Consider the following 50,671-nt stretch of genomic DNA (forward strand, 5'->3'; position numbering starts at 1 on the left):
TTTGTTGATTATAATATCGCCTTTTGGGCAAATCTTTTTTTCTGGCGTGTTGTCAGGTGTTTTTACTGGAATATTTGTAGGTATCATTGTGTCTTGGTTACAAAATAAAAACAATAAAAAACAAATCCAAAAATCAGTTGGAATACGAGGCCAGTAAGTTTTTTCTCGAACTACGTTTAATTCTTGATTCATCGGATGCTTTATTGCTTGCTAAATCAGGTAGTGAGTTTTTACCTACGAACATTATTAAGGCAATAGAACTTATAAGAAGTCATCCAATAAATTACTGGATTCATAATATAGGAGAGGGTCGATTTAAAAAAGAAATAGATCTTCTTGACCAAACATTTAATACCTATTTAAAACTCACCAAATCCTCTTCATATTTAGATACCCTCATTGAAGAAAGGTTCTTAGAGAAATTTGGCATATTAGATTATAAATATTACATCCCCCTATTTTACGGAATAATCACTGGCTGTGATATAGAAATTTTAAAAAAAAGCTTATCCAACCTTAAAAGATGAAGACTTTGAATTATTAAATACCATTAGAAGTGAGGAGAACTTCCCTGATAAAATAGGCTCTTATTTAACAAATCGAGAGAAGTTAGTAACACATGTAGCAGAGTTAAAAAATGCTTTGGACGAGAATAAATAGTTCTTGTCCTAGCTTAACTTAAGCTTAAGTCTTTCATTATTCAAGTCATACTGCTCTGCCTCTTCAAAAGGAACAATTTTTCGCCACACAAAAAGCACTTCATCAGTTGTTGTACGTTTTCCCCAGTACTCCCAACCCTCTGGCTGTTCGTTAGTTTTTGTTTCTTTATAAATGACTGTCTTTCCTTCCGCGGCCAACCTTCCAAAATTTAGAATAGCCATGTAATTTTCACCTCACTGTCTAAACCCTCATTTTCTTCAAATGTTCCGTTAATTCGTATTTGTAACCTTAGCCTAGGACCAGGCAAAGCATTCACCCTGTATAACCTTCCTGCTGGTATTACTTTCTCGGCTTCTAAATCTTGTTCCAAATTAGGGTTTATCATAACAGTAGTGTGATCATTTCCTGAATTTACACTTTTTCGGTGTGTTACCACATCTAAAAAAGTGTCTATAAGCGATCTACTACCTGACAGAGTGCACCTTAAACTGTGTCCCTCGTTTTCGTCAAAAGTCCCTGTTACCCCATAGACAATATGTTCAATAATGGCACCAGTGACTCCTGCAGGTGTTAACAAACTTGAAGAATCCGTGTTTTCTTTTCTAATCTCTCTTTTAAAAGGCACTACTTCTTCAACTCTTCTGTCTGTTAGTTTCATATATAGTGGGTCATTTTCATCATTCTTTACTTCCACCGGCAAGCGATTTTCAGAGCTTATAGGTGTTACCCCATCAGGGCCGTATATAATTACTGGTGAATGGAAATTCTTTTTGGGATCTCCACTGTCTTGAGGATTATCCCTTACTGGTGTAGACCAACCCTGTCTATCTTTAGGTAATTCAAAAGCCATTGTTTTTCCCCCTTTTTCGTATAAAAAAGAACCTATTTCTTTTTAGGTTCGGCTTGTGTGTTTTTATTTTCTTTTTTCTTTCATTTTCAAACTTTTTTTAGTTTTTCCTTTTAGTTTCGTCGTTTTCCAAGACCAGCTTTTTTATTTCTTCTTGCATTGTCATCTGGCCAGCAACGGCCATAGCCTTTTCTTCTGAAAGCCTGGTTATGTCGGTGCTTAGAGCTCCCATAGCATAACTCATATTTATCTTTTCCATTTCAAGCTGCCTCCTCTAATGCCTCAATTCTTTCCGTAAGATTAACTATAAGATCTAAATACCAATCAATGGCCTCTTGTTGCTCTTGTATTCCCTTGATGGCCAAGCTCGTATAAGATTGCTGGTGGATGCTATTTCCCATTTGTTTAATACAATATGGACTTTGTTCGAACAAAGGCCCGATCTTTCTATCTTCTTCACTATCAATCATGTCATAAGAGTAAATTGGTAAGTTCAAAATCATATCAAGAGCGTTGTCATCAAAGAATGCGATATTCTCTTTAAATTCCCTACGAGACCCTTCATTGAAAGCACTAGCTGTAATGGCCCTGAAAGATGTATCCCCCACATTCCTCACCTGCACACCGTGGGTACTGTCCAAACCTTTAATCCCATTATTGGCTAGGTTCATTTGGATGTGATTTTGCTCTGGATTATATAGTGTCGCGTACTGACTGGTAGCATCAAGATAAAATCTCATCAGCCTAGGACGGATCTGAATCAATCCACCGTCATTTTCCAGTTCCAAATGCCCGCTATTATATCCACGAATAGTTTTGTTGTTAAACATCTGAATATATCCGTTGTGGACATTGTAATGAGAAGCGGTAAAGCCAGCATAACCGTCATCGTTCCAGTTTCTTGATTGAATCCCATCTTGGGAGCCTAATCCTTTTAAAGTGGCTGCACCTAATCTCATTAAACCGTGAGTATAACCGTCTTGATCAACAGGTTCAAAACGAGCAAAGCGAGACCCATGGGTCCATACTGCAAATTCCCCGTAATCACTAATGCTAATATAGTTCTCAGGAGAACGTTGAAATCTCAGTCGGCTCCCTGTCCAATCGATACGTCCTTCCCATGCATCCCTCGAACCAAAATAAATTTCATCCCCTTCCAAAGATTCAAAGCGACTTGTTTTAATCGTGGCCCCTTCAAGAGTACCAGCGAACGTACCACTGGCTGCTACTAGCTCACCAGTAAATGTGCCACTTGCAGCTATCAACTCCCCTACAAAGGTGCCATTCACGCCTTGAAGAGTTCCAGTAAAATCACCATCCACTGCCTGAAGCTTACCAGCAAAAGTACCTCCAGCTGCCTCCAAATTTCCAGTGAAGACACCATTCGCAGCTTGTAATTCTCCGGTAAAAGTGCCTGTTGCAGCTTTTAGTTCTCCTGTGAATTCCCCATCAACAGCTTGTAATGTACCAGCAAAAGTGCCTCCTGAAGCTTCTAAATCACCAGTAAACGTACCACTAGCCGCTAAAAGTTGACCTGAAAATGTTCCTGTAGCTGCACTTAACGAACCGGTAAACGTACCATCTACAGATTCCAAGGTAGTGGACCTGATCAATCCACTCTCAAAGGTATAACCTAACAGAGTGCCCACGGTAAGCTGTTCTATATCCACTTTTCCCTCTAGCTTACTTGTGTCTAGAGTGCCATCAGGGTTAAAGTTATCCGCTTTATCCCAAATTTCCTTACCGTTTTGTACGGTTTGTTCTAAAGAGCTTTGTGCCTGTTCAATGTTTGAGATAGTATTTTCTATACTTGATTGAGCACTTTCTAAATCACTAACAGCAGAGGAGATATTTCCCTGGGCTGTTTCTAAACTTTCTACTGTTGCTATAATATCTTGCTGTGTTTGTCCCAAGTCTCCTAAGGCATAATCAATTTCAAGTTCAGCTGCATAAAGAATTTCTTCAGCATAGGTCATCGCATCCTGTTTGGCTTGAGAAGTCCGGTCATCCACTTCATTTCTATTATAAGCGTCCACTTCAAAAGCTTGTGTAGGAGTTGCCTTTACCCATTCTCCTGTTTCCTCATCCCACCGCTTCCAGATATGAGGCCTTCTAGAGGTATCCATCCAAAGTTTACTTTTATCTTCAGGTGGTTCAGGCCCCTGATGAACAGTTGCTTTACCGCTAATTAAGTTTCCTTGCCGTCGTAAACGGTCTTGTATTCGTTTTATAAAAGGAGGCTGGTGTAAAAAGACTTCTCTATAATCGCCAAAGACATGCTGACCTTGTTTTGCATCTGTCTGTGATCTATGCAACTCTATAATACGAGCTTCTAAAGTTAAAGGTGGCGAGAAAGAAGTGTCTTTAATAATCAACGCATCTCCTATTTTTCTCCTCATATGATCATAGCCTGGTAGCTTTTCTAAAAATGAGGATTCAACTTCATATGTGATGACTGCATTAATTCTATCTTGCAGTTCATCCCATGTTTGCTGCAGTACTTCTTCAGGAGTGATTTCTTCTAGCTGATTAGATTGTTCCTCTTCTTCAGACTCAATGGAAAACTCTCCAAAGATATGCTTACCGTCATCTTTCCACCTTTGGAGGGCATCAGGATCCCCCACCCAAGCCTGCCCTATTGGTTTATCAACTGGATCACCACGAGACACACGCCATTCTACACTTTCAAATGTAATTATCTCCCCATCATTATCCGTAGCATAACCATAAAGGGCAGTGTAAAGGTTTTGTGTATTTTCAATTCTTCTTATTCCTTTCAAATCATGGCCTAACTCAACCACTTGACCTGTTTCTTCACCCAGCGATTGGACAAGATCAACTAGTTGGTACGCCACTCTAGAACCTATAAATTGAACCCGGAATCTCACCTTCAAACCAAATATACTTTTCATGTGATGGAGTGCTTTCAAGGCATTTTGAGGCTCTTCAAAATGAATGGTTCTAGAGCCTGCAAATTCAGTAACGCCTCTGACCCACCCAGTACCATCTAATATATAATCAGTCGCTGCATTAACCACTGTTCCTGATAAAGTAGAAGGCATAATGACACGACCAGTGCCAATCTCTCCTACTGCAGCATTCTCTGTAAACACCCGTTTAATTGCTTGACCATCTTTATGGTCATTCTCTATTTCTTTTACTTTAAAAAGCAAACCTGCTTCCATCTGAATCTTTAATAGAGACGTATCCTTCATTCTCCAAGTAAACTACGGCTTCGTGATGAGCCACACAACTAAATTCATATGTGGCATACCCGTTTTTTTCCATGCTGTGGTGATCATCATCAAAGTAAACGGCTGTTCCAGGAGCATCATTAGATAACTCTGAACGAATTACTTTATTTCGATCTAGAACTAAAATCATTAATACCACCTACTTTGATATGATGCCTTGACCCTTACTGTTTGCGGATGCACAGCAAGTTCTGTTTTTCCGGGTTTTAGAGGAATCCAATCACCGGCCGGATCCCATAGCCATTGCTGTGGTTCACCATTTTTATTAATTCTGTGTGTATGAGTATCAATTTCTATTACGTCACCCGGATGGGCTATATAAGGTATTTCTTGTGACCCAGGTTGATTTATCTTTTTTACTTTAATCCTACTTACTCTTTTTGTCGCCGGTTCATACTCTCCAGAGGTTCCCAAGTGCACTTGCACTTGAGCTAGCCTATCCATGTATTTTTCTTCTAAGTCCACATAATAAGGGGATGTATGACGAGCATGGTGTGTTCCGTCTTCATTAACTTTTGCTATATAAGCTCTCCAGCGATTTCCTACCCTTGTTAGTCGTAAAATCCCTTTAAAGTCATTCCATGCACCGGCATAGTCAGGGTGAACAATGAAGTATTCATCATTATCAAAGGGCCCCAGCCTCATTTCTCCTCTATTTTGGGTAGTGTTTGCCCAAGCATCTTTCATGGCCATTTTTCCTATCATTTCATTGTTTACATCCAGCAAATAAATTTCTACTCGACCTACCTGAGCTTGTCGGTTTAATAACTCGATTTCTGCTTCTATCTCAAAGTCCTGGAGGCTTCTGGTAGACTTGTTTTTCTTGCCGGCCCATGCCACCTGTTTCCATCCCCATATTCCTTTGCAACAAAAGAAGAACCTTCACTAGCCATTTCCCCCTGAATTGTTCCCCCGTCCACTTGAACACCTTCAGTCCACCCTACCAACGTAGACATGGTATTATCCATAACTATTTCTTCTGGCTCAAACTGGATAGAATCAACATCCACGGGATAGCCAAGCATTAAATATTTATCTGGAGTCACTAAGGATAAAAAGGTTGCCGGCTCATCAAAGGTGCAAATATATTTAGGAAAGGCAGGAGCTGTTCCACTGTTAATAATGGTAATAGCCCCTGACTCTCAGCCAAAAGATTAGACATCATGCCTTTTTGGTCCAGTCTTATACTCTTCTGCTCTCCAAACTTGACTGGATCCGGCATAAAGAACACGAGAGTAATTTTCCCTTGCTTATTAATCTCATCAATAGGCGTCTGATCCACTAAAATGGCATAACGTAAACGATTTGGTTCATCAAAGATTTCTAAAGGGGCGACCTTCTCAGTTCTAAGCTTACCAGCTGCCACTTCTAAACGATCCCTCAATTTCTCGAAGGTTTTGTCTTTAATCATTACATCAACTTCAACAAAACGAGATTCATTTCTTACACTGAAAAGGTGTGACCCATCCCGATTTGGTACTTCAAGAGTTTTCATGGTTCGAGGAGGCAGGACATCCCGGCGAATCGCTTTGATCTTATCAAATATATCTAATAAATTATGATTGTTAAACTTGATCATTAGAAATCACCACCTGCTCTACTCTCTAATTTTTCTCTTCTTTGCTTTTCTTCTTCACTTGCATAGGCTGTTGCTCTAGCAAATTCTCGATCATTTATTTGGAAAATCGCTGTTACTGGTTGTTCTCTGTTGTTGCGATAATTATGAGGTTCATTCGTACCCTGATCATTAGTAGGAGGACCAGCAACAGCAAAAGCTGGAATAGCTGGCTCTTCTATTTTAGGGATAGCTGCAGAAGCCATTCTCTTAGCAGCAGCTGCTATATCTTTGTACTTGTTATCTATCCCTATTTCAGTACCTTCACCCACAGGTTCCCCGACTTCCTCTTCCATCAGCTTACTGGGAGAGTTTATGCCTAGTACTTTTTTGACTGGACCAGGGATATTATCGTCTATGAATTTAGAAACGTTTCTCTTTAACGTGCCGGCCATACCGCTTATACCACGCCACAACCCTTGAATAATATCTCTGCCTATTTGATAAAGATCAATCCCCTCAAAAAGGATTGAACTTCATTCCAAATATCAATAGCTGTGTCCTTTACGTCGTTCATCCGATCGCGTACAGAGTCAACTATGTCTTGAAACTTTTCCCTCACCGTGTTCCACAGATCAGATAGGGTTTCAGTAAAAAACGATTTTATTTCGCTCCAAATTTCAGTGATACGTGATTTGGCATCGTTGGTCCGATCTCGAACAGAGTTAGCCATGTCTTGGAAGCGCTGACGTAGGTTGTTGAGTATATTAGAAAGAGTTTGAGTGAAGAAGGATTTTATTTCACTCCAAATTTGGTTAACCCGATTTTTCGCATCATTTAGCCGATCACGGACTGAGTTGACCATATCTTGAAATCTTTGGCGCAAATTACTGAGAATTTCAGACAGGGTTTGAGTGAAGAAATTTTTGATCGAGCTCCAAATTTTCCGAATTCTATCATATGAATTTTGAGCCCGTGTTTGAATGGTTTCAACCATATTTTGAAACCGTTCACGCACATTGGAAATAATATTTGAAAGGATTTCACTGAAAAAGACTCGAATTGCTGTCCACACTTGAGTAATCCGCTCTCTCATTCGCTGAACCTGTGTCTGCACTGCTTCAGCCATGTTTTGGAATCGCTCACGTACTCCGTTAACTATGTTTTGAACGAGCTCAACCAACCAAGTCCACATGTCCCTAAACCATTGAACTATGGCATTTACCATGTCAGGTATGATTGAATTACCTACCAGTGTCATATACAGTCCGTAAAAGAAGTCAACAATGGTGTTGATGAAAGTCGAAAAGAAGTTCACGACCCATCCCATAAACTGAGGAAGAACTGGATGGCATTTTCTGTAGCTCTTTCCCAGTATTCTAGAGCACTGGCAAAGTCTAAGGTGATAATTGAGATAATCACCATGAAAACATTGACTACAAAATCGACCATGTTTACAAACGCATTAATGAGAGGGCCTATGGCTGAAACGGTTGCATTAAAAATTGAAATAGCCAGCCCAAATGCAGAAACAACCACACTTACCACAATCACTCCAACCGCAGTAAGGATAGGAAGTATACTTTCAAATAGTTGCTTCAAGCTATCCCATATTGGGTTAAGCGAATCAAGTAAATTTTGAAACGCAGCCTTTGTTGTCTCGATCAGTGGTTGAAAAGCGCTAAAGGCAATCTCAAAACGTTCTTTCATGGTGTCCCAGTTTCGATACAGTTGAACACCTATGGCAATAAGACCTGCGACTGCCACAACCACTAAACCTATTGGGCCTGTTAGGGCTGCCAAAACGCCACTAAGTAGTTGCTCCAGTTGCTAACGAAGCCACTACCCTAACCACCGTTCCTATAGGAGAAAAGAGCATACTAAAACCTGTCCCTAATAATCCTACAGCTTTAGCAAGAAGAGGGACAGTCATCAACAAAGGACCAATTGCTGCTGCTGCGGCTGCAATCGCTACAGTCGTTCTTTGTGTATCTTCATCTAGAGTAAAAAAACGAGTTGATAATTCTTCTATCACTTGGCTTGCCCAATCAGCTGCATCAGCTACCAATGGAAGAAAGATATCTCCTAACTCAGCTAAAACATTCCTCACTCTATTAAGAGCGTTAAAAAGCTTTTGCTCAGCTGTTTCATTCATCTTATCAAAGGCAGCTTCTGTTGAACCTGTAGCTTCCCCCATCGACTCAAGGATTTCGTTAAACTCTTTTCCCTCACCGCTTAGTAGAGTCATGGCAGCTGTTCCAGCTTGAGTGGATCCGAAAAAATCAGTTACGGTAAGTCCAGTCTCATCAGCTTCTTCTTGGAGAATTCCTAGAACATCGGCTGTGTTATATCCTTCTGCTTGTAATTCCGCAAATGATTTCCCTGTTCTCTCACGTAGAATGTCATCTACATCTGAACCTGATTTTCCAAGTTCATCAAACATGGCTCGTAAATATGTTCCTGCTTCAGCTGTCGAAATACCATTCCTCGTTAAAACAGCGTACCCAGTGGACAATTGTTCTAATGAAACGTTGTTCATTTCAGCTACAGGGATAACTTTCCCCATGGAAGCAGCTAGCTCGTCAACCGTGGTTTTACCTTGGTTCTGGGTGTTGATTAAAACATCAGTAACATGGTCAGCATCTTCCGCCTCTAACCCATACGCGTTTATAGCAGTAGTCATGATATCAACTGCAGTAGCCGTATCAGTAAAACCACCTTTGGCTAACCTTACTGCTTTTTCCGTAAAACCTATTGCTTCTGCTTGGTCAATATTTGCAGAAATAGACTGGTAAACAGCTTCAGAGTATTCATCAAATGAAACTCCCATGTCATTGGATGCTGTTCTAATAGCTCTTTTGTAGGCTTCCATTTCTGACTCTGATCCAGTTAACAAAGTAGAAACCTTAGCAAAAGCAGTTTCTTGATCCATGCTAAATTTAAAAGCCGCGGTACCTGCTGCTACAAGCGGTGCTGTTACAGTTTGGGTCAATGTCTTCCCTATATTACCGACTTTCTGTGCACCTGATTCCATTTTCCCTTGTAACTGGGCCCAGCCTGCTTCAGCTCCACTGGGGTCAAGGTAAGAATCTATGACCACACGACCGTCACTCATTTGTTCTCACCTCCCGATGGACGAAGCATTGAAGCTAAATGATCAAACTTAGCGTCAATTTCTTGAATGGTTTCAGCCCCTTCCAGGCGATAAATCCTCTTTAATTCAATCAAGCGTTCCCGTTCCTTCTGGTTGTATTTTGTTTGGGTCGGAATCTCTTCTTTTCGTATGGAGACAACCTGTTTGAACTTGGTTTTATCACTCAAGTTAGAAAGAAGTGCTTGAAACTTTCGCCAATGTAACTTTCCTTGTTGTTCAAAAAGATCGATATTGTAGTCAAATAAAAAAGACGCATAGATATACTCTGCGTCCTTGTTGATGTCATATATTTTTTTGTTAGGTATAGTAGATATTTCTCCTTGATTACTTTGTTCTTTCTTATCTGAGGCATTGAGAATAAAAGAACCAAAAACCTCGTTAAAGAGAGTCACTTTTTCTTTGTAAGCTAATCCTTTAACTTTCTCTTTTTCTGTGACAAACATTTCTAAAAATATTTCTATTTTCTCGACCTCAGTAAACTTATCATCATCCCATAATTCAAATGACCTAAGCACTTTATCAAAGGCCATATCAAGGTGAAGAACATCCCCTTTGAATATTATCCTGTCATCAAAACGGTCAGTCAGTTTCATGCGTCATCACTACTTTGTGTAGTATTCTTTTTGGTCCATTTTGATTTTGCCTAATTTTTTTGTTAGCCAATCAGATACTGCTTCTACTACAGCAACTAAGTTAATCATTGACTTCCCTGTAGCCTCGTAAATTTCTTCAAAGGTCCCCTCACCAAAGAACGCTTCAATAAATCGAGCCACTTTCTTCATTTGTTCTTTCTTATATTCTTCTTTTTGCTTAGCATTCAATTTAGAAAGATCCTTTTTCTTCTTCCACTCTGCATGCAATATCTCCAGTTCTTTTTCATATTTCTCCAAGCTGTTATCATCAAAGTAAACATGGTATTCTTTCTCTGCAATCTCAAACTCGTCATAAGGTAAATCTAAATCTATTTGAATTCTAGCCATTCTAATCGCCTCCTAAAATAAATAAAAAAGAGAGAGCTAACGCCCTCTCATCAATTATGCAGCTGTGTATTCTGGCTTACCGTTAAAGTGGATATCAACAGAAATTTCTCCTTTAGCATTCGCATCCCCACTTGGTCCAGTGATTTCAGCAAGTGTAATAGGGCCCTCAAAGACTTCTCCACTTGGCAGCGTCCACCTAAAAGTCGTTTCCCGATCATTTCCTACTGACATGGCCTTTGAGTAAATCCAATCTTGAGCCTCGTCACCAAAGTAACGATGGCCAGAAAAGGACAAAGTGAGTTGCGCTCCCAGTACTGTAGAGGTAGCAAACCCTTCCCCATCCAAGTAATGGTCCTGATCCACATCCTCATTTGTATTAGGATCAAAAGAGTTAAACCCTTTTGCTAGTCGGACATAAGTTGCCTCTGATTCACCCGGCGTAGTATTAATTTCAAATCGGTGCTTTGACTGTACTAGTAAACCCTCTTCTTGCTCTGCAAAATGCTGCAAATTTAGCGGCAAATAAAACTTTCCCATCTTCTATTCCTCCTTTTTAATATAAAGATCAGCCTGAAAAATGGCTGTATAAATCGGACCGTCGTTTGTTCTTTCCACCCAATTTGTTGTGGTGTAGACATCTGAGTAATTAAATACAAAAGAGCCATCACTTGAGTTAATGGCTCCATTTGTTAATCCATCAATTAAGTTTTCAATGGCTTGGCATGTATCATGAGCTAGTCTATTCTCAGAGTGCTGCACTAGGATTTGAAACTGGTAGGTATAATTTCTTCCTCCAGTTAAATATTTTGTAGGAGGGGTTGCTGGAGTCGGTCTGATTGCTACACTGTTCCCTGCAGAAAGGGTGCCAACTTCGATGGGAGCACCAAATAAATTTATCTTTTGCTCTATATATTGTTTAACACTATTTAAAAAGTCCATCTATGCTCCTCCTACAACCCTCTTCTAATAGCATCCTGAGATATTTTAAGCCAACTTGGTAAATGCATAGACTTGGCATTCTCAAACCACAGACCTGAAGCATTTGGGTTTCTATCTTTGCTGAAATTGTACTGTGGGTTGTAATACAACCTTCTAGAATAGGGGGTTGACCACATAATTTTTCCATCCCCTGGCTTTGAATTACGAACACCACTTTCAATTAAGTCCCCTTGGTCATGTGGAGCATAAAAGTTACTGTCCTTTAATACTTGGGAATCTAATTCTTTTTGGCCACCCTCAATAGATGTTTTAATCAATTTCGCTATTCCCCCAACCTGTAACGTGGTCTTAAAATTAATCATTTACCCAAGCTCCAATTCCAAATGATGTGGATCAGGACCGAAAGCATATTGAGGATTTACCTTAACTACCTTCAACTCTTTCCCTTGAAAAGTCACATGATCCTGCTCTTTGGCATCAGGGAAGTAAGATGAGTGTTTCCGATCAATAAATAAGATATGCTCAGCCCTTATTTCTTCTCGATTAGCTGCCCTGTTAAAGCTGGTGGCAGGTTCGACCCTGACATTATCAATGGTATATTCTTCACCAGGTTGAGTGTCCCATCCATCACTTTCACCCTGTTCTTGATACTTAACTGAATGAATTAAGAGGCGCTTTGGAATTGGCCTGACTTTAGGCATAATAATCACCCACAGTTGAAACGCCGCTATAAAGCAAGCCGGTAGGCTTAAGATACTGGATCACCGCCTGCGAAACTACATTCTGTTTTGAGCGCTCGCTATTATTTTGTGTTCCTTTTCCATAAGAGAAATTCCCTATATTCACATTGTTTAAAGAATCGCCCACTGTAGAAACTTCCACTCCGCCTTCCAATTCAAAAAATTCTACTTGTGCAGCTGTAGCCTTTTTTACTTGGTCTTGCTGGAAAGGTATGAGTTTCTCAATTCCTTGCTTAGCAACTTTGTAGCCCGTCACTTGATCAATGATATCGGAAGCTCTTCTGATCATACGTTCCAATTCCTTTTCATCGTCTACGGAAGCACCTTTAAATTCTTCAATGTAGTAATCTTTATCGATATAGGCAGGCATCATTTAGCCCCCTTTATTTCTTCAGCTTAGCAATCTCAGCTTTTAGCTTCTTATTGTCTTCCTCTAACTTAAACTGTTCTTCTTCAGATGTATTTAGCTTATCTAAAAGCTTGTTATACTCTTCAGCGGCAATGGTTTTTCCGCCTGTTGCACGTTTAACTATCTTACCTTTTTCATCTATTTGGTCGTATCCCTGTTTCAAGTAATTCTCCACAGATGTGTCAGATACTTTAAGGGTACGGTTCCCCTTTTTTACTTTTGGCATGATTAGCCTCCTTTATAGTTGTTTAAATAAAAAGAGAGAGCCCTTTAGTAGCTCCCTCTACTCACTAGCTTCCACGTTAAATGCCATACCAGGAACCTTTCGTTCAATAGCAAAGACATCCCAATATTTACGCTCGTAATAAAGATATTTACCACCAGTAACAGCTGAAGGCTCTTGTAGATTAACAAAGTCATATTTCTGAGGAGCAATAATTGCTCTTGGGTGAATCAAGATCATGTTGATCTGAACAGCAGACGGATCAGCAACAGCGCCTCTGGTAAAGTCATAAACTGTCTTCATACGAGAAGATGGCACTCTAACGACATTTACCTCATCAAGAGACCGAACACCGCGATTTACAGACCCATTATTGTTTGTTACCTGGATGCTTCTATCAATTTTTTCTGCATTTTTAAGAGCAGTATAGACCGGCGGTGTAACGTATAAAATTCTTCCTTCTTGCGGTACTTCAGCTTCATCCATTTCTTCCATAAGTTCATCAAAGATCTGCAAAGCATTTGAAACTGTAACTTGAGTTCTATCAGCTTCCCCACCGTACTCCTGATACTCTGAATACAACTTAGAAGCCATGTACTTATCCATTTCGGGAATCTTTTGCTCATCGTTAAAGACATTAGTTATGTTAGCAATGGTAGTAGCCATGTTTGTTTCATCCACGTCTACCGGATCCACCAGGGTACGGAATTCACGATCATGACCAAGGCTCTTAGGCTCCCAATCGTTTTCTACCTGACGAGAGAATCCGCCAACTTCATCACGATTAACATCCACCATTCCAGTGACGTCAATGCGCGGAATCTGAATAGTCTTAGAGTTCACCCAGCGAATACGAGAATTGTTTGAAGTGTTGTATAAAGCCGTAAAAAATAACCCTTGGGAGAACTTTTGCTCCAGGGCTTGAGAATATAATTCTGCATAGTTTAGGGGACCTGCTGAAAAGTGCTGCAAGTTCATTTTAATCATTGGTTTTGTCATAGTAATCTTCCTCCAGGATTTTATTTAAATGCTTGTTTCCAGTGATCTAAATCAGTAACTGACTGTTTCTTATGCTCCCATTTGTAAAGGCAGGCTTTTTCTCTTCCTGCGGATCCCCTTTAAAATGTGGTACTTCTCTATAACTTTTGTAATTGCATCATCCATGGTGACTTCATCATTCACCATCCCCTTTGCAAGGGTCACAACGTCTTCAACAGAGTCAGCATTCACACCATTCTTCATGGCACTAATTTGAGCTTTAAGGAAGTATTTTCTTCGCTAGTAGTGTTGTAGCTTGTCTCTAAATTAGTTAACCGTTCCTGTTGCTTCTCTGATTCTGTTTTCTGTGAATCTTGCCATTCTTTAAACTTCTGCATGCCTTCCTTGGCATTTTCAAAGTCCTCAATGCCAAGCTGTTTTAGAAGCTTTTCTTGTGCCTTTTTAGTCTCTTTGGCAACGACATTATTAACATCTTCTTGTTTGAATGTTTTTTCTTCCCCTCCACCAGGTGGAGTATTTGGTTCTTGCGTTTGCTGTTTGCTTTCTCCACCAGCTGGTGGTTCTGTTCCTCCGCCCTCTGGCGGTTCTTCTCCTCCAAAATATTGAAGGCGCATAGGTATAATAGGCTTGATTTTTTGTGGAATAAACATATTGATTTCCTCCCTAATTCGGGTGATTGTCCTTCTGTTTTGTTTAGGGCCCACTACAGATAACGGGCATAAAAAAATGCCTAGCATCATTAAGTGCTAAGCTCTTATAGATTTCCTTTACTTGCCCATGTTACTTCAGATCCGTCTATATCTACTACGTCGACACCAAGACAACATTCCTTAGGTTCTTTTTCTTCCTTGTTAAGGTTACGCTCTATACTTTTAAGAGAGCGACTGATTTCAGAAAGTGTTTTATTTAATTGCTTAAGTTTCTTCTCCAAGTCCTCACCTCCTAGTAGAGTTGTTCATTTGCCCTTCTTCTCGTTCGGCCAGTTTCTTTAATAAAGTTCCTCATTTGTTCCTGCTTATCTCTAATCTTTTGATTAGCGGCTGCAATCCCTACCTCATCTTTAGCAGCTTCCATCATGCGCTTTTCCGTCTTTGCTTTACGAATATCACGCTCAATCTTTCGCTGTTTCTGGCTATTTTCATAAGCTCTATCATTCTTTTTCTGAGAGACCGGTTGATATCGTTTCTTAGAGTAGCCGGGAAAGTACGGATATTTAACGTGGTGACAGTTAATACCGAATAACCCGTCTGGTTCTCCCCAGCTTGTTGATCCTAGGTTAGGAAAGCGACTATTCCCACCACTACGACTATAAATCTTACCTTGATAGGGTGCGCACTTTGGTCTAGCTCCTGCGTGACTCGAGACTTCAACTAAGTTACAACCCCATTCTTCAAAGCGCTGTTCTTGCATCTCATTTGTCACATTATTTGAGAGCGTTCTTGTAAGCATCCTCACATAACCCTCTGGAGAATAATTCCTACCGTTTTTTCGTAAAGCCGGCAGTCCTTCCCGGGATAATGCCTTACACTGTCTCTAATTGTTTGCTCAGAAGATTTGACTCCAGTTAGTGACTCAGCTACAGAACGATTAACTATATTCCTATAAGCTTGTTCAGAGCTGTCCAGAATCGTGGAGTTCACTAAGTTCAACGTATCTTCTGCCTGGTCTTGATAAGCTCTTAAAATATCCAATATAGCGTTATCTTCTGCAAGTGGAGGAGGCTGAGTAAGATCCACACCATTTTTAAGTGCTTCCTCCATGTACTCTTCATTGCCCTCTATTCCTTCAAATCCGGCTTTTCTTAATGCTTCCTTAATCTCCCTCTCAGAAACACCGCTTTGTCTTGCTACGAGGCGCAGATTTTCATTGTTAAGGCCATTCAATTGGTTGAGCTTTTGGAACTGCCACTCTGTGACATTACTATCTAGGAGGCTCTTATCATCAGCCAACCTTTTAGCAATGTTTTCAAGCATATCAGCTTCCATTGCATTATAAATCTCAATCACAGGACTTGAGAGTTGCTCCAGACGTTCTTTGTTGACCATTACTCACCACCACCACGGAATAAATCATAGTCATCGGGTGGCTGCTCCCTCTCTTTTTCCTTACTTATCTGTTCAAGAATAGACTGAGCGTCTTCTTCAGTCACCTTATGAATCTTTTGAATGGCTTGAAGTTTAGAAGCAACCTCAGCATTAACAAGCATGATCCAGTGCTTTGCATTGGTATCTCTATCCTCTGCAATGGAATCATCAAAGTTTACCTTTGTCTCAATGCCTTCAGGCGGGCTAAAAATGCCATATAAAGAGGCCACATCTGCAATCACATCTACAAGGTCTTTTAATCCCTCTTCAATGATTGTGATATGGCCTGATCTAGTCCTATAGGTTTTAGAATTCTCACTGACAACTTCAGTTGCAGTCTTTAATCCTTCTGAATCAAAAGTAAAAGCCCCTGCTGAGAATCCTGTCTGCATAGCCTGGATATTCAAAAGGCTGTTGATAGCAGAAATATGCTCTTCGACTCTTAAGTCTAAGGAGTGCTCTTGGATCCCGGTATCATCGTTATCAAAGTGGAATGCTTCATAGACTTCATCGTCAGCATCAAAGTATCTGTGCATGTGACCAGTCTGTGGATCAACTACTGTTTTAATTGCAGAAGTAGGAACAGTGATTCTTTTCTTCCCTAATCTAAATTCTCTTTCAAATGAATCAAAGGCAACATCCAGTGAATGCATTGTATCCAAGGCATCAGCATAAATTGAAACCCCAAGGTTGCTACTCATGTCAATGTTGTTAGCTATGTTAGGCTTAAATCCAACAAACAAGGAACGCTTTAGGCCTGTGATGCTCACATTTTCCTCAAGTTCTGGGTAAAGAGTTTCCAGGGGAACTTTAATTCCTACCTCACCCTTTGTTTCACTCATATAGAGCTCATTATGAATGGTGTAGATTTCTCCATCCCATTCATGCCATTCAAGCAGTGTGTAGTATTTATCTCCTTTTCTCGATTCATTGACAAAGATACCTTCAGTAATTTCTTTGCCGTTGTAAGCAATAGGAATAAAACAGTCTGCTGTTACATAAGAGAGTTTTATTTGTTGATCCTGTACATAGACCTTGATGAACATGCCACCCATAGCAAACATGTACTCTAAGTAGTTCTGGAAGTTTTGATAAAAGGCATTTTTCTCTAAGACATCCAAAACCTTCTCTTGGAATTCGTCAGCATTTTGGCCTTCCTCTTCTTTACCAATGGAAATAGAGCATTTTTCATTAAAGACCAGGTTGGCCATTTCTTGAGAAACCACTTTAGGCATCTTCATGGATTTCATTCGGCGTTTCTTTTGGCCGTTAACAGTTTTATAGGTAATGTCATGCCACTCTTTATAGTAGCTTTATAGAGGGCCATCCACATGCTTATATAGTTATAAAACTCGTCAGTTGCTATAGATTCTTTTCGCTGTGTCACTTTACCCAGGCTTGATATCAGTCCCATTCGATACATCACCTCCCTAATCTTTTGCATGATGTTTTTGAACATGTTTTCACCACCTTATAGGACATATCGCTTATAGAAATAGTTGTTGCCGTACCTGGCTTCATCCATAGCGTGGTTATTGTCATCAACTGGCTTTCCGTTGTCGTCCCTAATGTACATCCCAACCTCTTTTATAAAGTTGTAATGGTCATAATCATCATTTGGCTGCTCAATTAGAAGGAATTGCTCATTAGTCATTGCACTTTGTAGCCTTTCAATCCCAACTTCAATTCCTTTTGATGATCCTTTTATGTCTTTGTTGTTGTTGTCAGCTGGTCTTGTTTGGATCCCTAATAGGTGGAGCTCTTCTCTAAGTGATTTACAGGCAGGGTCTATAAAGACTTCAGAACGAACCATGTTATATGTTTCCTGGCACCAGAAGATAAACTCTTTAATCTCCTTGGCGTAAACACTCATTGCCTTGGCCTGTCCTGTATCAGTACCACTGTGAAAGTAATGGGCTACTCTATTGAGTTTAAATTCAAATGATCGTTTCTTTCCGGTATGTTTGGTTACAATATTGCAGGCCACGCTTGTTGCATCGCTTTGCCCTCCGTCACCAGAGAAGTACATCTCAATCTTTTGACCTTCTAGCTTTGGCTTTATGTTCTTGTCCATGTCAAAGACGCTGTAGATCACACCAGAAGGAATGACTCGTTTACCTTCCCAGTCTCTTTGAAAGAGATAAGGATTCTTCTTTAAGGTTTCATAAATCTCTTGTTTACGTTCTTCTGTGATTATTGGGTTGTCGTCTATGGTCCAGTGAGTCCAGCGTGTTTTTTGTACCTCAAACACTTCCTTGATAACAGGATGGTTTGGAGCTGGAGGGTTAAGATCAGCCAAGTGATAACGGTCTTTAGCTGCAAAGGTACGCCTGAAACATTCCTGGATCATATCCAGATGAAGCAAGTCAATCTCACAAAAGGCTACGGATCCTAATGACATCCCAGTAATTGCCTTTTTGCTATCAACCTTGCCCCCTCCTTTGTAGTAAACCTTCTTCACTCCATTTGGAGTATGAACTTCTAAATGATCCCCGTGCTCGTCATGCTTGATCTGTCCCAAGTCTCCAAAGATATGAATCAGACCAAAACCATCACACTCCATGAAGAGCCTGAACGCCTGCTCTTGATTATAAGCCACTACCAAATGGTTCTGATCCCGGGAAGTAGCTAAATAGTCAGCATAACGAAAAACACCGGCAGTTGTTTTAGATGACCGGGGTGTGCCCTCATTTACTTCCAAAGTGTGATCATAAGGAGCTTGAATAATCTGCAGCTGCTTAGGCGAAAAGGTGATAGACATTATTCCTCACCCTTCCTAGCTTGAATAAGTGCTTCAAGAAGACTGGTATCTTTCTTAGTGCCTTTAATAAGCTTAGTGCGCTCTTCAATAAACTCAGTCTCTTTCTTAGTCTTATCAAGAGTCGCTTTCATTCTTTCAGCCTGCAGCATTCTTTCATCATCCTCATGAACCATTTCATTAAACTGCTTGAGCATCCCTCTTAGCTCTCCCATAGCTCTGCTTTGAGAATTTAAAAAGGTAGCCTGACGATCCCAAGCAAATTGGAATTCCCATTCGGTTTCAGAACTGCTTGAAGTATCTCCCCAGCTTTCTTTTTCTTTCTTGATTTCCTTAATCATTTCTTCTTTTGATTCAACAAACATGATCTGTTGTGCTCTCATGATAGAAGCAAACTGTAATTCTATGTTCATCCAAAGAATATCAGCAGGTGAGACCTCACTCATCTGACTTACTATCTCTAATGTTTCGTCTGGAAGGAACTTAGAGAATAATCCATGCTTTACAGCGTTGGTGTTTCTTGGTGGAGCGCCATGGCCTTTAGCATTTATGTTGCCAGGCTGACCACCCTTCTTTTTTGTGTGCACACTTTTTTGTTTGGATGCACCTTTTCTCTTGTCCATTCATAACGCCTCTTCCAGGACTTAACGGTGTTAATTGAGACACTATACTTCTCAGCTATCTCTTTATATTTCATGCCAGCAAGATAATCCTGCTCAGCTTTCTTATGATTGTCGACCACTACATCTCACCCACCCCACTGTGTGGTTCGTTTGTTTTGGAGCAATAAAAAAGCACCCCGGAGGATGCATTTAATTAGTATTTTGTTGCCGAGTTATAAACTCTTCTAATAATGCCCTTATGTTTTAATGTCCTCTGCATTTTTTTCCTCTATTACTTTCTTCTCCTCTGATAAAATTTCTATCCTTTTTCTTGTATTATCTAAATACCCTTTATACTTCTCATATACTTGCCCTGAAGGTTCTCCTTGATATTCAATTACAGAATAGACTGACTCAAATTCGTTTAATAAATTTAGTTCTTCTTTGACGTTTATTTCGGATTGGTTACTGTCCTCTTTGTACCTTCTGGAAGGGAATGGTATATATATCATTTAACCTCCTTTGCAACATTTCTATGTGATTTTTATAAAACTGCTTAAAATTTTCCACTTTTTAGCACCACCTTTTTTAACACATTCGACAAAAGGAGATACTTTCCTGCAATAAGTAAAGACCCAAAAGGGCCTTCTCTTACGTAATTTTATTATGTCTTATAAACACTGCCGCGCCGACCTCCCTCCCAGTGTACACACAAAAAAATTATTTCCGCAAAAAATCTTTTATATGACTCATTTGTACCAAATGTTCCAGAATTTCCTCTTTTATACGACTGACTGTAGAAATGGTCATGCCTAATGCTTTTCCAATTCCTCTGTAAGTAAAGCCGATCATTAGAAGGTCCATTACAGCCTGCTGTTTTTCTGAAGGAAGAGCAGAGGCATCTTTATCTATAGCCTCCACTTTCCCTTTCATGCGTTCCAGTCGTTTCATTCGTCTAGCGTCTATCATTTCTTGATATTCTTCAGCATGATAATTAGTCCCTTGTGCTTTTGGCATAGAGGCTTCTAATCCATACTGACTGACAAGACTTGCGGGGGCTGACTTAGAACTATATAGTATCTTTTGCAACCTCTCAATCTCATGGATCATCCACTGATAATCTTTAATTACCTCATCTATTTCTTCTCTGAGCTTATCCATGTTCATTGTCATCACCCATTTATTTTTGTCTGATAGCTCCACCTCTGCCTCTCGAGTAAGTCGCTCTGTTCATTCCCATCAGACTCTTTATGTCATGGCTAGATAAGATTTCTTTCTTGCTCTTTTTCCTTTTAGACTTTTTCTTCTTCGCTTTCTTTGGTGGCTCTATGTTTAACTGTTTGGCAACTGCAGTTAACTGTTCTTGTAATGTTGGTTTCATAGCCATAACCCCGTTTCTATATTTGATTGCGGATCCGGGTCATCATTGGTTTGCGATTCATGACCTGGCTAGGCTTTCCGATCTTCAAAGACATAGAGTAATATTTTTTGTCTTCTTGATAGTGAACATTTTGCTTACAGCTATCGAAGATGTCTCTTATAATGCGCGTCATTTCTTCAATAAAACCAGACATCGTTTCAACAATCTGCTTCCAGGTTTCCTTTATCGTTTCCTTATACGCTTCTACATTCATCCCAGTATGGAAAAGGATTAAATCTTCATACTGCCTCTCCATACTTGTTCCTTCATCCACATGAGCTTTTCATTAAAGACACATTTCATTGGTATCATCCTCTCTTTGAAATAAAAAAAGAGGACACCAACTCTAGAGCTACTCTGAAATTAAATCAGAAATACTCTAAAGCTAGCGTCCTCCAGATGGCTGGTAGAACATTATTCAAGGTGTTTTTAGCTAAATTAAAAATTGTAGTCGCTACTTCTAAAAGATGTCTTTCAGTTGGAATATCTTTATATATTACCAAGTTCCCTTCTTTAGTTAATAATACCTTTAATACCTCTTCATCATCATCCATTATATTGGGCACATCTAGTCTTAACGCTGAAATAATTCCTTCACTTTCTTCGTACACATTCCAGTAATGGCTTTCTGTTACACTTCCTCCACCTAATATGCTACTTCTACATCCGCTATTTGAAGACCCCTCCACCAACCACCTCTTATTCTACCTAAGGCGCCGGCCTGAATTTCTTCTTTTAAAGAACTTAAGTCAATGGTTATCTTTTCAGACTTAAACACGTTCCCCTCTCCATGGTCATAAGTACCCTCGGTTAATCGCTTGATTCCATGCTCTATGATTGCTTTTTTGGCGTCACTAAACAGTAAGAAGTCGTCTTGAGTCCTAAATATATTAAAGGTCTCATCACGAGAGACAGCAATTAGATCATGTTCACTTCCATCTTCTATAATTCCCTTACCTTCAAAAGAATTTCCTATCGGGTGAAGGACTTGGTATTTATTAATCTCTTCCTCTGTGTACTCACTTAGTCCTAACTCCCTAATTTCAGAGGTGAATTGTAAAGTAGTTGTACCAGTACCCATACTATTTGTCCTTGCTGGGAAGTTTTGAGGAAAACTCTCTAATTTCTGCATTATTATTGATTGCGGCATCTTCTCTCCCCCTTAGTTTATTATCTCTAACGAGTATTTAATCCCTTTTAATAAATTGACTTTTTGTTTTGTTACTATAGTTACTTCATTTTGGTTGGCTGTTATATTTATGTTTGAATAGTTAACCTTAATATTAAATGTAGCAACTTCAGTAGGCTGCAGTTCTTTTATAAAATGTTTAGTCATAAAATTTTTACTTTTACTATTTCTTGATAATTTTAGAGTGTATTTATTTTGTTTTAGTCCTAAACCTTCGATCCCCTCATAAAGATTTATTAAAAATCACTGATTATTTTTTCTCCATTTCTGTATCTTAATCTCGCGTCTGCTGACACAGTAAGAATACGTTCTCCAGCGTTATCAACTTGATCTATTGCCATATAGATCTTATAAGGATGAATGTAAAATTTCACCCCGCTTACCTTATCAAAAGAGCTCAATTAAATCGTTCTTGTTTCCTTTAAACCCTTCATTTTGTAATACTTCATAAATCACTTCTTGTACTTTTAGGTAGTCATTATTGATATTTTTTATTTTTGTATATTCTTCGATATTAAATACAGCATTAAATTTCATGTCAAATGTAGAAAGGCTCAAGTAATTTAACATTCTTCTCATTAGAATCCGCACTTTTCGTACGTTTAAGTATAACGTGTGGAGAGCTGTATATAAAATCGGTAAAGTAATTAATACTGCGGGCCAATTAAAACCTAGCCTTAAAAAAGTTCCAACAATTGCCCCTATCGCACCAATAAAAACTAAAATCCACATAACCAACCCTCCTTCATAATTACGAATACACATATTGTCATTATGAAGTATATTCTCCCAAAAATCTAATAGTAGCTATTTCAAAACTCCTCTCCCTCATCGTATTTCACCCGTTTCACCTTTCCCTGGTGCGTAATGATCTTGGTCTCTCCGTGGTCCGGTAGAGGAGTCAATTTAGCTTGTCCATTACATACCACAATGGCAAAAGAGGTGTTTTTTTCCATTATATCAATTTCTAGCTTGCCTGTAGCCGGATCTATTTCTAATCTTTCTAGTCTGTTCCCCATATAAGTATCCCCCTCGGACGTGTTATAATAGCAATAGGGTTAGTCGTTCCAAAGGGGACGACTTTTTTATAGCTTAAAAACCTTAGGTGTTAAAAGACTCTTAGCTTTCCTGCCTGCTACTCTTTTTGCAATGGAACCAGTACCTTCTTTTGCTGCTTGAACGTCCCCTGCCATTTGGGTAGCTTTATCAATTTTTCGACTCATTGCATCAACTGACTTCATGAATTTCATTGTCATCTTCTCCCTTCTCTTTTAATAAGCCCTGTACAACCTTCCACTGTCTGTGTTTAAGATGGGCATCCAGCAGAATCTCATGGATCAGCTCTTCGTCATCTAGTTCTAATCCAGTGCGTAAAGCTTCTTCATCGAACCATTTCGTATTAGTAGCACTAAACTTCACAAAATAAGATTGGGTGATCACTAGTTTGCCAAAACGGTAGTACGCTTCAACCTTGCCAATGAGAACCGTTCCTTTTTGGTTAAGATGATTAGAAATAACTCTGTCCCCGGGCTGGAACTTCAGTTTGACTTCCATCTTTCCCCCTCCTCATCCACCTTTTGAGCTTTCCTGTTTGTATTTCTTGAGCTTGTCCAGTTCGATCCATCCACCAAAACGCTGATCGAAAGTGATAACAGAAAGCTTGTTTGTATACCTCTTATGAAAGAGTTTTTTCTTTATCCTAAAATCAGTTGTTTCCACGCCTTTGACATCAACTGTTTCAATGCTGCCATCCTCATGCAGCACTTCAAAGTCAGCTACATATTCAATCTTTTGATAGGTGGTGCTGTCTTTCTTAAAAGCTTCTTGAAGTATGTATCTAGGTTGGAGGGTAAATTCTTTAATCTCACCATGAGCTTTTAACCAAAGCAGCTGCTGATAATACCTGGCTTCTAGTTTGCTATCAAATGTATGTCCATCTACAACCGTCCTCTTTGCCCTGTATTTGTTCTTTTTCTTTTTAAGGCTCTTACGGTATTCAGACGCCTTCATTCTCTCCATGCTGAGGCGTTTCCCCTTCCTGTTCTGTTTCCTTTTCGTCAGCCTGAGCCTTCTTCCAGCACTTAGGTCCATAACCACGTTCAAAACTCTTTTTATCTTTTAATGCTCGGCCGCATCTTCCGCACTCCATGAAAGAACCTCCTTCGCAGTTTCCCTCTAATAACCAGTAGCCTGCCGGCTCATGTTCTCAGCAAACTTCTCCTTGTAGCCTTCAATGATCTCTTCTTCACTGAATCCGTACATGATTCCAAGCCCCAGCAGATACTGCATCATGTTTTCATATCTTTCGATTAATAAGCTTTTTGGGATTTTAGGATCCCTGGCTTGAGCTAACTGAATGACTCTTTCTGCTAAGAGCAAGGTATGGGTTGTTAGGTCACTGCCTATGTGAGCCTTTACCAACCCAAGATGATAACCAATTTCTAAACCAAGAGATAATCCAAAGTGCAGAACATCTACGAATTCTTCTCTCAAGTCTTCTTTTGGTTTTTGGTTTGTACTCCAATATTTAAAATGCCTACTGGAATTGCTTGCTTCTCCAATTTCCACTAAGAGAGCCAGCACTTGATCTAAAAATAAGTCATCGTCAAAAAGGTTGTGTTCGTTTTTAATACGCTTGTTTAAAATCGCTTGCTTTGCGTATAGCTCTGATAATCTGATGATCATTTAGCAATCTCCTTTAGTTCCGGTAATCGAATGGCTTCACATTCTAATTCCTGTAGAGATAATTTTCTCAGGGACTTTCCATCCCTAGATTCATAGAATCCTTGTTTCTCCAGCTCATTAATTAAGCACAGCCGTCTTAGTTCCATGAAATTCCTCCTTCTCGTGCTATAGGTCCTATTTACTTTTCTAGCCCAAAAGATAAATTGGTTGATTAATTGTTTATTAAAAAAGGAATATAACCAATGTGTGAAACCCCAATAGACCTCGGACTAGGAGTAAAAATCCTGGTCCTTTTTTTACCCAATTATTCGTTCTAGCCTTTCAGCTTTATCTTTCCAATAGATCAGCTCATCCTCTGCTCGCCTGGCTCGTTGTTCTAGACATTCTACTTCTCTAACAAGAACAGGAACAAAATGTGACCAAACAGTCCCATTCTTGTATTCCTTTTTTATTGCTTCTATTTTTTCGCTCATTTCCTCACCCTCTCCCCGAATAATATGGCTATCAGATAAAGCAACGACGCTGCTACAAGTAAAGGAGCCGTGACATGTTTGGTAAGGTACATCCCCAGTTCAATCATCTTCCTCTCCTTCCTTATCCAACAGAAGAACATTTTGGTAATAAAATGGGTAAAAAAATATGAAGATGAAACCACAAAATTTTATGATATGTCGATTTAGGACGAATAATATCGAAACTGTTTCTTTGTAACGATGTTCTCCTTATACTGTTAGTTACGAATAACGACTAAGGTTATAGGCCAAAAATAAGGAGATAGATATGGTTTCGGCTGAAGAAATGGTTTTGTTTATAAAAGAAATTTATTTATTGATAAATGAATATAAAAGATGTAACGATGCACAGTTAAAAGAGTTAATTAAGGATGACATAATGTTTTTTAGTGAAATTCTGAAAATAGGTACATAACCATCAGTGAAATCTTAATTATCCAATAGCTTTGTCTTGGATAAGACCACGGCGCTTCATTTCTTCCTGGATCTGCTCTTGCAACCTGATCATCTGCTTTCGTCTGTTCTCTACCTCTGCTGGAGTCGTTTCCCTTGCAGGCATGTATGCAGCTGATTTTGGTACCATTTGGCTACCCCTTTCTCAAGCGCCAATCTTGGCCGACACATTCAATCAAATGGTTGTCTGAGCAGTTCCCGATCAATCGGCTGGCAGCTGCATAACCAATTCGTTCTGCCAATGTTCCCCTGTCTTCATTGCTGCTAAAATGATAGGCCTGTTTGCTCGATAGCGCTCATTTATAATTTTGTAGTACATGCTTTCTTTGGCTTCTGTCGGCTTTGATTTGCCGATATCGTCCAGATCAGAACATTGACAGTTAAGGCTTTATTGAGAAGCCGGTTAAAGGTTTCACTTTCGTCACTCAGCATTCTGGCTTGCATAAGCTCGTCCATGAAGGAAGTATCTGAAACCGTCACAGCAGTAAAGCCATTGTTTAGCAACCACTTTGCAGCTGCTATTTGTAAATGTGTCTTCCCAAGCCCGAAGCTGTTCTTCTCTTTTTTCACCTGAGATCTAACTGAGCTTTCAAGTTGACGAATGCGCTGTTCTCCAAATTCAGCTATGAAACCAAGGTTTGGATGCTCCCCCGTGTAGGTGTTTTCTTCATTGCTGAAAGCCTTTTTAAAACCTTGAAGATAGCTGCCGATGGACTCATATAACTGTTTTTGAAGCTCAGTTTCTTGCTTGTAATTATTAAACCTAGCGTCCTTAAATTCAGAAGGAATCATGGCACTCTTAAACCGGTTTTCCAGCTTTTGCTGTTCCCTGCACTGGCACTCTTTGCCTAAGCTGTTTCCTTTTTCGTCGTTGTAAAGGAGCCAGCCAGTATCTTTGCATTTAGTGCAGTTATAGTTAACCTCCCCAGGCTTCTCTGTCTGCTTCGAGTTGTTTAAATGCCTCTTCAACGCTTTGGCCTCTAGGTCGGCCATGACTTCTGCCATATTTGTGAACCGTGCCGCCATGCGTACTCTCCTTTCTCTCTTTTTGCTCATGATACTGATCAAAAAATGTAGCCAACACAGTATTCTAAGCTTTGGATATAGTCGCGGTTATGACGCGGTTGGTAGTTATTAAACTTTTCTTCCATCCAGCGAAAGGCGTCTTGGAGTGGAATGTTTGCCGAAAGAATGTCTTTAGCTGCTTGCCTATCTTTCTCAGCAACCATAAAGCCTCGGTTACGAAGTTTTACAAAGTGATCTAAAATCATTTGCTCTTGAGAAATGTGTGATATTTCGTCTGCGACAGCCGGCACGTCCTCAGACTCACCTTTAAGGTCGGTTAATGGCACCCCGTCACTTTTTTCTTCTGGCAAATTGTTTTCGCTCACGTGTGTGGTAGCAGCAGTAGTAGTAAAATCATTCTTAATACATTCTTTTTCATTCTTGTTTATATCCACGTCCTGTTCCCTTGCTGTTCCCTGAGTGTTACCTTCTCCCTCTTTCACTTGGTAAGAATCCCAATTTATCAAGGTTATTAGTGTGTACTGTCTGTTACCTTTACCTCTATCAATGGAAATCATTTCTTGTTTCTCTAACCACTCAAGGATCTTAGAAATGGTCTTGGGATTTGCTTCTTTCCAACTTGCTCTTTCATACCAGCCAGTTTCTTTTGCAATGTTCCTAACTGAAGTTAGATGCTGCCCAGCCTTGATGGTTAAAAAGCTGTCATCCAGAGGAATGCGATTTTCTTTATGATTCACTTTATATTTCAGATACTGCCAGACCCTATGGTAAAGGGGCGGCATCATCCATATGTCGCTGTCTAATTCCTTACGATAATCTTTGATGTACCCACTCAATGTCCGCCCCCTCCCTTTAGCTTGGGATTTCTCTCTTCCTTCCCGTTTCTCTATGCTCAAGATGTATAAGACCCTCACGATTCTTGCAGACAAGCCAGTTACGGGGGTTTAACCCAGCAAACACTAAGGCTTTCTTTTGGTTCCTTGTTGGCTTTTTACCTTGTTTCATTATTCTTCTCTCCTTCTCACAATGGCTTTCATCCCCTGGATCTTCACCAGTTCCATTTCCGGATAAGTTCTTTTCACATAACTTTCAACATAGTGTTTAAACAGGACACCTCTGTTTTCGTATCCTTTGGTAAGCCATACATAGCAGTAAGGGATAGTCACTGCATACGTCATGGTACATAAACGGCCTTTCCAGTTAGCTTCATGATCTCTTTCTTAAAAAGGTCCTCATCACTGTTACTGTCTGAAAGGTGCAGTAGCCATATTTCTTGTACCTTTGATAAGTCATTAGCTAGTAGGAATTCTTTGACGTTCTCCAGGCTAAAGTGAGAGCGCAGGAGACGCTTTTTCATAACTTGAGGAACTGAACCATTCAGAATGTTTTCATTAAGAATTTCAAGGGAATAATTCGCTTCAACAAGGATGTGGGTGAGCCCTTGAATCGGTATTTTACGTAATACGTATCAGTTGCAAATAAAAGCTTGTCCCCGACTTTATTTGTAAGGAGAAACCCTAATGGCTCTGAAACATCATGCTCCACGTCAAAGGGTAGGATAGTCCAAGTTCCTACTTGGAAGGCCTCTTTCACTTTGACGTTTTTTATTCTGTGACTGCTTACTCCAATGGCTTCTGCTGTGCCCTTGGACATATAACAATCAATGCCAGCTTTCATGACTTCTTTAATGGCTTTGCAGTGATCGTTATGCTCATGAGTGACTAAACAGGCGGCCACCTCTGACATCTTAAAATGAAGACCTTTTTGAATTTCTCTGTAACTAATGCCACACTCCAGCAGGATTGAGGTGCTACCGTCTGTCACCCGGTAGCAGTTCCCCTTACTGCTTGAGGCAAGAGCTTGTACCTCAATCAAAATCCTGGACCACCTTGAGCGACTGGCTCAGGATCTTTCTCCTCTTCTTTTGGCTCAGCGTTTACTTCCTGGTATTCCACATCGATATATTCTTTGTTAGCGTTTTGCTCTAACTCTTCTTCTAAAGCAGCTTCCTCTCTTACTTCATCCTGCCTATTGAAATGGTTAATAACTAAACTGCTGTCATCACTGGAGTTTAGGAACTTCTTGCATGCCCGATTAATCACTGTTTTCTTAGCCATTTCCTGCTTAAATTCATCATGAGTACTTCCTGCTTTTTCAACCTTCTGATCCTTGCCCCAAAACTGAGCTTTGGACCATGCCTTCCTTAGTTCCTCAATCGTCATCAACTCGTTATAAACGTTGTCATCAGATAAGACGATCGTGGCGTAAGCACCGATGATTTTTTCTTTATCGATGTTTCCGAATTTCTGTTTATGCTTTAGGTTGACGATCCGGCCATTCTCCATTTCATAATCCACTTCGTCACCGTCATATATAACAGCTGCATCAATGCTTTTTGCTCCAGTCACTTGTTTAGTAACTGCCATGGTGCCGAAGTAGGAACGCTGACAAACTAACTGGTTTCCATAAACAATGAAGTAAATTTGTTTTTTAGCCGGTGTTAGTCCTTGCACAACCATATCCAGGAGAGCGTTCGCTACACTATCTTTGGTACAAACTTCTAAAGCCGGTTTTTTGTTTCGGTCAACTGTACTTTGCAGAGTAAGCCAAGCAGATTTCATGGCATTTTCTGGACTGTAGTTAGCCGGGAAGTGCAGCTCTCCCTTTTCCTGAAACTCTTTCACCTTCCCTGCCACCACATCTACAGTGTCTTTCTTAATCAGTGCTAATTCATTTCTTTGTTCTGCCAATTAAATCGCCTCCTGTGCTGTTCTCTCTGCTTGTTCAACTCTCAGTGCCTTGTCCTCCTCGGAAACTATCAAACTAATAACCTGGGCCTTTGTATCAATTAATCTAGTAACGGCTTCAGAGTTATCTACAAAGATAGGAGCAGAGAATCCATAATGCTCAGAGAGTGTATTGATAATGTCCAGTCCTACATTGATACGAGCTGCGTTATTAAGACCGCCTGAGTAAGGAACGCCTTTATAAAGGGTCTCGCATGTTTCTTTTAGTCCATCGTTAATCTGAGTATCAAAGAGCTTGAACTGAGCGTATTGGAATTTAGAATTAATCTTTTCTTCCAGAAGGTTTACCTTGGTACGGATAAACTCTTCTGTGAGGTATAGTTGTTGTTCCAGTTGCTCAAATTCTGCAGCTAATTTTTTCTCCTGATCTGCTAGCTCTTGCATTCGTTTCTGAGCAAGGTTTTCCTGATTGAATTTTGATAAATCAAGTTCAAGCTTGTCCTTTTCTGCTTTGAGGTTCGTGATTTGATCTTTCACTTTAGAAGCTGACTCATCTACAGAACTACGTAACGCCTCGATAGACTTTTCAATGTTTTTTGCTTGTTCAACTTTTGTCCGGTAGCCTGAATTCTCCGTAATATCACTTGTCTTTTCTTCCAGTGCTTTGATTTCACTATCCAATGCAGTGATCTGCTCTTGTAACTCGGAAAGTTTTTTCTCTTTTTGAAGAGCTTCATCTTGCAGTTTGTCATTTTCAGCAACTAGCGTTTCACTCTTAGCTTTCAAGCTTTTGCCCTGGGCAACAATCCCCTCTAATGCTTCTGCTTTTTGAAGATTAAAGTTTGCCTTGGCTTTCTCATGGGCTTCTTTTAATTGTTCTTCTGGAAGGGATTGACCGCATGTAGGCAGTCTTTTTCATGAGAGTCTTCAAATTCCTTCTCGTTCACCTTGTGCCACTCACTGCGTAATTGATCGGCCCGTTTCTCATAATCGGCAATCAATTCACTGTTTCTCTGACGCTGATTCTTCTTTCGATCAATTTCATATTTAACGGAATCAACCTGGCCTTTCACTTGATACAATTCTTTTCGCATGGCGTTCACCTTGTCATGATTAGATGCCTGGTGCTCGTTCTTGATCTGAAGAATATCACCCTCAACTTCCCTCAGTTGTTTTTGTTTTTCTGAAACCTCTCCACCCGAGCGAATGCGATTCAATTCTTCTTCCTTATCTTCAATCGCCTTCTTTACATAGGTGAGATCATCATGAATGCTTTCTTCATCTAATCCTTCAACTTCAGGAATGGAGCGTTGAACCTCATCAATTCTTACCGGGATCCGGTCAAGTTCTTTATTAATCTCTGCTCGTTTGGAAGCAATGACTTTTCTATGGTCTTCTATGCTTCTTCCAGATAAAATGCCTGGTAACTCTATCAGCTTTCTGTCACTCTGAATGACTTCTTCATCTGTAATATCTCCGCAGACTTCAAGAAGAATATCCCGTCTTTTTTGCCAATGCAGCTGTTCATTGAAAAAACTTGGGGAGGTTAATAGTTTAAAGACATCTTCATCAATGATTTGTGCTACTTTGTCCGTGTACTCTTTCTTCTTAACCGGCACGCTGTTCACATAGTAATCCGTGGTATGGCCTGAGAAGGTGCGTTCAGCACTCCCTCTTTTCTTTGTCCACTTTTCAGAGAAAACTTTACGAAGTGTTGTTTCCTTACCGTCTACTAGGAAAGTTCCTTCTACTTCATGCTCCTGGCCGTGAATCTCTTCCCCTGCTACCGTTACCGTTTTAAGCTGGAAGTCTTTCTTGTTATGGCTGTCTTTATCAAACAGTAGCCAGTTAAACCCATCAAAGAGTGTGGTCTTTCCTGTAGCATTGTCCCCAAATACTTTTAAGCTTTCCCCATCGGCTTGTAGGATAAATTCTTTAATTCCTTTAAAGTTTCGTAACGCAAGCTTTTGAATTAACATTTCTTTCATGTTTGTCCCTCCATTTGATTTTTTTGAGGGGGTCAATTACAATGTGAGTAACTCGTTTAGGAATTCACCCCCAGTAAAGTCGATCAGACGGCAATCTGATTGGCTTTTTTTATTTCTACATATATTCTTTTGACTGTTTGTGGACTGAAGCATAACCTGTAGGCTACACGGTTTATACCGTTGTCATAACCAATACGAATAGATAAAACGTCAATGTGATTGATAATATAAAATTCAAGCTCCTCTTTTTCCAACTCTTACTGCACCTCCTGTTTTTCCATTTCTTCTTTAATGGCTCTAGCTTCAATTAAGAGGTCTGTTGTTTTGTACTCCATTTTTTGAAGTTCCCTAATCACTGTATCCAACCGATTTTTCAAGTCTTCCAACACTCTCACCTCCTTATATAGCTTTTGCATGAAGTGGATGGTACTTCATTTGATGGGAGATCTTCTTTTCTTCAATGCGGTCTGCTAACTGAGTTAATTGCCTGGAATGGTTGAATGTCTGAGCTTTCTTCCTAAGTGAAATCACAATGATGATAGCTTCCATGCTGTCTATTGATTTACCAGCAGCTGCTTTGCTAAGAGCAATCGTTGTTAAAGAGGGAGATACTTCTATCACTTCTTTAGTTTCCTTCATGCTGATACAACTGCAGCCTTCTCTGCTTGGTTTAAATTCAATTCAAATTTCATTTCATAACCCCCAATTGTTTTAATCGTTCCTGATCTGTACGCTCTCTCATAAGCTCCTCATAATCACTGACCCTGTGAACAATGACTCCATTGTGTATAGCCCGGTTGATCCAGTCCGTTTCTACATAAGTTTGATTGAGATTCCACTCATTTTTCATGGCATGTAGTAAACACTTAGCTGCATGTTGGATGTCTAGAATTTGCCGGGCTATATCATTTTGAAGTTGTTCAGCGTCCCTCTGAGGAAGACCGGCCCACGAACGGAAACGTTGACTCATTCCCTTAATCTCATCAGCTGCTTTTTTCGCTTCATCCAATTCCTTTTCAAAGTTTGCTAGTTCAGCAGGAACGCTTTCCAGTAAGCGCGGATCCGTAGGAGGCAAGCCCAAACCGTAAATATGTTGAATTTGTTCTTTAGCGACTTCATCTTCCACTGCATCACACCATTCAAGACAGAGATCCAAAGGAGCTTGTGCCGTCCCGTCTTCGATGTTGGTTAGTCGTTTCTGGGTAATCCCTAAATGTTCAGATAACCACTTCTTGCTACGTCGTTCGGATTGACACGCTCGCTCCCTAGCAATTTTTAAGATGAGTGGTATCGCTGAGGGCTTGTACAATTGAGCCCCTCTCGTTTTGTTTGGCATTATGTTCGCTCCTGTTTATTTAGTTTTCAAAGTACAATGATCTTAGATAACTTGATTGGCTCCCTGTTGTAACCATTGAAAGAATGCGTCTCTAGGGACTCTTTTAGATTTACTATCCATTGGAATTAACAACCCAGAATGAGTCATAATTTCATAAGCATGACGCTTAGAAACTCTTGTGATTTCTGCCACGTCTTCAGCTCTCAAAACTAAAGGGTAGTCATCAATCGATTTTGTTTTGCTCATTTAATTCACCTCCTATTCGAATTCACTACCTTGCTGTTTTAGCAACATTGTTACTAAAAAAATAAATGTCATTTATTCGACACTTTAATTTCTTTGCAATAACAGGAACATGGTTTGCTTTAAAAGCATAGGTTCCATTTTCATATTTCATATAAGTTGAAGCATTCTTAAACCCTAATTCATAGGCCATTTCTTGTAAGGATATACCTAATTCATTTCTTCTTTCTTTAATAAATTTGTGGTTTAGTTTTTCCATGCTGTCTCACCTCCGAATTGCTGTTTTAGCAACCTTTGATTATTATATTACATTTCTATTTCAGCAATGTCAATAAATAAATTTCCAATTTAGCAATTTTATTTTTTCTATATTGGAAACGTGTTAAAATGTAATTGCTAAAATAGAAAGACGGGTGTTTATATGGACATAGGGCAACGTATTAAGAAGTTGAGAGAGAAAAGAGAATGGTCCCAACGTCATTTAGCAGACAAAGTAAATTTAAATTACAGCGTAATGAACAGAATAGAAGCTGGGAAACGAGCTGTTTCAGACGAGGAAATTAAGAAATTTGCTGATTCACTAGATACAACTAGCGACTATCTTTTAGGAAGAACAGAATATGACGGACCATATAAAACGGCTTTTGACGATCCTAATGCAACCGTTTTTGCTCGCCATGGCAAACCTCTAACAGATGATGAAAAAGAATACTTAGAAGAACAACTAAGATTGTATAGGCAGTCAAAAAAGAAATGGGGAAAGTAACCCCTTTTTTCTTTTAACCTATAGTAGGGTAAATATTCCTATATTAACTTAAAATGGTGAGAGACTATAGGATTATTAATATATTTTGGGGTCTTATAAATGAAGAAAGAGAAAGAGAAAAAACCTTTTTACAAACGATGGTGGTTCATAGTAATTGCTGTCATTGCCTTCTCTGGTGTCGTTAGCTCAATGAACGATGATGAGGAAGTTGCAACAGAGGAAGTAGAAGCGGAGGCAGAGGAAACAGCATCGGAAGAAGCCATTGAAGAGAATGAAGATGATTCAACTACTGGAGAAGACAACGATGTTGATAACGAAGAGACCATAGAAGAAGAAGTAAATGAAGAAGTTGAAGAGGAAGTTGTTCATGAAATCCCTGGGACACTAGGATACGATGCAGAAGAATTTGCTTCTAGATATAACGCAGCTTCTGAGGAACTCCAAGTAGGTTGGACTATCGATGAAATTAATGTTACTGAAGGAGAAGTGCAAGATGTATTCCAACATCAAATTACTCCTAACGTGATAATAAATGGAACTGTAAATAAAGCAGATGATTCTTTGAGAGAAGTTACCATGATTGCTCAAAGTGATGGTAGTGAAGATGCTGCCTATGACATCCTCTTTAACATGGGATTAATGATAATGGCAACCAACTGATTTAAATGAGAATGACCGGGGAGAGATTTTAGAGGATATAGGTTTTACCGAAGCTGATAGTTCTGAATTTAGCGGTGAAACTACTAGAGATGGATTAAGATACTCAATTGATATGTCAGAAATGCTAGGAATTATGTTTTTTATTTCTGATGAATCAGACCAATAAGCTTACTTGGGCTTTTCTTTCAACCATAAAAGCAAACATATGTTCTCTTTAAAGGGTGATTATTCATGCAACGTTACTTCTACTCTCATTTAGAAGATTGGGTCAGTGATTTATATATTAAAAATCAGATATATACAGCAAAAGAACTCTCAGTAGAAAACTTAGCTAATGTGTTTAATGTTGAGGTCATACCAAATGAAGAGGTTTCTGTTTGCCGTAACTCATATGGAGAAAGAATTATCTTTTTAAATATTAATCAAAATCCAGAGGAAATAAATGCAGATTTTTTTCATGAATTGGGTCACCTACTCAGACATGAAGGACACACAGAATATTTATATGAGGACTATACGAGATATTTAGAGTGGGACGCTCAAAGATTTGCTTATGTTGCTGCTCTTCCCTGGCATATTCTAAAACACTATAACCTTAATGATAGAAAAATTGTCAACAAGATATCCTCGGAGTTTTGCCTTCCTATCAATTTCACTGTCACTCGTTTATTTCAGATCAAAAGGAGGATGGAACCATGAAAGGATACTTTAGAAAAAGAGGCAGTAAATGGTCTTTTACAATAGACGCGGGCAAAGATCATCAAGGGAAGAGAAAACAAAAAACCATGACTGGCTTCAAAACAAAAAAAGAAGCACAAGCCGCAGCTGCAGAACTCATCAACAAAATTGAAAGGGGTACTTACTTAGAACCTAAGTCTACAACGGTAACAGAATTTATAGAGGAATGGTTAGAGGATGCTAAAAACAGGTTACGCCCTTCAGTGATCGAGAACACGAAAGTAGTTACAAACAAATGGATTATTCCTGATTTAGGCCGGCATAAACTAAAAGATTTAAAACCACATCATGTGAATAATTTGTATGCTCTGATGAAGTCCCATAACCTTTCTTCTGATTATATTCGTTACGCTCACTCCATATTAAGAAAGTCATTTAACACAGCAGTAAAGTGGCAAATCCTTGAAAGGAACATTATTGAGCTAGTGGATCCACCCCGACTGGAGACAAAAGAAATAGAGACATGGACTCGTGAAGAAGCCAATGCTTTTCTGGATGTAGCTAAGGAGGATAATCCTTTTTACTACATTATTTATGTACTAGCTATCTATACAGGAATGAGACGCGGTGAGATTTTAGGCCTACGCTGGAAGGATGTTGACCTTGAGGAAGCTTCACTAAGTGTAAGGCAAACATTGATTAAAGTTAATACACAACCAGTTTTTCAAGAACCAAAAACGAAAAAATGCCCGGCGCAGGATTTCCATTCCTTCTTTTGCAGTTGAAATGTTAAGTAAGCACCGTTCCCTTCAAAAACAAGCGAAACTAAAGTTTGGCTCTGCTTATCAAGATCATGGCTTGGTGATTTCTACAGCTGACGGCAAACCAATTCGTCCAGATAATCTAAGGAGGCATTTTCTAAGATTAATTGAGTTGGCAGATGTGCCGAGGATTCGTTTCCATGATTTAAGACACACGCATGCTACCCTCCTCCTTCAGATGGGTGAGCACCCTAAAATTGTTTCAGAACGATTAGGGCATAGTAAGGTGAGTGTCACACTGGATGTTTATAGCCACGTCATTCCAGACATGCAAAAAAGGACAGCAGATGCTTTTGAAAAATCTATGTTAGAGTCCAGAACCCGCAAAGAAATTTGACCACATTCTGACCACATTCTAACCACGTTTGACCACATAAATGACCACGCACTTTATTCTTTAAGTTCACAAGGTGCATTATGAGTAAATATGAAATGTTGATTTATAGCACCCTGAGAGCATTAGTTCACAGGTACATTGGGCTGAAATACCGCAAATTAGATTGACAGGGTGGAGGTCACTGGTTCGAGACCAGTACGGGACACCATACATAAACTACTCAACCCCTTGGATTCCATGGGGTTTTCTTTTTGTCTTAATTAATTTCTTGCCTAGCTATAATGACTCCTTCTCCATATGGTATTAGAATTATTTTTTTCCGCGCTCATCGTCCTTGATCTGTTCAAAGTATTTAAAGTTATGTGAATCAAACTAACTCTACGAGAAGAGCCTGAAAGCTTGTCTTGGTTATAAACTACTACTAAATGGTTCTGGATCCCGGGAAGTAGCTAAATAGTCAGCATAACGAAAAACACCCGCAGTCGTTTTAGATGACCGGGGCGTGCCCTCATTTACTTCCAGAGTATGATCATAAGGAGCTTGAATAATCTGCAGCTGCTTAGGCGAAAAGGTGATAGACATTATTCCTCACCCTTCCTAGCTTGAATAAGTGCTTCAAGAAGACTGGTATCTTTCTTAGTGCCTTTAATAAGCTTAGGTCGCTCTTCAATAAACTCAGTCTCTTACTTAGTCTTATCAAGAGTCGCTTTCATTCTTTCAGCCTGCAACATTCTTTCATCCCCCTCATGAACCATTTTATTAAACTGCTTGAGCATCCCTCTAAGCTCTCCCATCTCCCTTCTTTGAGAGTTCAAAAAGGTGGGTTGACGATCGAATTCCCATTCGGTTTCAAAACTGCTTGAAGTATCTCTCCAGCTTTCTTTTTCTTTCTTAATTTCCTTAATCATTTCATCTTTTGACTCAACAAACATGATCTGTTGAGTTCTCATGATAGAAGCAAACTGTAATTCTATATTCATCCAAAGAATATCAGCAGGTGAGACCTCACCCATCTGATTTACTATCCTAATGTTTCGTCTGGAAGAAACTTAGAGAATAATCCATGCTTTACAGCGTTGGTGTTTTTTGGTGGAGCGCCGTGACCTTTAGCATTGATGTTGCCAGGCTGTCCATCCTTCTTTTTTGTGTGCACACTTTGGGTGCACCCTTTTCTCTTGTCCATTCATAACGTCTCTTCCAGAACTTACGGTGTTAATCGAAACGCCATACTTCCCAGCTATCTCTTTATATTTCATGCCAGCAAGATAATCCTGCTCATTCAGCTTTCTTATGATTGTCGGCCACTACTCTCACCCACCCCCACCATTCGGTTCGTTTGTTTTGGAGAATAAAAAAAGCACCCCGTAGGGCGCTCAGGGCGCTCACGAAAACATTTGGTAAGTGTCGGTAACATATTTCATTAATTTCCCCATTGTTTCTACATCTCCAGTAAAGTTTCTTGCTTTATCTAGTAACTGCCTATATTTCGTTTTGGCTGTTTCCTCATTAGGTGATGCTGCTAATTCTAGTATCCCTGTATGAATTTCTAAAATCTCTTGTTGGAATTCTCGGTTTTCAACTAATAAGTCTCTCATCTCTTGCAAGTAGGCTGTATTAGCTTCAATATTTTTTAGGGTATTTAATACATCTAGTTGATACCTTTCTTTCTTTTGTTTTTCATACTCTTCTTGTTTGGCCTGCTCTTCCCAAAATTGTTCAAAGGCTTGCAAACTGCTTCTATGATCAATTTCTAGACTTACCAGATCTTGTTTAGATTTTCTTACTAACCTCTCAGGATCAAAATTAAACTTAGATTTTTTATCCATTATGCTCACCCCTTGTAGCTCATTCTACTACAAAATGGAATTAGGTTTATATACTGTAAAACTCTGCCGCGCCGACCTCCCTCCCAGTGTACACACAAAAAAATTATTTCCGCAAAAAATCTTTTATATGACTCATTTGTACCAAATGTTCCAGAATTTCGTCTTTTATACGACTGACTGTAGAAATGGTCATGCCTAATACTTTTCCAATTCCTCTATAAGTAAAGCCAATCATGAGGAGATCTAAGACAGCCTGTTGCTTTTCAGTGGGAAGAGAAGAGGCGTCTTTATCAATGGCTTCCACTTTCCCCTTCATTCGTTCCAGTCGTTTCATTCGCCTGGCATCCATCATTTCTTGGTACTCTTCTGCATGATAATTCGTTCCTTGAGCTTTAGGCATAGCAACCTCTAATCCATACTGACTGACAAGACTAGAGGGGGCTGACTTAGAACTATATAGCATCTTTTGCAACCTCTCAATCTCATGGACCATCCACTGATAATCTTTAATTACCTCATCTATTTCTTCTCTGAGGTTATCCATGTTCATTGTCAGCACCCCTTTTATTTTTGTCTAATAGCCCCGCCTCTGCCTCTCGAGTAAGTCTCTCTGTTCATTCCCATCAGACTCTTTATGTCATGGCTAGATAAGATTTCTTTCTTGCTCTTTTTCCTTTTAGACTTTTTCTTCTTCGCTTTTTTTGGTGGCTCTATGTTTAACTGTTTTGCAGCTGCAGTTAACTGTTCTTGCAATGTCGGTTTCATCCCCACAACCCCGTTTCTATATTTGACTGAGGATCCGCGTATCATTGGTTTGCGATTCATGACCTGGTTAGGTTTACCTATCTTCAGAGGCATGGAGTAGTATTGTTTGTTTTCTTGATAGTGAACATTTTGCTTGCAGCTATCGAAGTTGTCTCTTATAATGCGCGTCATTTCTTCAATAAAACCAGACATCGTTTCAACAATTTGCTTCCAGCTTCCTTAATCGCCTCTATGTTCATTCCAGTATGGAAAAGGATTAAATCTTCATACTGCCTCTCCATACTTGTTCCTTCATCCCACATGAGCTTTTCATTAAAGACACACTTCACTGGTATCACCCTCTCTTTTTTAAAAAAAGGACACCAACTCTAGAGCTACTCTGAATTTAATCAGAAATACTCTAAAGCTAGCGTCCTCCAGATGGCTGGTAGAACTTGTTTTATTCTGTAAAAATAACTTCAAAACTACGTTTCATGGTCCCAAGTAAAAGAGAAAACTCTTCATATGGTCTTAATATTGTCTGTACAATTTGATATGAAAAATGAAAAGCCATATATAGCAAATTAATTATTGATGAGTCATATGTTGGTGTTATTTGGGGGTTGTTACCTTTTTTAAAAATGGGTGTTATTGCTGATGATCATGTGAGACTAAAGAGAAACTCCCATATAATTCTTCATACTCCATATCCATGCCCACATGTTTTGCTAATTGCCTTAGATTTGCACTTTTCTTGGTGCCTTTAAGGAAGTTCTGTTTAAAATACTTAGAGTACCAACTTTTATACTCATCATAGTTGTTTTTTACTCGTTTGTAATTTTTCCTGATATACACTTTCTGTTCTTCTGGAAGGTCATGTTTGTCCATTCTTTTGTATTGTTCAATAAACTTTGCTTCTTCATAAATTTTTATTCTTTTATCAAAATCTTGATAAATAAACTTTACATTTACAGTAGTCTCAAATAACACCCTAATTAAAGGAATTGCTGCTACTTGATATCCTTGTTCTAAACAAGAAATTATACCGCCCAAATCATGGTACACCTTAGTAAAAATATTTTTTACTTCTTCATGTTCATGATCAATAACTCCTTTTTCAGCTATGAAACTTAGCAGTAATTGAAAGGATTTCAAAAAATAAATTTTTTCATCATACTGTTCCGCTCCTTGCTCTTGGACCTTTTTCATTATTGATTCTATCTTAGTTTTATAACTTAAAAACTCATTCTCTAAATTTTGAAACCTTTCAAGTTCCTCTTGAGTTATCTCTCTCAAAACTCCTCCCCCTCGTCGTATTTCACCCGTTTCACCTTTCCCTGGTGCGTAATGATCTTGGTCTCTCCGTGGTCAGGTAGAGAAGTTAATTTAGCTTGTCTATTACATACCACAATGGCAAAAGAGGTGTTTTTTTCCATTATATCAATTTCTAGCTTTCCTGTAGCTGAATCTATTTCTAATCTTTCTAGTCTGTTCCCCATATAAGTATCTCCCTCGGACGTGTTATAATAGCAGTAGGGTAAGTCGTTTCCGAAGGGGACGGCTTTTTTTATAGCTTAAAAAACTTAGGTGTTAATAGACTCTTAGCTTTCCTGCCTGCCACTCTTTTTGCAAGGGATCCAGTTATCCGGTGACTTAGTCGCAATAGTAGCCGCAGGGTGGCGGACAGCGCTACCCTGCAAACGGATGTCAAACGTTCCTTTGTAGACTACGAGAAGGGACGTTATTTTTATACTTGAAGGTAAACAAATTAAGACTTACAGAGCAGGTGTGGAGGAAAGGAAGCGAAACGTAGCGAACTGATCAAGGAATTTTACGAAGCTAAGGTTGCAGAGGACGATCGAATAGTATCTTAAATCAATACCCATCAAATATTAAGTATTTTAACGGATCGAAGGTACATACAAAAAGAAAGTATAGATGCGATAGATATTTCGCTTATTAGTCATTATATTCGCTATATGAAAGAAGAACGCGTGTATTCGACGGATATAAATATAAGTCAGAAGTTGTTGAAACGGTATGTTTAAAACGATCTACAATTAATACCCTTTTAAAAACCTTGCGGGCGTTTTTCAAATACTTAACGGAAAAGAATAATGTTACGTCATCCGATGGAAAAGATTAAAAAGCTTTATGTCTTAATGAACGTCCTTTTAGACAGAATGACTAGAATTTTTGATACCTTATCGTTAAAGGCAACAAATATAAAAATTTCTAGCTCCGTCCTTGTGTTTGAAGCAGATAAAACGAAAAGTAAGAAGGGTCGCTTCATTCCGTAAAGGAGGTTACAGTTAAAAAGACGTTGAAGAAGCTTGCGTAAATAGCCGGATCAGTTATTTGGCTCAAATAAAAATACGCCCACAATGGGCGTATTTAGGAAAGTTTATTTAAGTGCTACTCTTTCGCCCCCAATCTCAATAAACCAATCGCCCTCACTAAACTTCTCTTTTGAAACCTCAAATACTTTAACGTCAGTCACGGAAATACCAGGATTTAAATCGCTAAGCACTTTAGAATCATTATCACCGGTCTCAACAGAATAATTGCCTGTAGAATCTATATCATAACTATATTCGGTTCCATTTTCATCAACTAACTTAGCTGTCGGAGTTGAAAAAGAACCAATCGGTTCATCAGAAATATTTTTGATAGTATACTGAATAGCAACTAAAGTCCCTCCCTCTGAGGCAGTATTATTAAAAAATTCATCCCCCACCTCATCTCGCTCTTCAAAATTTATTACAGTCACTTCTGTATCACCTAAATTAATGGCATCGTCTAAACTATATGTTACTTCTTCCGGTTCACTTTCCTCAGCTCCTACCTCTTCAGCATCTGTGGACTCCGTTGATACTGATACTTCCTCCCCACCCCCAGATGCAATCCCCATAATTCCAATCACAAATAATACCCCAAAAAATGACGTAATTTTATGTCTCATAAAAAAATTTCTTTGATCCTTGCCACAATTAGGGCATTTCTTTACACCCTTTGCAATTTCTTGCTCACACGCTTTACAGCTAACTAATTTAGACATACAGCTTCCCCCCTCTTTTTTATAGACTAACTATATACTAAATTGGTATTTTTTTCTATTATTTATCATTAATTCCTTTGAGTTACGTGACTATTTACCTCATCCTTTAGACTTTCGTATTTTATTTTCAATCCAAAAGTTGTTTAGATAAATAGTGAAGACAAGCTATACGATGAAAAAGCGTACACGATACAACAAGAAAAGTAAGAAAAACATAAAAAGGAAGGACGTTTTTTTAAAATTATTATCACATCCGGAATGATTAAGCTTAATAAGTACTTTTTTAGACTTTCTTTGGAATCATCTATACAAATTTGCTTTATAATTCTTTTTTGCTTTTATCATTTTTATATATTTTATAAATACGGGCCATATAAAATTAACCTCCAGTTCTCGTTATAAAAACGCAGTAATAAATGATAGAGGTTATATTAGCGAACACGAGTACGGTCGAAAAGCGTCCCCTCCCCCGTCCTCTTCCCTCTACATGAGCGGTTTCCTCCGTTACCTACCGTTTCCTTTCTCGTTTCTATATCATAGTTTCCTTATTGATAAATTATACCGTTTTAAATACGAATACTTTATCAAGTAATTCGGAAAGGAAGCGAAACAAATGCAACTACGTTACGCAAGAGTATCAGTTGCGAATGAATCTCTCTATATACAGTTCGATTCATTAAAGAAAGAAGTCTGCGAGAATATATTTACCAAAAAGATTAGTGGGATGAAAGACGATCGATCGAAGCTCGACGAATTCCTTTGCGTGGGAAGGTGAGGCAAGTTGTTTACAAACTAGATCGGTTAGGTCGCATATGAGGCGGCTTTAAGACCTGGCAGAGGATCTAGAGCAACATAGAACTCATATCGATTACCGCCCCGCATAGATACGTCTAGCCAGCAAAGTAAGGGCATGTTTCATAGGTTTATGATCCTTGCAGAAATGGAGCGTGACCCTGCTGCCATGGGGCAAGATTGTAAAGAATGATCCACAGAATTCATCAAGCAATGGATCAATAAAAGAAACAGTTATTACGTTTCTCAATGAAAAAAGACAGGTTTCCCCTGTCTCTTCAACCTGTATTCTCTTCTTTTTCAATAACCTCCATGGCTATTTTCCGTTCCGCTTTAAAGAACATTTTTTGTATCCTTTTATCTACCTTTTCCCGAATTCTCATAAGGTTCCCCTCTCCTACAAGAATGGTGTGAAAGATTAATAACGTTTCATCTTCTTCTTCATCAATATCCAGCATAAGCATTTGGAATTCACCCGAATGCTGCACCTGCTCTGATACTTCCTGAACAGTCTGTGAAATATTAATCGGTCCATCCCAATCCTTTTTGCGGAAAGTTTCTTCATACACCACGTATAAACTTCTCGCTTGTTTACAAAAGTATAAAGAATCTGCTTTTTGTATGGTTATGCTGTCAGCAGGATAAATCCACTCAAAACCAATGTTGTCTGGTAAGTCAATCACTTCTATATATTCATGCTTTCCTGCCTCCAGACAAAAGACAGGGATGATCTGCTTTCCTGTGACATCAGGCCTCTCTGATCCTTTTTTTAAGGCCCCGCCATGTAAATATACATCACCATTAATGACTTGGAACATATACGCCACCTCCTGCCTACAGCTCTTCCCAAACAATCAGTTTTTATACTATATCCTCTTGAAAGCCAGGAGCCAGGAACAGTTATTTGTAATATCCCTGTTGACGAAATGTACGAGGGGAGAATCCCCCATACTGAACATCACTGTGCCACTTTCATTTGACACCCTGAACCTCCCAAATAAAAAAACCTATGTTAGATTATCTAACAATGTCGTTGCAAACACTTTCCATAGTCTTTAAGATTACATATAACAGCCGATGTTAATTAAGTTTACATTATATGTGAAAGGATAGTGTTATAAAATGAGTATTGTTTTAACACAAGAACCAACAGTAGCAGCAATTAAAGAGACGATTGAAAAGAAAAATGTAGATCTTTTGCACTTGCAATTTGTGGATATCGAAGGTTCTTTAAAAAACGTAACAGTAACTGCAGAAAAAATTGATGACGTAGTAGAAGGAAAAACAATGTTTGACGGCTCATCAATCACCGGTTTTTCTACGATAAATAAATCTGACCTTTATTTGCAGCCTGACTTAAATACCTTTGCGGTGTTACCATGGTCGGAGCAGGAAGGATATTCAGAAGCACGCTTTTTGTGCAGCATTACGAATCCGGACGGATCTGATTTTGAGGGAGACCCAAGAAATGTATTAAAAAAACAGTAGAACGAGCTGCTGATAGTGGTTACTCGATCAGTGTCGGGCCAGAATTGGAGTTCTTCCTGTTTGAAACTGACGAAAGAGGACTTCCAACAATGCAGACCCAGGACGTTGGCGGCTATTTTGAGCCTTCCCCTTTCGATGAGGGAGAAAAAGTACGTCTTCAAATTTATCGTACACTAAAACAAATGGATTTTACAATTGAAGCTTCTCACCATGAAGTAGCTGAAGGACAGCACGAAATCAACTTTAAATATGCAGATGCTCTTGGCTCAGCAGATGCAGCAACTACATACAAATGGGTAGTAAAAACAGTTGCTAAGCAGTTTGGTTATCATGCATCCTTTATGCCAAAGCCAATTGGCGGGGCAAACGGAAACGGTATGCATATCAACCTCTCCCTCTTTGATTTAGAAAAGAGCGAAAATGCATTTTATGATGATCAAGCTGAGCAGGGGCTCTCTGAAACGGCTTATCAATTCATTGGGGGATTAATCCATAATGTGAAAAATTTCGCGGCGATCACCAACCCTCTTGTAAACTCTTATAAACGACTTGTTCCTGGTTATGAAGCGCCTTGCTATATCGCCTGGTCTGCTTCCAATCGCTCTGCCCTTGTACGCATCCCTGCAACCCGCGGAGCTGGAACACGGGTAGAAATCCGTTGCCCGGACCCTTCAGCAAACCCGTATCTTGCTTTTGCAGTGGTAGCATCTGCTGGTTTAGACGGAGTCGAGCAAGAGCTCAGCCCAGGAGAAGAAACCGTTGACGATATTTTCAGCATGACTGAACAGGAACTTTCAGAGCGAGGGATTGACAACTTGCCAACAAACCTTGAATCTGCGCTTCTTGCCCTAGAAGAAGGAGAAATCGGCAAAAATACATTAGGTGAGCATGTTTTCAACGAGTATTTACAGTTAAAACGTGATGAATGGAATGATTTCCGGACTACAGTGCATGATTGGGAGATCAGCAAATACCAAGCTAAGTTTTAATGTCATTACTATAAAACCCAACAACCATGGCCCGTAAGAAGCCATGGTTGTTTTAGTATTATCATACTTTTCAGCGAAAGGTCTATATAGCTATATCATACTTAAATCGAAGGAGGGTATATAAGTTTAATGCCTCGCCTAGGAGAAAGACTCCATCGTGGGGGCTTTTTCTGATAACCATCGTCTTTCCAGTATGCATAGCGTTTTCAGTACTCAGGTACCTGTTAGGCTTTATAAGTATTAAACACTAGAAAAAGCTACCACAAAAGACCCTTGCAGTTCTGATTAATGACTTTCCTCAGTTCGGCTCCTAAGACTCTCTTACTACACCAGACATGTAACTTTTTCTTTCTGATAAGCCTCCCTTTATACAAAGACATGCTGTGCCTTATGCAGGCCAGCATAATGGCCGTTTAAAAGGAGCAGCTCGTCATGCGTTCCCTGTTCTTCGATTCCTTTCTCAGTTACGACAATAATACGGTCTGCATGGCGTATGGTAGCAAGACGGTGTGCAATAACAAGTGTGGTCCGTCCTTCGGCCAGTTCGTATAGAGAACGCTGGATCGAAGCTTCTGTTTCTGTATCGAGTGCGGATGTGGCTTCATCAAGAATTAAAATTGGCGGATTTTTTAAAAACATCCGTGCGATCGATAATCGCTGTTTTTGTCCCCCAGACAGCTTTACCCCTCGTTCGCCGACAACAGTATCAAGCCCATCCGGCAGACCCTGAATGAAGCTTTCAAGCTCCGCCCGCCGGGCAGCCTCCCATACTTCCCAGTCTTCGGCATCAAGTTTCCCATACCGGATGTTTTCTCGGAGGTTCCGGAAAACATAAATACATCCTGCTGGACAATTCCGATCTGCCGGCGAAGGGAAGACATTTCGATATCACGAATATCCACTCCATCTACCCGGATACTGCCTTCCTGAATTTCATAGAAACGCGGAAGCAGGCTGCAGAGCGTTGTTTTCCCCGCTCCAGAAGGACCGACAAAGGCAACGGTCTCTCCTGCTTGAATCGAAAGGTCAATGTCGCTCAAAATAGGACGATTTTCATCATAACCGAAGCCGACGTTTTCATACGTAATATCACCATGGGCCTGTTCCATCGTCTTTGCGTGTGGATGGTTTTGTATATCCGGCTCAGTGTCCATTAATGAGAGAAACCGCTTGAACCCGGAATAACCTTTCGGATAACTTTCAATAATGGCATTAATTTTTTCAATCGGACGGAAAAAAACGTTCGTCAGTAGTATAAACGCCATGAAATCTCCAATCGAAAGAGTTCCTTGTACAATAAAATAGGCGCCGCACAAGAGAACGAACAGAGTCATGATCCGCATCATCATATAGCTGAGTGAGTTGTTGATTCCCATAATACGGTAGGACAATACTTTGGCTTCCTTAAATTTCAAGTTATCCTTTTCAAACAGCTTTTGCTCATGCCTTTCATTGGCGAAAGCCTGAACAAGACGGATGCCGCCGATTGTATCTTCCACCCGGGCGTTAAAGTCTGCCATACGGACAAACATAGACTTCATTGCCCGAGACATTTTCCGGTTGCAATATACAACGATGAAAAAGAGAAACGGTACGACTAGAAATGTCAGCAGTGCAAGCTCTATATTGATATAAAGCATGACAGAAAAAGAGCCAATAAGTGTCATTAGAGCAATGAAAATATCTTCTGGCCCGTGATGGGCTACCTCTCCAATCTCAAAGAGATCATTGGTCAAGTTTGAGAGAAGATGGCCGGTTTTATTGTTATCATGGTAAGTAAACGATAACTTCTGCACATGCTCGAACAACTCTGCACGCATATCAGTTTCAATATTAATTCCAAGGCGATGTCCCCAATAGGTGACAAGATAATGAGCAACCGAGTTTAATATGTAGATTAAAAACAATGCTGCACTGGCCCATAAAATCACTGACAAATTACCACCAGGAAGCAGAGTGTCAACGACATAATTTACAATTAGCGGAAAGGCCAACTCAAGCAAAGCTACTAAAATGGCACAGATAAAGGTCACCGTAAATAGTTTTCTATAAGCTTATAGTAACGGATAAACCGTTTTAGCATTTTTATCTCCTCCCCTTTATCTGTTTTATCATATCAGAAAAGAGAACGAGAAAGGTAGTGAAAATGAAAATCATTATCAAAAAAGTTTTCTACGAGCGGTTTCCTGAAAACACATAAATTTGTTCTCCAGTAAACTTCGGGTGACATTCAGAAAGGCTCTTCTTTTTCAAAATTTTGTAAGCGGATAGTAGGGTTTATTTCTTACCGCCACGCGTGTGATTCACACTGTATAGAAATATAAAGAAGCACCCAAATCTTCTTTGATTCGGGTGCCTCTTACGAAGCCTTTCTTTTCCTTCTTAGATAGTATCTAATTCTTCTGATTTGTGATTTGTTCTTTAGTCTCTTAAAACCGACTAAACCAGGCCAACGATTCAGCTCAAAGATATACAAAGATCCTTTCCTGTCCATCCCAATATCTACTGCGAAAATCCGCTGACGTGGAAAATAGGCACCTAATGTATTCGCTGCTAGTAAAGAAATTTGTTTAAAGTCATTCTCAATTGCTTGTGGCGTTTTTGCTTTTATATTTATTCTCTTTAGAGCTCTTCGTAAAGGCAAGACTCTACCATTTCTGTGTCTGTTTGTAACTTTGTACCCTTTTCCTGCCTTTCTCGCTATCATTCCCGTCACTGTCCAAGGCGAGCTTACGCTTTTTCTCTGAACGATAACCCTGAAATCAACCGGTCTGCCTTTTATTTTTGCAAGTTTGATTTCTGGCTGAATATTAAATCTTCTTTTCCTCGTCTTCTTCCTCATATATTGATAGAGACTGTTTTTACTTTTGAATACCCTTCGTCTTCTGTTAATGTACATAACATAGTTTCCGGAATTAACCTTGATAAAATAAATGCTTCGTCCTTTCTTTCCATTGTTGGGTTTCACCACAATCGATTTATATCGCTTAAGCATCTTATAAAAGTTAGCTTTGCTCCATCTCACGGTACGTGGCAGATACGGCTTAAGATTATTATTTTTTCTCATTGCAGCGTGCATCTTATATTTATTTCTGCCTTTTAAACGCACAACGATTTATCCCTCCTTCCCTAGGTTTCAAAAGCTAGTGTATGCAAGAAAAAGAAGGAAGGCAGGGTGTTTCAAGGAAGAAGTTCGTCCAATTAAAAAAATACCAGCCCCTTTGAAGAAGCTGGTATTTCATCTAGTAGAAATATAACGAAATAGAAAGTCACAAAGCTGGGGAGTTCCCCAGCTTTGTGCAGCATATTAATCCAGCACCACTTCGACTGCAGCCAATTCCTTTCCCGTCTTGGTTATTGTCTCGCCCTCCTCATTTTTTACGGTAATCTCTGAATCTGTTCTTTTGATTTCCTGCAAGCTCTCAAGAAACCCCTCTTCCATCTTTAGTTTTTCAAAGCTCTTGTCGTTTTCCATATTTACATTTAATCCGTCTTTAAATTTCAATCTTAATATCATTTCCCTCTCTCCTTTACTTTAATATTCTGTAAAATGTGAGGTTCATTTAATTTAACCTGTGTTTTACTAGACGAATTCCTTATTTTCCTCAAGTTTAAAAGTCCTTTTTCATATTATTTCTTCTGGAATTTTCATTGATGCTTAGGGTGAAGACAAATATGACTGTTTTATATAGGGAGAGAGACTTACGCGAGGGGGAGTTTTTATTAATTGGGTCAAACTAGACGATAATTGGGTCAAACTGGACCATAATTGGGTCAATTTAGAGCTTAATTGGGTCAATTTAGAGCTTAATTGGGTCAATTTAGAGCTTAATTGGGTCAATTTAGAGCTTAATTGGGTCAATTTAGAGCTTAATTGGGTCAAATCAGATGATAATTCGGCCAACCAAACCATATAGGTCAAGTGCCAACTTCTCCGGTCAAAAGTCAACGGTACATTGAATCTCTTTCAGCTCATCACTCTGTTCATACGGTATCATTCATTTCGTTAGCCAGCCTTTGTAAATACAGCTTTGTTCCCTGCCAGAAAATCGCATAGACAACAATGAAAAGCAGCAGGCCAATGAGTACAGGCATCACACTAAATGGAAGCCAGCCAATAAAGATGGCTAAAGGAAGCCAAAGTCCAACTGAAACCATAAAGTGAACAGTTGTTTGTTTTAACGGGCTCCAACTTTCGATTTCATAAATAAAAGAAGCACAGCCAAAGTACACGCCCATTAAGATGCTGCCCAGCATATTCAGCCATATCGTTGACACAGATGCCTCAATTCCTTGAATCATCATAATCGTCAGCGCTGCAAATGTGAAGATTCCAGCAAAACCCAAGCCAGCAAATCCTCTTCGTATGACTTCAATCATTTTCTTTCCCTCATTCCCATGATTAATTTATTTTTCAAATTGAGGACATATTTTCTCGACACATACTCTTTGCTTCCTGATTTGAAAAACACACACAGATTCCCATTAAACGCAACCTCAAATCGCTTAATGTTGTTTACGTTTCCGATAACGGATTTTGAAAAACGGGTAAAGTCATAAGGTAAAAGCATTTCTTCCGCTTCATATAATTTCATGTTCAATTCAATGGTGTGGTTATTTATAGAAGCAAATACTTTTCGCTTCTCTGCATAGATAAAGTCTATTTCCCCGGGCTCTAATAATATAGATTTATCCTCCTCTGTCCCGACGATCCTCTTTGGCGTTTGATGATTAATCTTCTTTATCAACTCTTCTATATCCGGTGACCACTCTTTTGCGTGGATGGTAACATGCATTTCATTATGGTTATTATCAATATCTATATTAACTTTTATCATTCATCGTCCCCCTCCCTCATTATTTACTATATCAACCTGATCCTTTTTTGAATGTAAAAAAGTGAACAACCTGCAGAAAAAGCGTCCTAAGATGCAGCAATCCTTATACTAACTGATTGACAAAAAAGGCTCCCCCTTGAATAAGGAGGAACCATATGCTGAGTTTGTTTAATTTCCTGCATTTAAAAGCCAGTTGCGTAATTTTGTCTTAGGATAGTATGTAGTTCCATTAATTATGATATGTGGGATATCTGAATGCTCTTGAATTAAATGTCTTGCATCTTCTTTAGTGATTCCGATAAAGTGATGGACTTCATTTTCCTTAATTAGTTCATGTTCGTCCTCGTCTAAGTAATCTATGATATCTTTAGCATTCGGGTTCTTAAAATTTTTCAATCCATCACCAATAAAATACCCTGCTGCTGCAATTCCTATAGCCAGCCAAAACAGGCTCATATCCATGTTCATTCCCCCAACATTTTTGTTCTATTTGTTTCCCTGTATATTCTGCTGTCATTTATAGTGTATCAGACGTTTCTTCATTTAGTGTATTAGCAGACGTTATGATTCAGGTTTTGGGGGATGAAAACACACTAGAGACACGGCACCCCTCTATGTGCCTCTATAAGAACATTAATCACTATTCTTTTGGAGTAAACTGGCAAGAAAGATTCTTTTCATTCCAATCGCTTTTTTTGTATAATAAAAAAGCAGTTGAAGCTTCACCTGCCCCTTTTCTATGAATTTTTTATTAAACATTTTTTTTAGTGTACATTTTTGGAAGCCCATATACTTTGGGCTTCTTTTGTGTTCTGTGTCAGAAAAAGACAAAAGGGCAAAGCTTATTATAGATATGTAGAGAGGTTTTTGA

General features: G+C 39.3%; 83 protein-coding genes and 4 pseudogenes. 8 read left to right on the forward strand and 79 right to left on the reverse strand.

Annotated features, from left to right (window positions below):
* Positions 1-192 (reverse strand): hypothetical protein (locus JCM19033_RS24695; protein WP_269757875.1); only part of this gene is annotated, 192 nt, incomplete at its 3' end.
* A gap of 11 nt (positions 193-203) precedes the next feature.
* On the opposite strand from JCM19033_RS24695, the gene JCM19033_RS00005 reads away from it, so the two are divergent.
* Positions 204-527 carry a hypothetical protein gene (locus JCM19033_RS00005; protein ID WP_157049661.1) on the forward strand — a complete coding sequence of 108 codons (324 nt, stop codon included), beginning with the start codon at positions 204-206 and terminating at the stop codon, positions 525-527.
* A 141-nt stretch (positions 528-668) separates the two neighbouring features.
* Here JCM19033_RS00005 and JCM19033_RS00010 read toward each other — a convergent pair whose 3' ends face one another.
* From JCM19033_RS00010 to JCM19033_RS00230, 59 genes and pseudogenes are all read right to left on the reverse strand, one after another.
* Complete coding sequence (locus tag JCM19033_RS00010; RefSeq protein WP_054634805.1) at positions 669-881, reverse strand: hypothetical protein; 213 nt, start codon at positions 879-881, stop codon at positions 669-671.
* Positions 869-1,510: a hypothetical protein gene (locus JCM19033_RS00015; protein ID WP_054634806.1), complete on the reverse strand. Its 642-nt coding sequence runs from the start codon at positions 1,508-1,510 to the stop codon at positions 869-871. Before JCM19033_RS00015 ends, JCM19033_RS00010 begins: the two co-directional genes overlap by 13 nt.
* 97 nt (positions 1,511-1,607) lie before the next feature.
* On the reverse strand, positions 1,608-1,766 hold the full coding sequence (locus tag JCM19033_RS22925) for a hypothetical protein (RefSeq protein ID WP_157049662.1): 159 nt from the start codon (positions 1,764-1,766) through the stop codon (positions 1,608-1,610).
* A gap of 1 nt (position 1,767) precedes the next feature.
* The gene (locus JCM19033_RS00020; RefSeq protein WP_083465184.1) at positions 1,768-4,722 is read right to left on the reverse strand and encodes a phage tail spike protein; all 2,955 of its coding nucleotides are present in this window, start codon (positions 4,720-4,722) and stop codon (positions 1,768-1,770) included.
* Positions 4,670-4,891: a hypothetical protein gene (locus JCM19033_RS00025; protein ID WP_054634808.1), complete on the reverse strand. Its 222-nt coding sequence runs from the start codon at positions 4,889-4,891 to the stop codon at positions 4,670-4,672. The genes JCM19033_RS00020 and JCM19033_RS00025 overlap by 53 nt, the downstream gene beginning before the upstream one ends.
* Positions 4,891-5,601, reverse strand: a complete 711-nt coding sequence (locus JCM19033_RS00030) for a hypothetical protein (protein ID WP_054634809.1) — start codon at positions 5,599-5,601, stop codon at positions 4,891-4,893. The genes JCM19033_RS00025 and JCM19033_RS00030 overlap by 1 nt, the downstream gene beginning before the upstream one ends.
* The gene (locus JCM19033_RS00035) at positions 5,544-5,807 is read right to left on the reverse strand and encodes a hypothetical protein (protein ID WP_054634810.1); all 264 of its coding nucleotides are present in this window, start codon (positions 5,805-5,807) and stop codon (positions 5,544-5,546) included. Before JCM19033_RS00035 ends, JCM19033_RS00030 begins: the two co-directional genes overlap by 58 nt.
* The gene (locus JCM19033_RS00040) at positions 5,807-6,340 is read right to left on the reverse strand and encodes a distal tail protein Dit (RefSeq protein WP_054634811.1); all 534 of its coding nucleotides are present in this window, start codon (positions 6,338-6,340) and stop codon (positions 5,807-5,809) included. Before JCM19033_RS00040 ends, JCM19033_RS00035 begins: the two co-directional genes overlap by 1 nt.
* Positions 6,340-6,771: a hypothetical protein gene (locus tag JCM19033_RS00045; protein ID WP_054634812.1), complete on the reverse strand. Its 432-nt coding sequence runs from the start codon at positions 6,769-6,771 to the stop codon at positions 6,340-6,342. Before JCM19033_RS00045 ends, JCM19033_RS00040 begins: the two co-directional genes overlap by 1 nt.
* A gap of 41 nt (positions 6,772-6,812) precedes the next feature.
* On the reverse strand, positions 6,813-7,646 hold the full coding sequence (locus JCM19033_RS00050; RefSeq protein WP_198153361.1) for an apolipoprotein A1/A4/E family protein: 834 nt from the start codon (positions 7,644-7,646) through the stop codon (positions 6,813-6,815).
* Complete coding sequence (locus JCM19033_RS00055; RefSeq protein ID WP_157049664.1) at positions 7,631-8,083, reverse strand: hypothetical protein; 453 nt, start codon at positions 8,081-8,083, stop codon at positions 7,631-7,633. Before JCM19033_RS00055 ends, JCM19033_RS00050 begins: the two co-directional genes overlap by 16 nt.
* 43 nt (positions 8,084-8,126) lie before the next feature.
* On the reverse strand, positions 8,127-9,431 hold the full coding sequence (locus JCM19033_RS00060; RefSeq protein WP_054634815.1) for a phage tail tape measure protein: 1,305 nt from the start codon (positions 9,429-9,431) through the stop codon (positions 8,127-8,129).
* Positions 9,428-10,063, reverse strand: coding sequence for a Gp15 family bacteriophage protein (locus JCM19033_RS00065; protein ID WP_054634816.1), 636 nt, complete (start codon positions 10,061-10,063; stop codon positions 9,428-9,430). Before JCM19033_RS00065 ends, JCM19033_RS00060 begins: the two co-directional genes overlap by 4 nt.
* Positions 10,064-10,072: 9 nt before the next feature.
* On the reverse strand, positions 10,073-10,450 hold the full coding sequence (locus tag JCM19033_RS00070) for a DUF6673 family protein (RefSeq protein ID WP_054634817.1): 378 nt from the start codon (positions 10,448-10,450) through the stop codon (positions 10,073-10,075).
* A gap of 54 nt (positions 10,451-10,504) precedes the next feature.
* Positions 10,505-10,987: a phage tail tube protein gene (locus JCM19033_RS00075; RefSeq protein ID WP_054634818.1), complete on the reverse strand. Its 483-nt coding sequence runs from the start codon at positions 10,985-10,987 to the stop codon at positions 10,505-10,507.
* 3 nt (positions 10,988-10,990) lie between these two features.
* Positions 10,991-11,389: a minor capsid protein gene (locus tag JCM19033_RS00080; protein WP_054634819.1), complete on the reverse strand. Its 399-nt coding sequence runs from the start codon at positions 11,387-11,389 to the stop codon at positions 10,991-10,993.
* Between the two features lie 11 nt (positions 11,390-11,400).
* Positions 11,401-11,751 (reverse strand): minor capsid protein, encoded by a 351-nt coding sequence (locus JCM19033_RS00085; RefSeq protein WP_054634820.1) that lies wholly within the window; start codon positions 11,749-11,751, stop codon positions 11,401-11,403.
* Positions 11,752-12,090, reverse strand: coding sequence for a putative minor capsid protein (locus JCM19033_RS00090; protein WP_054634821.1), 339 nt, complete (start codon positions 12,088-12,090; stop codon positions 11,752-11,754).
* On the reverse strand, positions 12,083-12,502 hold the full coding sequence (locus JCM19033_RS00095) for a hypothetical protein (RefSeq protein ID WP_157049665.1): 420 nt from the start codon (positions 12,500-12,502) through the stop codon (positions 12,083-12,085). The genes JCM19033_RS00090 and JCM19033_RS00095 overlap by 8 nt, the downstream gene beginning before the upstream one ends.
* 10 nt (positions 12,503-12,512) lie before the next feature.
* The gene (locus tag JCM19033_RS00100) at positions 12,513-12,764 is read right to left on the reverse strand and encodes a hypothetical protein (protein WP_054634823.1); all 252 of its coding nucleotides are present in this window, start codon (positions 12,762-12,764) and stop codon (positions 12,513-12,515) included.
* A 57-nt stretch (positions 12,765-12,821) separates the two neighbouring features.
* The gene (locus tag JCM19033_RS00105) at positions 12,822-13,760 is read right to left on the reverse strand and encodes a capsid protein (RefSeq protein ID WP_269757876.1); all 939 of its coding nucleotides are present in this window, start codon (positions 13,758-13,760) and stop codon (positions 12,822-12,824) included.
* A gap of 69 nt (positions 13,761-13,829) precedes the next feature.
* Positions 13,830-14,003, reverse strand: coding sequence for a hypothetical protein (locus tag JCM19033_RS24700; protein ID WP_269757877.1), 174 nt, complete (start codon positions 14,001-14,003; stop codon positions 13,830-13,832).
* Entirely contained in the window at positions 14,000-14,410 is a 411-nt protein-coding gene (locus tag JCM19033_RS00110) for a hypothetical protein (RefSeq protein WP_269757878.1), read from the reverse strand. Before JCM19033_RS00110 ends, JCM19033_RS24700 begins: the two co-directional genes overlap by 4 nt.
* A 104-nt stretch (positions 14,411-14,514) precedes the next feature.
* Positions 14,515-14,691 (reverse strand): hypothetical protein, encoded by a 177-nt coding sequence (locus JCM19033_RS22930; protein WP_157049666.1) that lies wholly within the window; start codon positions 14,689-14,691, stop codon positions 14,515-14,517.
* 11 nt (positions 14,692-14,702) lie between these two features.
* Positions 14,703-15,805: pseudogene (locus JCM19033_RS27830) on the reverse strand (phage minor capsid protein).
* Positions 15,805-17,133: a phage portal protein gene (locus tag JCM19033_RS00120; protein ID WP_304650817.1), complete on the reverse strand. Its 1,329-nt coding sequence runs from the start codon at positions 17,131-17,133 to the stop codon at positions 15,805-15,807. Before JCM19033_RS00120 ends, JCM19033_RS27830 begins: the two are co-directional and overlap by 1 nt.
* Entirely contained in the window at positions 17,091-17,288 is a 198-nt protein-coding gene (locus JCM19033_RS24715; protein WP_269757881.1) for a hypothetical protein, read from the reverse strand. The genes JCM19033_RS00120 and JCM19033_RS24715 overlap by 43 nt, the downstream gene beginning before the upstream one ends.
* 27 nt (positions 17,289-17,315) lie before the next feature.
* The gene (locus JCM19033_RS00125) at positions 17,316-18,605 is read right to left on the reverse strand and encodes a PBSX family phage terminase large subunit (protein ID WP_054634824.1); all 1,290 of its coding nucleotides are present in this window, start codon (positions 18,603-18,605) and stop codon (positions 17,316-17,318) included.
* Positions 18,605-19,225: a phage terminase small subunit gene (terS, locus tag JCM19033_RS21720; RefSeq protein ID WP_306301164.1), complete on the reverse strand. Its 621-nt coding sequence runs from the start codon at positions 19,223-19,225 to the stop codon at positions 18,605-18,607. Before terS ends, JCM19033_RS00125 begins: the two co-directional genes overlap by 1 nt.
* Before the next feature lie 236 nt (positions 19,226-19,461).
* Positions 19,462-19,716: a hypothetical protein gene (locus tag JCM19033_RS00135; RefSeq protein ID WP_054634825.1), complete on the reverse strand. Its 255-nt coding sequence runs from the start codon at positions 19,714-19,716 to the stop codon at positions 19,462-19,464.
* 208 nt (positions 19,717-19,924) lie between these two features.
* The gene (locus JCM19033_RS00140) at positions 19,925-20,377 is read right to left on the reverse strand and encodes a sigma-70 family RNA polymerase sigma factor (RefSeq protein WP_054634826.1); all 453 of its coding nucleotides are present in this window, start codon (positions 20,375-20,377) and stop codon (positions 19,925-19,927) included.
* Positions 20,378-20,384: 7 nt separating this feature from the next.
* Positions 20,385-20,585 (reverse strand): hypothetical protein, encoded by a 201-nt coding sequence (locus tag JCM19033_RS00145; protein WP_054634827.1) that lies wholly within the window; start codon positions 20,583-20,585, stop codon positions 20,385-20,387.
* A 16-nt stretch (positions 20,586-20,601) separates the two neighbouring features.
* Entirely contained in the window at positions 20,602-20,898 is a 297-nt protein-coding gene (locus tag JCM19033_RS00150; RefSeq protein WP_198153364.1) for a hypothetical protein, read from the reverse strand.
* A gap of 94 nt (positions 20,899-20,992) precedes the next feature.
* On the reverse strand, positions 20,993-21,235 hold the full coding sequence (locus JCM19033_RS00155) for a hypothetical protein (RefSeq protein WP_054634829.1): 243 nt from the start codon (positions 21,233-21,235) through the stop codon (positions 20,993-20,995).
* Between the two features lie 35 nt (positions 21,236-21,270).
* Positions 21,271-21,774 carry a hypothetical protein gene (locus JCM19033_RS00160; protein WP_054634830.1) on the reverse strand — a complete coding sequence of 168 codons (504 nt, stop codon included), beginning with the start codon at positions 21,772-21,774 and terminating at the stop codon, positions 21,271-21,273.
* A 426-nt stretch (positions 21,775-22,200) separates the two neighbouring features.
* Complete coding sequence (locus tag JCM19033_RS00165) at positions 22,201-22,545, reverse strand: hypothetical protein (protein ID WP_054634831.1); 345 nt, start codon at positions 22,543-22,545, stop codon at positions 22,201-22,203.
* Between the two features lie 80 nt (positions 22,546-22,625).
* Positions 22,626-22,832 (reverse strand): XtrA/YqaO family protein, encoded by a 207-nt coding sequence (locus JCM19033_RS00170; RefSeq protein WP_054634832.1) that lies wholly within the window; start codon positions 22,830-22,832, stop codon positions 22,626-22,628.
* Positions 22,833-22,898: 66 nt separating this feature from the next.
* Positions 22,899-23,036 (reverse strand): hypothetical protein, encoded by a 138-nt coding sequence (locus JCM19033_RS22935; protein ID WP_198153366.1) that lies wholly within the window; start codon positions 23,034-23,036, stop codon positions 22,899-22,901.
* Between the two features lie 4 nt (positions 23,037-23,040).
* Positions 23,041-23,367 carry a hypothetical protein gene (locus tag JCM19033_RS00175; RefSeq protein WP_054634833.1) on the reverse strand — a complete coding sequence of 109 codons (327 nt, stop codon included), beginning with the start codon at positions 23,365-23,367 and terminating at the stop codon, positions 23,041-23,043.
* Positions 23,368-23,379: 12 nt separating this feature from the next.
* Positions 23,380-23,823, reverse strand: a complete 444-nt coding sequence (locus JCM19033_RS00180; protein ID WP_054634834.1) for a DUF1064 domain-containing protein — start codon at positions 23,821-23,823, stop codon at positions 23,380-23,382.
* Positions 23,810-23,962 carry a DUF6011 domain-containing protein gene (locus JCM19033_RS22940; protein WP_157049670.1) on the reverse strand — a complete coding sequence of 51 codons (153 nt, stop codon included), beginning with the start codon at positions 23,960-23,962 and terminating at the stop codon, positions 23,810-23,812. Before JCM19033_RS22940 ends, JCM19033_RS00180 begins: the two co-directional genes overlap by 14 nt.
* A gap of 26 nt (positions 23,963-23,988) precedes the next feature.
* A complete protein-coding gene (locus JCM19033_RS00185) occupies positions 23,989-24,498 on the reverse strand; it encodes a dUTP diphosphatase (RefSeq protein WP_054634835.1) in 510 nt (169 codons plus the stop codon).
* A complete protein-coding gene (gene fbpA / locus JCM19033_RS22945; protein WP_157049671.1) occupies positions 24,495-24,644 on the reverse strand; it encodes a Fur-regulated basic protein FbpA in 150 nt (49 codons plus the stop codon). The genes JCM19033_RS00185 and fbpA overlap by 4 nt, the downstream gene beginning before the upstream one ends.
* A gap of 150 nt (positions 24,645-24,794) precedes the next feature.
* Positions 24,795-24,971: a hypothetical protein gene (locus tag JCM19033_RS22950; protein ID WP_157049672.1), complete on the reverse strand. Its 177-nt coding sequence runs from the start codon at positions 24,969-24,971 to the stop codon at positions 24,795-24,797.
* 472 nt (positions 24,972-25,443) lie between these two features.
* Positions 25,444-25,593, reverse strand: coding sequence for a hypothetical protein (locus tag JCM19033_RS22955; protein ID WP_157049673.1), 150 nt, complete (start codon positions 25,591-25,593; stop codon positions 25,444-25,446).
* Between the two features lie 170 nt (positions 25,594-25,763).
* Positions 25,764-26,489, reverse strand: a complete 726-nt coding sequence (locus JCM19033_RS00190) for a DNA replication protein (RefSeq protein WP_306301165.1) — start codon at positions 26,487-26,489, stop codon at positions 25,764-25,766.
* Positions 26,490-26,527: 38 nt separating this feature from the next.
* On the reverse strand, positions 26,528-27,325 hold the full coding sequence (locus tag JCM19033_RS23970) for a hypothetical protein (protein WP_054634836.1): 798 nt from the start codon (positions 27,323-27,325) through the stop codon (positions 26,528-26,530).
* A 16-nt stretch (positions 27,326-27,341) separates the two neighbouring features.
* A complete protein-coding gene (locus tag JCM19033_RS23975; RefSeq protein WP_198153367.1) occupies positions 27,342-27,494 on the reverse strand; it encodes a hypothetical protein in 153 nt (50 codons plus the stop codon).
* Positions 27,494-27,667, reverse strand: a complete 174-nt coding sequence (locus tag JCM19033_RS22965; protein WP_157049674.1) for a hypothetical protein — start codon at positions 27,665-27,667, stop codon at positions 27,494-27,496. Before JCM19033_RS22965 ends, JCM19033_RS23975 begins: the two co-directional genes overlap by 1 nt.
* A pseudogene (locus JCM19033_RS00200) lies at positions 27,664-28,364 on the reverse strand (MBL fold metallo-hydrolase). The gene JCM19033_RS22965 and the pseudogene JCM19033_RS00200 overlap by 4 nt, the downstream one beginning before the upstream one ends.
* Positions 28,361-29,239, reverse strand: a complete 879-nt coding sequence (locus tag JCM19033_RS00205; protein ID WP_054634837.1) for a recombinase RecT — start codon at positions 29,237-29,239, stop codon at positions 28,361-28,363. The pseudogene JCM19033_RS00200 and the gene JCM19033_RS00205 overlap by 4 nt, the downstream one beginning before the upstream one ends.
* Entirely contained in the window at positions 29,240-30,022 is a 783-nt protein-coding gene (locus JCM19033_RS24720) for a hypothetical protein (protein ID WP_269757882.1), read from the reverse strand. It abuts the gene before it with no gap.
* 83 nt (positions 30,023-30,105) lie between these two features.
* A complete protein-coding gene (locus tag JCM19033_RS24725) occupies positions 30,106-31,224 on the reverse strand; it encodes an AAA family ATPase (protein ID WP_269757883.1) in 1,119 nt (372 codons plus the stop codon).
* Between the two features lie 83 nt (positions 31,225-31,307).
* Positions 31,308-31,478 (reverse strand): hypothetical protein, encoded by a 171-nt coding sequence (locus tag JCM19033_RS24730; protein ID WP_157049675.1) that lies wholly within the window; start codon positions 31,476-31,478, stop codon positions 31,308-31,310.
* A 3-nt stretch (positions 31,479-31,481) separates the two neighbouring features.
* Positions 31,482-31,610, reverse strand: a complete 129-nt coding sequence (locus JCM19033_RS24735) for a hypothetical protein (RefSeq protein WP_269757884.1) — start codon at positions 31,608-31,610, stop codon at positions 31,482-31,484.
* 13 nt (positions 31,611-31,623) lie between these two features.
* On the reverse strand, positions 31,624-31,863 hold the full coding sequence (locus tag JCM19033_RS00215) for a hypothetical protein (RefSeq protein WP_054634838.1): 240 nt from the start codon (positions 31,861-31,863) through the stop codon (positions 31,624-31,626).
* Positions 31,864-31,912: 49 nt separating this feature from the next.
* Positions 31,913-32,560, reverse strand: a complete 648-nt coding sequence (locus JCM19033_RS00220) for a hypothetical protein (RefSeq protein WP_054634839.1) — start codon at positions 32,558-32,560, stop codon at positions 31,913-31,915.
* A 42-nt stretch (positions 32,561-32,602) separates the two neighbouring features.
* Entirely contained in the window at positions 32,603-32,806 is a 204-nt protein-coding gene (locus JCM19033_RS00225; protein WP_054634840.1) for a helix-turn-helix domain-containing protein, read from the reverse strand.
* A 25-nt stretch (positions 32,807-32,831) separates the two neighbouring features.
* Positions 32,832-33,062 carry a helix-turn-helix transcriptional regulator gene (locus JCM19033_RS00230; protein ID WP_054634841.1) on the reverse strand — a complete coding sequence of 77 codons (231 nt, stop codon included), beginning with the start codon at positions 33,060-33,062 and terminating at the stop codon, positions 32,832-32,834.
* A gap of 162 nt (positions 33,063-33,224) precedes the next feature.
* On the opposite strand from JCM19033_RS00230, the gene JCM19033_RS00235 reads away from it, so the two are divergent.
* The 5 genes from JCM19033_RS00235 to JCM19033_RS27835 all read left to right on the forward strand — a co-directional run bounded on the left by JCM19033_RS00235 (position 33,225) and on the right by JCM19033_RS27835 (position 36,065).
* On the forward strand, positions 33,225-33,569 hold the full coding sequence (locus JCM19033_RS00235) for a helix-turn-helix domain-containing protein (protein WP_054634842.1): 345 nt from the start codon (positions 33,225-33,227) through the stop codon (positions 33,567-33,569).
* A gap of 99 nt (positions 33,570-33,668) precedes the next feature.
* Positions 33,669-34,229 carry a hypothetical protein gene (locus JCM19033_RS00240; RefSeq protein ID WP_054634843.1) on the forward strand — a complete coding sequence of 187 codons (561 nt, stop codon included), beginning with the start codon at positions 33,669-33,671 and terminating at the stop codon, positions 34,227-34,229.
* A 231-nt stretch (positions 34,230-34,460) separates the two neighbouring features.
* On the forward strand, positions 34,461-34,928 hold the full coding sequence (locus JCM19033_RS00245; protein ID WP_054634844.1) for an ImmA/IrrE family metallo-endopeptidase: 468 nt from the start codon (positions 34,461-34,463) through the stop codon (positions 34,926-34,928).
* Positions 34,925-35,692, forward strand: a complete 768-nt coding sequence (locus JCM19033_RS00250) for an Arm DNA-binding domain-containing protein (RefSeq protein ID WP_374701183.1) — start codon at positions 34,925-34,927, stop codon at positions 35,690-35,692. Before JCM19033_RS00245 ends, JCM19033_RS00250 begins: the two co-directional genes overlap by 4 nt.
* A gap of 1 nt (position 35,693) precedes the next feature.
* Positions 35,694-36,065: a tyrosine-type recombinase/integrase gene (locus JCM19033_RS27835; protein WP_374701184.1), complete on the forward strand. Its 372-nt coding sequence runs from the start codon at positions 35,694-35,696 to the stop codon at positions 36,063-36,065.
* Positions 36,066-36,473: 408 nt separating this feature from the next.
* On the opposite strand, the gene JCM19033_RS22975 is transcribed toward JCM19033_RS27835, so the two are convergent.
* The 10 genes from JCM19033_RS22975 to JCM19033_RS00290 all read right to left on the reverse strand — a co-directional run bounded on the left by JCM19033_RS22975 (position 36,474) and on the right by JCM19033_RS00290 (position 41,693).
* A complete protein-coding gene (locus JCM19033_RS22975) occupies positions 36,474-36,647 on the reverse strand; it encodes a hypothetical protein (RefSeq protein ID WP_304650816.1) in 174 nt (57 codons plus the stop codon).
* A 101-nt stretch (positions 36,648-36,748) separates the two neighbouring features.
* Complete coding sequence (locus tag JCM19033_RS26930; protein ID WP_306301166.1) at positions 36,749-37,078, reverse strand: hypothetical protein; 330 nt, start codon at positions 37,076-37,078, stop codon at positions 36,749-36,751.
* Positions 37,079-37,086: 8 nt separating this feature from the next.
* Positions 37,087-37,248: a hypothetical protein gene (locus JCM19033_RS26935; RefSeq protein ID WP_306301167.1), complete on the reverse strand. Its 162-nt coding sequence runs from the start codon at positions 37,246-37,248 to the stop codon at positions 37,087-37,089.
* A gap of 199 nt (positions 37,249-37,447) precedes the next feature.
* The gene (locus tag JCM19033_RS00260) at positions 37,448-37,891 is read right to left on the reverse strand and encodes a hypothetical protein (protein ID WP_054634845.1); all 444 of its coding nucleotides are present in this window, start codon (positions 37,889-37,891) and stop codon (positions 37,448-37,450) included.
* Positions 37,892-37,994: 103 nt separating this feature from the next.
* Complete coding sequence (locus tag JCM19033_RS00265) at positions 37,995-38,441, reverse strand: hypothetical protein (protein ID WP_054634846.1); 447 nt, start codon at positions 38,439-38,441, stop codon at positions 37,995-37,997.
* Between the two features lie 14 nt (positions 38,442-38,455).
* Positions 38,456-38,848, reverse strand: a complete 393-nt coding sequence (locus JCM19033_RS00270) for a hypothetical protein (protein ID WP_054634847.1) — start codon at positions 38,846-38,848, stop codon at positions 38,456-38,458.
* A complete protein-coding gene (locus JCM19033_RS24740; protein WP_269757885.1) occupies positions 38,824-38,994 on the reverse strand; it encodes a hypothetical protein in 171 nt (56 codons plus the stop codon). The genes JCM19033_RS00270 and JCM19033_RS24740 overlap by 25 nt, the downstream gene beginning before the upstream one ends.
* Before the next feature lie 289 nt (positions 38,995-39,283).
* Positions 39,284-39,931: a DUF5677 domain-containing protein gene (locus JCM19033_RS00275; RefSeq protein ID WP_054634848.1), complete on the reverse strand. Its 648-nt coding sequence runs from the start codon at positions 39,929-39,931 to the stop codon at positions 39,284-39,286.
* A complete protein-coding gene (locus JCM19033_RS00280) occupies positions 39,928-40,134 on the reverse strand; it encodes an XtrA/YqaO family protein (RefSeq protein WP_054634849.1) in 207 nt (68 codons plus the stop codon). The genes JCM19033_RS00275 and JCM19033_RS00280 overlap by 4 nt, the downstream gene beginning before the upstream one ends.
* Positions 40,135-41,039: 905 nt before the next feature.
* Positions 41,040-41,693, reverse strand: a complete 654-nt coding sequence (locus JCM19033_RS00290; protein WP_054634851.1) for a DUF4352 domain-containing protein — start codon at positions 41,691-41,693, stop codon at positions 41,040-41,042.
* Between the two features lie 613 nt (positions 41,694-42,306).
* Here JCM19033_RS00290 and JCM19033_RS27840 point away from each other — a divergent pair.
* Entirely contained in the window at positions 42,307-42,468 is a 162-nt protein-coding gene (locus tag JCM19033_RS27840) for a recombinase family protein (protein ID WP_083465186.1), read from the forward strand.
* 93 nt (positions 42,469-42,561) lie between these two features.
* Here the strand turns inward: JCM19033_RS27840 and JCM19033_RS23980 are convergent, their stop codons facing one another.
* Positions 42,562-42,735, reverse strand: coding sequence for a hypothetical protein (locus JCM19033_RS23980; protein ID WP_198153368.1), 174 nt, complete (start codon positions 42,733-42,735; stop codon positions 42,562-42,564).
* Positions 42,736-42,763: 28 nt separating this feature from the next.
* On the reverse strand, positions 42,764-43,303 hold the full coding sequence (locus tag JCM19033_RS00295) for a hypothetical protein (RefSeq protein ID WP_054634852.1): 540 nt from the start codon (positions 43,301-43,303) through the stop codon (positions 42,764-42,766).
* A gap of 304 nt (positions 43,304-43,607) precedes the next feature.
* On the opposite strand from JCM19033_RS00295, the pseudogene glnA reads away from it, so the two are divergent.
* Positions 43,608-44,962, forward strand: a pseudogene (gene glnA, locus JCM19033_RS00300) (type I glutamate--ammonia ligase).
* Between the two features lie 366 nt (positions 44,963-45,328).
* Here glnA and JCM19033_RS00305 read toward each other — a convergent pair.
* The 7 genes and pseudogenes from JCM19033_RS00305 to JCM19033_RS00330 all read right to left on the reverse strand — a co-directional run bounded on the left by JCM19033_RS00305 (position 45,329) and on the right by JCM19033_RS00330 (position 50,262).
* Positions 45,329-47,045 (reverse strand): annotated as a pseudogene (locus JCM19033_RS00305) (ABC transporter ATP-binding protein).
* A 276-nt stretch (positions 47,046-47,321) separates the two neighbouring features.
* Positions 47,322-48,071 carry a YheC/YheD family protein gene (locus JCM19033_RS00310; protein ID WP_054634853.1) on the reverse strand — a complete coding sequence of 250 codons (750 nt, stop codon included), beginning with the start codon at positions 48,069-48,071 and terminating at the stop codon, positions 47,322-47,324.
* Positions 48,072-48,269: 198 nt separating this feature from the next.
* Positions 48,270-48,479, reverse strand: coding sequence for a hypothetical protein (locus JCM19033_RS00315; RefSeq protein ID WP_054634854.1), 210 nt, complete (start codon positions 48,477-48,479; stop codon positions 48,270-48,272).
* A 141-nt stretch (positions 48,480-48,620) separates the two neighbouring features.
* The gene (locus JCM19033_RS27845; RefSeq protein WP_198153369.1) at positions 48,621-48,875 is read right to left on the reverse strand and encodes a hypothetical protein; all 255 of its coding nucleotides are present in this window, start codon (positions 48,873-48,875) and stop codon (positions 48,621-48,623) included.
* A gap of 71 nt (positions 48,876-48,946) precedes the next feature.
* Positions 48,947-49,342, reverse strand: a complete 396-nt coding sequence (locus tag JCM19033_RS00320; protein ID WP_054634855.1) for a DUF3021 domain-containing protein — start codon at positions 49,340-49,342, stop codon at positions 48,947-48,949.
* Positions 49,339-49,800, reverse strand: coding sequence for a LytTR family DNA-binding domain-containing protein (locus tag JCM19033_RS00325; protein ID WP_269757886.1), 462 nt, complete (start codon positions 49,798-49,800; stop codon positions 49,339-49,341). The genes JCM19033_RS00320 and JCM19033_RS00325 overlap by 4 nt, the downstream gene beginning before the upstream one ends.
* 168 nt (positions 49,801-49,968) lie before the next feature.
* Positions 49,969-50,262, reverse strand: a complete 294-nt coding sequence (locus tag JCM19033_RS00330; protein WP_054634856.1) for a hypothetical protein — start codon at positions 50,260-50,262, stop codon at positions 49,969-49,971.
* Between the last annotated feature and the right edge of the window lie 409 nt (positions 50,263-50,671).

It is taken from the genome of Thalassobacillus sp. C254 (assembly GCF_001310615.1).

What these genes read in the sequence shown, in the direction of transcription:
- JCM19033_RS00010 (WP_054634805.1), bottom strand. Translation starts at nt 881, where the DNA reads ATGGCTATTCTAAATTTTGGAAGGTTGGCCGCGGAAGGAAAGACAGTC.
- JCM19033_RS00015 (WP_054634806.1), bottom strand. Translation starts at nt 1,510, where the DNA reads ATGGCTTTTGAATTACCTAAAGATAGACAGGGTTGGTCTACACCAGTA.
- JCM19033_RS22925 (WP_157049662.1), bottom strand. Translation starts at nt 1,766, where the DNA reads ATGGAAAAGATAAATATGAGTTATGCTATGGGAGCTCTAAGCACCGAC.
- JCM19033_RS00020 (WP_083465184.1), bottom strand. Translation starts at nt 4,722, where the DNA reads ATGAAGGATACGTCTCTATTAAAGATTCAGATGGAAGCAGGTTTGCTT.
- JCM19033_RS00025 (WP_054634808.1), bottom strand. Translation starts at nt 4,891, where the DNA reads ATGATTTTAGTTCTAGATCGAAATAAAGTAATTCGTTCAGAGTTATCT.
- JCM19033_RS00040 (WP_054634811.1), bottom strand. Translation starts at nt 6,340, where the DNA reads ATGATCAAGTTTAACAATCATAATTTATTAGATATATTTGATAAGATC.
- JCM19033_RS00045 (WP_054634812.1), bottom strand. Translation starts at nt 6,771, where the DNA reads ATGGCCGGCACGTTAAAGAGAAACGTTTCTAAATTCATAGACGATAAT.
- JCM19033_RS00050 (WP_198153361.1), bottom strand. Translation starts at nt 7,646, where the DNA reads ATGGGATGGGTCGTGAACTTCTTTTCGACTTTCATCAACACCATTGTT.
- JCM19033_RS00060 (WP_054634815.1), bottom strand. Translation starts at nt 9,431, where the DNA reads ATGAGTGACGGTCGTGTGGTCATAGATTCTTACCTTGACCCCAGTGGA.
- JCM19033_RS00065 (WP_054634816.1), bottom strand. Translation starts at nt 10,063, where the DNA reads ATGAAACTGACTGACCGTTTTGATGACAGGATAATATTCAAAGGGGAT.
- JCM19033_RS00070 (WP_054634817.1), bottom strand. Translation starts at nt 10,450, where the DNA reads ATGGCTAGAATTCAAATAGATTTAGATTTACCTTATGACGAGTTTGAG.
- JCM19033_RS00075 (WP_054634818.1), bottom strand. Translation starts at nt 10,987, where the DNA reads ATGGGAAAGTTTTATTTGCCGCTAAATTTGCAGCATTTTGCAGAGCAA.
- JCM19033_RS00080 (WP_054634819.1), bottom strand. Translation starts at nt 11,389, where the DNA reads ATGGACTTTTTAAATAGTGTTAAACAATATATAGAGCAAAAGATAAAT.
- JCM19033_RS00085 (WP_054634820.1), bottom strand. Translation starts at nt 11,751, where the DNA reads ATGATTAATTTTAAGACCACGTTACAGGTTGGGGGAATAGCGAAATTG.
- JCM19033_RS00090 (WP_054634821.1), bottom strand. Translation starts at nt 12,090, where the DNA reads ATGCCTAAAGTCAGGCCAATTCCAAAGCGCCTCTTAATTCATTCAGTT.
- JCM19033_RS00095 (WP_157049665.1), bottom strand. Translation starts at nt 12,502, where the DNA reads ATGATGCCTGCCTATATCGATAAAGATTACTACATTGAAGAATTTAAA.
- JCM19033_RS00100 (WP_054634823.1), bottom strand. Translation starts at nt 12,764, where the DNA reads ATGCCAAAAGTAAAAAAGGGGAACCGTACCCTTAAAGTATCTGACACA.
- JCM19033_RS00105 (WP_269757876.1), bottom strand. Translation starts at nt 13,760, where the DNA reads ATGACAAAACCAATGATTAAAATGAACTTGCAGCACTTTTCAGCAGGT.
- JCM19033_RS24700 (WP_269757877.1), bottom strand. Translation starts at nt 14,003, where the DNA reads ATGAAGAATGGTGTGAATGCTGACTCTGTTGAAGACGTTGTGACCCTT.
- JCM19033_RS00110 (WP_269757878.1), bottom strand. Translation starts at nt 14,410, where the DNA reads ATGTTTATTCCACAAAAAATCAAGCCTATTATACCTATGCGCCTTCAA.
- JCM19033_RS24715 (WP_269757881.1), bottom strand. Translation starts at nt 17,288, where the DNA reads ATGCAAAAGATTAGGGAGGTGATGTATCGAATGGGACTGATATCAAGC.
- JCM19033_RS00125 (WP_054634824.1), bottom strand. Translation starts at nt 18,605, where the DNA reads ATGTCTATCACCTTTTCGCCTAAGCAGCTGCAGATTATTCAAGCTCCT.
- terS (WP_306301164.1), bottom strand. Translation starts at nt 19,225, where the DNA reads ATGGACAAGAGAAAAGGTGCATCCAAACAAAAAAGTGTGCACACAAAA.
- JCM19033_RS00135 (WP_054634825.1), bottom strand. Translation starts at nt 19,716, where the DNA reads ATGATATATATACCATTCCCTTCCAGAAGGTACAAAGAGGACAGTAAC.
- JCM19033_RS00140 (WP_054634826.1), bottom strand. Translation starts at nt 20,377, where the DNA reads ATGACAATGAACATGGATAAGCTCAGAGAAGAAATAGATGAGGTAATT.
- JCM19033_RS00145 (WP_054634827.1), bottom strand. Translation starts at nt 20,585, where the DNA reads ATGAAACCAACATTACAAGAACAGTTAACTGCAGTTGCCAAACAGTTA.
- JCM19033_RS00160 (WP_054634830.1), bottom strand. Translation starts at nt 21,774, where the DNA reads ATGCCGCAATCAATAATAATGCAGAAATTAGAGAGTTTTCCTCAAAAC.
- JCM19033_RS00165 (WP_054634831.1), bottom strand. Translation starts at nt 22,545, where the DNA reads ATGTGGATTTTAGTTTTTATTGGTGCGATAGGGGCAATTGTTGGAACT.
- JCM19033_RS00170 (WP_054634832.1), bottom strand. Translation starts at nt 22,832, where the DNA reads ATGGGGAACAGACTAGAAAGATTAGAAATAGATCCGGCTACAGGCAAG.
- JCM19033_RS22935 (WP_198153366.1), bottom strand. Translation starts at nt 23,036, where the DNA reads ATGAGTCGAAAAATTGATAAAGCTACCCAAATGGCAGGGGACGTTCAA.
- JCM19033_RS00175 (WP_054634833.1), bottom strand. Translation starts at nt 23,367, where the DNA reads ATGGAAGTCAAACTGAAGTTCCAGCCCGGGGACAGAGTTATTTCTAAT.
- JCM19033_RS00180 (WP_054634834.1), bottom strand. Translation starts at nt 23,823, where the DNA reads ATGAAGGCGTCTGAATACCGTAAGAGCCTTAAAAAGAAAAAGAACAAA.
- JCM19033_RS22940 (WP_157049670.1), bottom strand. Translation starts at nt 23,962, where the DNA reads ATGGAGTGCGGAAGATGCGGCCGAGCATTAAAAGATAAAAAGAGTTTT.
- JCM19033_RS00185 (WP_054634835.1), bottom strand. Translation starts at nt 24,498, where the DNA reads ATGATCATCAGATTATCAGAGCTATACGCAAAGCAAGCGATTTTAAAC.
- fbpA (WP_157049671.1), bottom strand. Translation starts at nt 24,644, where the DNA reads ATGGAACTAAGACGGCTGTGCTTAATTAATGAGCTGGAGAAACAAGGA.
- JCM19033_RS22950 (WP_157049672.1), bottom strand. Translation starts at nt 24,971, where the DNA reads ATGAGCGAAAAAATAGAAGCAATAAAAAAGGAATACAAGAATGGGACT.
- JCM19033_RS22955 (WP_157049673.1), bottom strand. Translation starts at nt 25,593, where the DNA reads ATGGTACCAAAATCAGCTGCATACATGCCTGCAAGGGAAACGACTCCA.
- JCM19033_RS00190 (WP_306301165.1), bottom strand. Translation starts at nt 26,489, where the DNA reads ATGGCGGCACGGTTCACAAATATGGCAGAAGTCATGGCCGACCTAGAG.
- JCM19033_RS23975 (WP_198153367.1), bottom strand. Translation starts at nt 27,494, where the DNA reads ATGAAACAAGGTAAAAAGCCAACAAGGAACCAAAAGAAAGCCTTAGTG.
- JCM19033_RS22965 (WP_157049674.1), bottom strand. Translation starts at nt 27,667, where the DNA reads ATGACGTATGCAGTGACTATCCCTTACTGCTATGTATGGCTTACCAAA.
- JCM19033_RS24725 (WP_269757883.1), bottom strand. Translation starts at nt 31,224, where the DNA reads ATGAAAGAAATGTTAATTCAAAAGCTTGCGTTACGAAACTTTAAAGGA.
- JCM19033_RS00215 (WP_054634838.1), bottom strand. Translation starts at nt 31,863, where the DNA reads ATGAAGGAAACTAAAGAAGTGATAGAAGTATCTCCCTCTTTAACAACG.
- JCM19033_RS00220 (WP_054634839.1), bottom strand. Translation starts at nt 32,560, where the DNA reads ATGCCAAACAAAACGAGAGGGGCTCAATTGTACAAGCCCTCAGCGATA.
- JCM19033_RS00225 (WP_054634840.1), bottom strand. Translation starts at nt 32,806, where the DNA reads ATGAGCAAAACAAAATCGATTGATGACTACCCTTTAGTTTTGAGAGCT.
- JCM19033_RS00230 (WP_054634841.1), bottom strand. Translation starts at nt 33,062, where the DNA reads ATGGAAAAACTAAACCACAAATTTATTAAAGAAAGAAGAAATGAATTA.
- JCM19033_RS00235 (WP_054634842.1), top strand. Translation starts at nt 33,225, where the DNA reads ATGGACATAGGGCAACGTATTAAGAAGTTGAGAGAGAAAAGAGAATGG.
- JCM19033_RS00240 (WP_054634843.1), top strand. Translation starts at nt 33,669, where the DNA reads ATGAAGAAAGAGAAAGAGAAAAAACCTTTTTACAAACGATGGTGGTTC.
- JCM19033_RS00245 (WP_054634844.1), top strand. Translation starts at nt 34,461, where the DNA reads ATGCAACGTTACTTCTACTCTCATTTAGAAGATTGGGTCAGTGATTTA.
- JCM19033_RS00250 (WP_374701183.1), top strand. Translation starts at nt 34,925, where the DNA reads ATGAAAGGATACTTTAGAAAAAGAGGCAGTAAATGGTCTTTTACAATA.
- JCM19033_RS27835 (WP_374701184.1), top strand. Translation starts at nt 35,694, where the DNA reads ATGTTAAGTAAGCACCGTTCCCTTCAAAAACAAGCGAAACTAAAGTTT.
- JCM19033_RS22975 (WP_304650816.1), bottom strand. Translation starts at nt 36,647, where the DNA reads ATGTCTATCACCTTTTCGCCTAAGCAGCTGCAGATTATTCAAGCTCCT.
- JCM19033_RS26930 (WP_306301166.1), bottom strand. Translation starts at nt 37,078, where the DNA reads ATGGGTGAGGTCTCACCTGCTGATATTCTTTGGATGAATATAGAATTA.
- JCM19033_RS26935 (WP_306301167.1), bottom strand. Translation starts at nt 37,248, where the DNA reads ATGGACAAGAGAAAAGGGTGCACCCAAAGTGTGCACACAAAAAAGAAG.
- JCM19033_RS00260 (WP_054634845.1), bottom strand. Translation starts at nt 37,891, where the DNA reads ATGGATAAAAAATCTAAGTTTAATTTTGATCCTGAGAGGTTAGTAAGA.
- JCM19033_RS00265 (WP_054634846.1), bottom strand. Translation starts at nt 38,441, where the DNA reads ATGAACATGGATAACCTCAGAGAAGAAATAGATGAGGTAATTAAAGAT.
- JCM19033_RS00270 (WP_054634847.1), bottom strand. Translation starts at nt 38,848, where the DNA reads ATGTCTGGTTTTATTGAAGAAATGACGCGCATTATAAGAGACAACTTC.
- JCM19033_RS00280 (WP_054634849.1), bottom strand. Translation starts at nt 40,134, where the DNA reads ATGGGGAACAGACTAGAAAGATTAGAAATAGATTCAGCTACAGGAAAG.
- JCM19033_RS00290 (WP_054634851.1), bottom strand. Translation starts at nt 41,693, where the DNA reads ATGTCTAAATTAGTTAGCTGTAAAGCGTGTGAGCAAGAAATTGCAAAG.
- JCM19033_RS27840 (WP_083465186.1), top strand. Translation starts at nt 42,307, where the DNA reads ATGCAACTACGTTACGCAAGAGTATCAGTTGCGAATGAATCTCTCTAT.
- JCM19033_RS00295 (WP_054634852.1), bottom strand. Translation starts at nt 43,303, where the DNA reads ATGTTCCAAGTCATTAATGGTGATGTATATTTACATGGCGGGGCCTTA.
- JCM19033_RS00315 (WP_054634854.1), bottom strand. Translation starts at nt 48,479, where the DNA reads ATGATATTAAGATTGAAATTTAAAGACGGATTAAATGTAAATATGGAA.
- JCM19033_RS27845 (WP_198153369.1), bottom strand. Translation starts at nt 48,875, where the DNA reads ATGGTTTGGTTGGCCGAATTATCATCTGATTTGACCCAATTAAGCTCT.
- JCM19033_RS00320 (WP_054634855.1), bottom strand. Translation starts at nt 49,342, where the DNA reads ATGATTGAAGTCATACGAAGAGGATTTGCTGGCTTGGGTTTTGCTGGA.
- JCM19033_RS00325 (WP_269757886.1), bottom strand. Translation starts at nt 49,800, where the DNA reads ATGATAAAAGTTAATATAGATATTGATAATAACCATAATGAAATGCAT.
- JCM19033_RS00330 (WP_054634856.1), bottom strand. Translation starts at nt 50,262, where the DNA reads ATGGATATGAGCCTGTTTTGGCTGGCTATAGGAATTGCAGCAGCAGGG.